At 53.1% G+C, this 57671-nt stretch carries 42 protein-coding genes (2 of these 42 only partly in view); 2 read left to right on the forward strand and 40 right to left on the reverse strand.

What is annotated here, in order from left to right; translation table 11 throughout:
* The 22 genes from glyQ to C2I18_RS04925 form a co-directional block, all read right to left on the reverse strand.
* On the reverse strand, window positions 1-869 hold the 5' portion of the coding sequence (gene glyQ, locus C2I18_RS04820) for a glycine--tRNA ligase subunit alpha (RefSeq protein WP_249900147.1). It extends 19 nt beyond the left edge of the window; 869 of the gene's 888 nt are visible here — the first part of the coding sequence; it begins with the start codon at window positions 867-869; its stop codon lies off the left edge, out of view.
* Between the two features lie 428 nt (window positions 870-1297).
* Window positions 1298-2053, reverse strand: a complete 756-nt coding sequence (gene recO, locus C2I18_RS04825; RefSeq protein ID WP_249900148.1) for a DNA repair protein RecO — start codon at window positions 2051-2053, stop codon at window positions 1298-1300.
* Window positions 2054-2089: 36 nt separating this feature from the next.
* The gene (locus tag C2I18_RS04830; RefSeq protein ID WP_249900149.1) at window positions 2090-2233 is read right to left on the reverse strand and encodes a YqzL family protein; all 144 of its coding nucleotides are present in this window, start codon (window positions 2231-2233) and stop codon (window positions 2090-2092) included.
* 108 nt (window positions 2234-2341) lie between these two features.
* Window positions 2342-3235: a GTPase Era gene (era, locus tag C2I18_RS04835; RefSeq protein WP_249900150.1), complete on the reverse strand. Its 894-nt coding sequence runs from the start codon at window positions 3233-3235 to the stop codon at window positions 2342-2344.
* 1409 nt (window positions 3236-4644) lie between these two features.
* Window positions 4645-5064, reverse strand: a complete 420-nt coding sequence (locus C2I18_RS04840; protein ID WP_249900151.1) for a cytidine deaminase — start codon at window positions 5062-5064, stop codon at window positions 4645-4647.
* Between the two features lie 226 nt (window positions 5065-5290).
* Window positions 5291-5686, reverse strand: a complete 396-nt coding sequence (locus C2I18_RS04845) for a diacylglycerol kinase family protein (protein WP_249900152.1) — start codon at window positions 5684-5686, stop codon at window positions 5291-5293.
* Window positions 5686-6183: an rRNA maturation RNase YbeY gene (ybeY, locus tag C2I18_RS04850; RefSeq protein ID WP_249900153.1), complete on the reverse strand. Its 498-nt coding sequence runs from the start codon at window positions 6181-6183 to the stop codon at window positions 5686-5688. The genes C2I18_RS04845 and ybeY overlap by 1 nt, the downstream gene beginning before the upstream one ends.
* On the reverse strand, window positions 6180-8435 hold the full coding sequence (locus C2I18_RS04855) for an HD family phosphohydrolase (RefSeq protein WP_249900154.1): 2256 nt from the start codon (window positions 8433-8435) through the stop codon (window positions 6180-6182). Before C2I18_RS04855 ends, ybeY begins: the two co-directional genes overlap by 4 nt.
* A 17-nt stretch (window positions 8436-8452) precedes the next feature.
* The gene (locus C2I18_RS04860; protein ID WP_249900155.1) at window positions 8453-9424 is read right to left on the reverse strand and encodes a PhoH family protein; all 972 of its coding nucleotides are present in this window, start codon (window positions 9422-9424) and stop codon (window positions 8453-8455) included.
* Between the two features lie 6 nt (window positions 9425-9430).
* Window positions 9431-10621: a sporulation protein YqfD gene (yqfD, locus tag C2I18_RS04865; protein ID WP_249900156.1), complete on the reverse strand. Its 1191-nt coding sequence runs from the start codon at window positions 10619-10621 to the stop codon at window positions 9431-9433.
* On the reverse strand, window positions 10618-10911 hold the full coding sequence (gene yqfC, locus C2I18_RS04870) for a sporulation protein YqfC (protein WP_249900157.1): 294 nt from the start codon (window positions 10909-10911) through the stop codon (window positions 10618-10620). The genes yqfD and yqfC overlap by 4 nt, the downstream gene beginning before the upstream one ends.
* Before the next feature lie 192 nt (window positions 10912-11103).
* Window positions 11104-11733, reverse strand: a complete 630-nt coding sequence (locus C2I18_RS04875; RefSeq protein WP_249900158.1) for a hypothetical protein — start codon at window positions 11731-11733, stop codon at window positions 11104-11106.
* Window positions 11734-11749: 16 nt separating this feature from the next.
* Window positions 11750-12751, reverse strand: a complete 1002-nt coding sequence (gene floA / locus C2I18_RS04880) for a flotillin-like protein FloA (protein WP_249900159.1) — start codon at window positions 12749-12751, stop codon at window positions 11750-11752.
* A 53-nt stretch (window positions 12752-12804) separates the two neighbouring features.
* The gene (locus tag C2I18_RS04885; RefSeq protein ID WP_249900160.1) at window positions 12805-14187 is read right to left on the reverse strand and encodes an NfeD family protein; all 1383 of its coding nucleotides are present in this window, start codon (window positions 14185-14187) and stop codon (window positions 12805-12807) included.
* Between the two features lie 161 nt (window positions 14188-14348).
* Window positions 14349-14792 (reverse strand): GatB/YqeY domain-containing protein, encoded by a 444-nt coding sequence (locus C2I18_RS04890; protein ID WP_036683862.1) that lies wholly within the window; start codon window positions 14790-14792, stop codon window positions 14349-14351.
* A gap of 15 nt (window positions 14793-14807) precedes the next feature.
* Window positions 14808-14981: a 30S ribosomal protein S21 gene (rpsU, locus tag C2I18_RS04895; protein WP_005547957.1), complete on the reverse strand. Its 174-nt coding sequence runs from the start codon at window positions 14979-14981 to the stop codon at window positions 14808-14810.
* A gap of 138 nt (window positions 14982-15119) precedes the next feature.
* Window positions 15120-15479, reverse strand: a complete 360-nt coding sequence (locus C2I18_RS04900; protein ID WP_249900161.1) for a histidine triad nucleotide-binding protein — start codon at window positions 15477-15479, stop codon at window positions 15120-15122.
* A gap of 911 nt (window positions 15480-16390) precedes the next feature.
* Entirely contained in the window at window positions 16391-19819 is a 3429-nt protein-coding gene (locus C2I18_RS04905; protein WP_249900162.1) for an AAA family ATPase, read from the reverse strand.
* Between the two features lies 1 nt (window position 19820).
* Window positions 19821-21005: an exonuclease SbcCD subunit D gene (locus C2I18_RS04910; RefSeq protein WP_249900163.1), complete on the reverse strand. Its 1185-nt coding sequence runs from the start codon at window positions 21003-21005 to the stop codon at window positions 19821-19823.
* A gap of 80 nt (window positions 21006-21085) precedes the next feature.
* A complete protein-coding gene (locus C2I18_RS04915; RefSeq protein ID WP_249900164.1) occupies window positions 21086-25279 on the reverse strand; it encodes a UvrD-helicase domain-containing protein in 4194 nt (1397 codons plus the stop codon).
* The gene (gene addB, locus C2I18_RS04920) at window positions 25276-28797 is read right to left on the reverse strand and encodes a helicase-exonuclease AddAB subunit AddB (protein WP_249900165.1); all 3522 of its coding nucleotides are present in this window, start codon (window positions 28795-28797) and stop codon (window positions 25276-25278) included. The genes C2I18_RS04915 and addB overlap by 4 nt, the downstream gene beginning before the upstream one ends.
* Before the next feature lie 247 nt (window positions 28798-29044).
* The gene (locus C2I18_RS04925; protein ID WP_249902008.1) at window positions 29045-30445 is read right to left on the reverse strand and encodes a class I SAM-dependent rRNA methyltransferase; all 1401 of its coding nucleotides are present in this window, start codon (window positions 30443-30445) and stop codon (window positions 29045-29047) included.
* A 98-nt stretch (window positions 30446-30543) separates the two neighbouring features.
* On the opposite strand from C2I18_RS04925, the gene C2I18_RS04930 reads away from it, so the two are divergent.
* The gene (locus C2I18_RS04930) at window positions 30544-31533 is read left to right on the forward strand and encodes a Na/Pi cotransporter family protein (protein ID WP_249900166.1); all 990 of its coding nucleotides are present in this window, start codon (window positions 30544-30546) and stop codon (window positions 31531-31533) included.
* A gap of 94 nt (window positions 31534-31627) precedes the next feature.
* Here the strand turns inward: C2I18_RS04930 and C2I18_RS04935 are convergent, their stop codons facing one another.
* The 15 genes from C2I18_RS04935 to C2I18_RS05005 all read right to left on the reverse strand — a co-directional run bounded on the left by C2I18_RS04935 (window position 31628) and on the right by C2I18_RS05005 (window position 49023).
* Window positions 31628-32455, reverse strand: coding sequence for an energy-coupling factor transporter transmembrane component T family protein (locus C2I18_RS04935; RefSeq protein WP_249900167.1), 828 nt, complete (start codon window positions 32453-32455; stop codon window positions 31628-31630).
* On the reverse strand, window positions 32452-34158 hold the full coding sequence (locus C2I18_RS04940) for an ABC transporter ATP-binding protein (RefSeq protein ID WP_249900168.1): 1707 nt from the start codon (window positions 34156-34158) through the stop codon (window positions 32452-32454). The genes C2I18_RS04935 and C2I18_RS04940 overlap by 4 nt, the downstream gene beginning before the upstream one ends.
* 110 nt (window positions 34159-34268) lie before the next feature.
* A complete protein-coding gene (locus C2I18_RS04945; protein ID WP_249900169.1) occupies window positions 34269-34838 on the reverse strand; it encodes an ECF-type riboflavin transporter substrate-binding protein in 570 nt (189 codons plus the stop codon).
* A 190-nt stretch (window positions 34839-35028) separates the two neighbouring features.
* Window positions 35029-37269: an Ig-like domain-containing protein gene (locus C2I18_RS04950; protein WP_249900170.1), complete on the reverse strand. Its 2241-nt coding sequence runs from the start codon at window positions 37267-37269 to the stop codon at window positions 35029-35031.
* Window positions 37270-37396: 127 nt separating this feature from the next.
* Entirely contained in the window at window positions 37397-37843 is a 447-nt protein-coding gene (locus C2I18_RS04955; RefSeq protein ID WP_249900171.1) for an NUDIX hydrolase, read from the reverse strand.
* A 682-nt stretch (window positions 37844-38525) separates the two neighbouring features.
* Window positions 38526-39875 (reverse strand): tRNA (N(6)-L-threonylcarbamoyladenosine(37)-C(2))-methylthiotransferase MtaB, encoded by a 1350-nt coding sequence (gene mtaB, locus C2I18_RS04960; protein WP_249900172.1) that lies wholly within the window; start codon window positions 39873-39875, stop codon window positions 38526-38528.
* A gap of 3 nt (window positions 39876-39878) precedes the next feature.
* Complete coding sequence (locus C2I18_RS04965; protein WP_249900173.1) at window positions 39879-40643, reverse strand: RsmE family RNA methyltransferase; 765 nt, start codon at window positions 40641-40643, stop codon at window positions 39879-39881.
* A gap of 144 nt (window positions 40644-40787) precedes the next feature.
* Window positions 40788-41471, reverse strand: coding sequence for a site-2 protease family protein (locus C2I18_RS04970; protein WP_249900174.1), 684 nt, complete (start codon window positions 41469-41471; stop codon window positions 40788-40790).
* A gap of 2 nt (window positions 41472-41473) precedes the next feature.
* Window positions 41474-42529 (reverse strand): 50S ribosomal protein L11 methyltransferase, encoded by a 1056-nt coding sequence (gene prmA, locus C2I18_RS04975; protein WP_249900175.1) that lies wholly within the window; start codon window positions 42527-42529, stop codon window positions 41474-41476.
* 97 nt (window positions 42530-42626) lie between these two features.
* A complete protein-coding gene (locus C2I18_RS04980; RefSeq protein WP_249900176.1) occupies window positions 42627-43205 on the reverse strand; it encodes a DNA-3-methyladenine glycosylase I in 579 nt (192 codons plus the stop codon).
* A 112-nt stretch (window positions 43206-43317) separates the two neighbouring features.
* Window positions 43318-44976, reverse strand: a complete 1659-nt coding sequence (locus C2I18_RS04985) for a DUF4179 domain-containing protein (RefSeq protein WP_249900177.1) — start codon at window positions 44974-44976, stop codon at window positions 43318-43320.
* A complete protein-coding gene (locus C2I18_RS04990; protein ID WP_249900178.1) occupies window positions 44936-45496 on the reverse strand; it encodes an RNA polymerase sigma factor in 561 nt (186 codons plus the stop codon). Before C2I18_RS04990 ends, C2I18_RS04985 begins: the two co-directional genes overlap by 41 nt.
* Before the next feature lie 132 nt (window positions 45497-45628).
* A complete protein-coding gene (locus C2I18_RS04995; RefSeq protein WP_249900179.1) occupies window positions 45629-48058 on the reverse strand; it encodes a bifunctional diguanylate cyclase/phosphodiesterase in 2430 nt (809 codons plus the stop codon).
* A gap of 371 nt (window positions 48059-48429) precedes the next feature.
* Window positions 48430-48609 (reverse strand): YfhD family protein, encoded by a 180-nt coding sequence (locus tag C2I18_RS05000; RefSeq protein ID WP_249900180.1) that lies wholly within the window; start codon window positions 48607-48609, stop codon window positions 48430-48432.
* Window positions 48610-48651: 42 nt separating this feature from the next.
* Window positions 48652-49023: a hypothetical protein gene (locus C2I18_RS05005; RefSeq protein WP_249900181.1), complete on the reverse strand. Its 372-nt coding sequence runs from the start codon at window positions 49021-49023 to the stop codon at window positions 48652-48654.
* Window positions 49024-49360: 337 nt separating this feature from the next.
* On the opposite strand from C2I18_RS05005, the gene C2I18_RS05010 reads away from it, so the two are divergent.
* Window positions 49361-53887, forward strand: coding sequence for a S8 family serine peptidase (locus C2I18_RS05010; RefSeq protein ID WP_249900182.1), 4527 nt, complete (start codon window positions 49361-49363; stop codon window positions 53885-53887).
* 159 nt (window positions 53888-54046) lie between these two features.
* Here C2I18_RS05010 and dnaJ read toward each other — a convergent pair whose 3' ends face one another.
* The 3 genes from dnaJ to grpE all read right to left on the reverse strand — a co-directional run.
* Window positions 54047-55168, reverse strand: a complete 1122-nt coding sequence (gene dnaJ, locus C2I18_RS05015) for a molecular chaperone DnaJ (RefSeq protein ID WP_249900183.1) — start codon at window positions 55166-55168, stop codon at window positions 54047-54049.
* A 120-nt stretch (window positions 55169-55288) separates the two neighbouring features.
* Window positions 55289-57130 (reverse strand): molecular chaperone DnaK, encoded by a 1842-nt coding sequence (dnaK, locus tag C2I18_RS05020; protein ID WP_249900184.1) that lies wholly within the window; start codon window positions 57128-57130, stop codon window positions 55289-55291.
* A gap of 176 nt (window positions 57131-57306) precedes the next feature.
* A protein-coding gene (grpE, locus tag C2I18_RS05025; protein WP_249900185.1) for a nucleotide exchange factor GrpE crosses the window boundary here: on the reverse strand, window positions 57307-57671 show its 3' portion. 226 nt of this gene lie beyond the right edge of the window; the window shows 365 of its 591 coding nt (coding positions 227-591); its start codon lies off the right edge, out of view; it ends in the stop codon at window positions 57307-57309.

The raw sequence follows: 57671 nt of genomic DNA on the forward strand, positions 1-57671 counted from the left end.
TCTTTCTTCAGCAGCGGGAAGCCCAGCTTCTCGCGTTCCTCTACATACGTTGCCGCAACGGTGCGGGCCATATTACGCACTCTTGTCAGGAAGCCCGTACGTTCCGTGACACTGATCGCTCCGCGCGCGTCCAAAAGATTGAAGGTATGCGAGCATTTCAGCACATAATCGTAAGCAGGGAACACCAGATGGTTCTCCATCGCTCTCTTGGCTTCCGCTTCGTAGGTGTTGAACAGCGTGAACAGCATTTGCACATCCGATACTTCAAAAGTATAGGTGGAATGCTCCACCTCAGGCTGGTGGAAAACGTCACCGTAAGTCACGCCGTCCACCCACTCCAGATCGAACACATTTTCTTTCTCCTGGATGTAGGAAGCCAGACGCTCCATACCGTAGGTGATTTCAACCGCTACCGGACTGGTCTCAATACCGCCTACCTGCTGGAAGTAAGTGAATTGAGTGATTTCCATACCGTCGAGCCATACTTCCCAGCCGAGGCCGGCGCAGCCCAGCGACGGGTTCTCCCAGTTGTCTTCCACAAAACGGATGTCATGCAGAAGCGGATCAACACCCAGTGCCTTCAGGCTGTCCAGATACAGCTCCTGGATATTGTCCGGAGAAGGCTTGATAATCACCTGGAACTGGTGATGCTGGTACAGACGGTTAGGGTTCTCGCCATAACGGCCATCCGACGGACGGCGGGAAGGCTCTACATATGCCACCTTCCATGGCTCAGGTCCAAGCGAACGCAAAAACGTCATAGGGTTCATTGTGCCTGCCCCTTTTTCCGTATCATACGGCTGGACAAGAATACAGTTTTGTTCTGCCCAGAACTGCTGCAGCGTCAAAATCATCTGCTGAAAATTCATACTACCGACTCCTTCGCTCACAAGTTTTTGGCTTTGGTTCTGCCATGAGGCTTTTAGCTTCTGCGCGATGGAGGCGGAAATTTTTTATGCAAAAAAGCTCCCGCCCCCATGCCTGTTATACAGACATAGGGACGAGAGCTGTACAGATACTCCCGCGGTTCCACCCTACTTGATTACGCATCATACACTGCCATAAGCAGCACTGTGACGGATTACGCAATCCACTTTTCATACGGCCGTTTCCGCACTCCCGGGTGCCCTGTTCATGAACTTTGTCCGCCAGGCTTACACTATCCCCGGCTCGCTAAAGCGACAAATAATTTCACTACTTTCCCGATCGCTGCACGTCCCCCTTAGTGATGCGGAGTAACAACGGCACTTAGCTATTAAAGAAACTGTTCCTATAGTACCGGAAAAATCAGCATTCGTCAAATATTGTATTTGTCGAGCTGGTCCAGGAACCCTTGCGACTTCAGCTTCAGGGAGAGCTGCATGTCCATAAACGCCCGCATGATTTTTTTGAGCTCATTACGGGTGTCTTCCTTCACATTCACATTACCAAGCCTTGTCAGATCAAGTGCCGCGAACAGACGCAGCATCTTTAGGGCTCGCGGGGATACCTCCATGGCCGGAGGGTCATTGTGCCTGCAGCTGCGGCACAGCACGCCGCCGAGACGCGGACTGATCCGCAACTCCTCATCCGGCTTGTCCTGGCCGCAGATAATGCAGGTATCCAGCTCCGGACCGTAGCCGGCAGCCTGCAAGATTTTCATCTCGTAAAGATTGATTATAATGCCCGGATCCTTATCTTCCTCAAGCGCATTCAGACAGGCCGAAAGCTGACGGAACCAGAAGCTTCCTGTCTCCTCGTCATGCAGGACCTTGTCGAGCAGCTCACACGCATAAGAGGCATAGGCTGCTTTGATCAAATCCCCGCGCAGCGGGTGATGCGACTGCGTAATTTCCCCGGCGTTCAGCGTCCCCAGTCCGCCGTTATTGCGGAAGAATACGAATTCCCCCACTGTGAACGGCTGAATCAAGGCAGCATGGCGGCTTTTCACTTTTTTGGCACCGCGCACGAGAACGCCTACTTTACCGGCGTTCTCGGTGCAAAGCGTAATAATCGCGTTCCCCTCGCCGTAGTCCATGCTGCGGATGACAATCCCTTCCACCCTGTATAGCATGTCTCTTCCCCCAACCACTCGGCAAGCAACCAGTCCTTATAAGGCTTCTTCATCCAGAACCTTCTCTTCCTCTGCCAGCAGGAGCCCGTCCGTTTCGGGCGGTTCAGCTGCTTGTTTGTACAGCAGATAAGCATCGACATCTCCAGTCATTGCAAAATACTTCCACGAAAAATCTCGCATTCGTATTCATCCTTTCCTTGGGAAACCCGATGTCTCTTCAAAGAATAGGATGTGCGATGCGCCGGGGTTTATCCGTGCAATTCCTGCCAAGAAGCTGCAGTCTGGAATTTAAAGGTCTTTGTGGAAGCCCAAATCGCGTAGTACGCGGTCCTGGTTGCGCCAGTCTTTTTTCACTTTTACCCATAATTCCAGAAAAATCTTCGAACCCAGCAAATTCTCAATATCCGTCCGGGCGCGTCTGCCGACTTCCTTAAGCATGGCACCCTGTTTGCCGATAATGATCCCTTTTTGCGAATCGCGTTCGACAAAAATAACGGCGGAAATATGCACCACACCGTTAGGCTCGGCCTTCATATCTTCAATAGCCACTGCAATAGAATGCGGAACTTCTTCGCGGGTCATATGGAGAATTTTCTCGCGGATCAGCTCCGCGCAGACGAACTGCTCCGGATGGTCAGTGATCTGATCATCGGGGTAATACTGCGGGCCTTCCGGCAGATATTTCACGAGCTGATCGAGCAGTGTGTTCACATTGCTGCCAAGCTTGGCCGAAATTGGCACAATCTCTGCAAATTCATGCAGCTTGCTGTATTGGGTGATCAGCGGGAGCAGCGCTTCCGGCTCAATTTTATCAATCTTGTTGAGCACCAGAATAACCGGGGTTTTCACTGCGCCCAGTTGTTCGGCAATATAACGGTCACCGCCGCCCAGACCTTCGGATGCATCCACCAGGAACAGTACAGCTTCTACTTCATGCAGTGTGCTCATTGCTGTCATGTTCATGTAATCGCCCAGCTTGGACTGTCTTTTATGGATACCCGGCGTGTCCAGAAATACGATCTGTGAATTGTTCGCCGTGTACACACCGTGGATTTTATTTCTGGTCGTCTGCGGCTTATCGGACATGATGGCGATTTTTTGGCCGATCACCTGGTTCATAAGTGTCGATTTGCCTACATTCGGTCTGCCGATAATGGCGACAAACCCTGATTTGAATTTCATATGATCTCTTTCCTTTCGAATGGAACAAAATTAAACAAGCTTTTTTCGATCCCCCTAAATCCCCCTTAGCCAAGGGGGACCCCAAGGGCCCCGGCCCTCTGGACACCCGGAAATGGCGAAGCAGCGGCGATAGCGGACGGATGTGACGATTCTGCCTGGAGCGCTTTCGTCCCCTCCGGGGACACGCTTGGACGCCGCTGCGGGGCGCTGTTCCCTGCGGGAATGCGCCGGACACCGGAGCGAGGCGGACTGCGATGGCGGCGCGGACGCTGTTCCCTGCGGGAATGCGCAAGCTACTGCGGCGCGGGCTGTTCCCTCCGGGAATGCGCAAGCTGCTGCGACACGGCTGTTCCCTGCGGGAATGCGCGAGCTACTGCGGCGCGGGCTGTTCCCTCCGGGAATGCGCAAGCTGCTGCGGCGCGGCTGTTCCCTGCGGGAATGCGCAAGCTACTGCGGCGCGGGCTGTTCCCTCCGGGAATGCGCAAGCTACTGCGGCGCGGGCTGTTCCCTGCGGGAACGCGCGAGCTACTGCGGCGCGGGCTGTTCCCTGCGGGAACGCGCGAGCTACTGCGGCGCGGGCTGTTCCCTCCGGGAATGCGCGAGCTACTGCGGCGCGGGCTGTTCCCTCCGGGAATGCGCAGGAGCTAATTCATAAAGTTAGTTAAATAATGAGGAGCGGCTCAGCGCATTAGACCGAATACCAGCAAAGACATACATTTAGACCAAGCAAGCAGTGAATTCATAATCATGTACCTATTCTGTTGCATTTTGTGCAGCAGAATTCACTGAAACGGGCCTATTTTTTAGCTTCTGTTGCATTCTGTGCAGCAGATTCTGTTTTAGGGCCAAAAATGGTCAAATCTATTGCATGAAATGCAATAGATTGAAATAAACAATCACAACTAAACGCATAGGCAAACGAAGTCTATAGTGTTTTCTCACTCGCTAATAGCTCATATGGCAGGCATTTCTGGTAGAATCTCTTTCGGCGATTTTACCAATGCAGCTAGTTGGATTTCCTCCACCTAATTCCGCCATTCCGCTTAACTTCCGGCCATTAGTGGGATTAACTCCACCTATTTCGCCAATTAGGCCCCTGTGTAAACAAAAATGGTCCAAATAACAGGAGATTTTCCAAGTAATCATGTAATAAAGCTGCTTTGGCGAAAATTAGCTGGAGAAATTCCCACTAAGCTAATTTGATCCAGCAAGCCGAGCTGCAAGTTTCTTAAAGAAGTTACTTAACAGAGAATAAACATGCGTAAAAATGGTACTTTTTCCAAGAACACCAGCACGGACGTTTTTTCAACACAATTACGAGTTAAGGAGATACATTCCCTCTACAAAAGAACTAGTTTGTTAAATGCTATAATGCAGGCAACAGACAACGCCTCAAATACTATCGGGAGTTATTCAGCAGCCTGTCCCTGCTCCAAATCTGCGGTAGTAAAGGCTCCCGGAAGCAGGTCGCGCACGGTAGTCTCGACGTAGTCACCCTTCAGGTTACCAAGGATAACCTTCATATCGGGACCGCAGAGCTCCACCATGACCTGACGGCACACTCCGCAGGGTGACACGGGGCCGTCAGTATCGGCTACAACTGCCATCGCCTGAAAGGAGCCTGGTTTGTGGCCGTCAGCAACGGCGCGGAACATCGCCGTCCGCTCGCCGCAGTTGGTCGGGCCGTAAGCGGCATTCTCGATGTTGCAGCCGTGATGGACATGACCATCCTGATCCAGCAGTGCCGCGCCGACTCCAAAACGGGAATAGGGTATATATGCATTAGTTCTTGCCTTGATCGCTTCCTGCAGAAGAAGGGCTGGCTCCATTGGGATCCTCCTCAAAGTTTTTGTGAGTGCTACTTTCTGGCATTTCTTCGTACAAACACTCGCTCCGAAAGCATAATCCTAAGTTTTGTGAGCTTTAACTCCCTGATATCTCTTCGTACAAAACTCGCCCCGGAAGCATGAGCCTACTGCCCATAACCTGAAAATTAGACAAAAGAGGGCGGAGCACACCGGTCCGCCTCTGGGTTAAGCTGAAGTTGTAAACTGATTATGACATAATTCCGGCAATCCAGTCCATCACGGGATGATAAAAAACATAGATTCCGACAATCACGGCAAACACCGCCGTAAGCAGCACAGCTCCTGCGGCGGTATCTTTGGCTGTCTTGGCCAGGGGATGAATCTCCGGCGACACCAGATCAACCGTCGCTTCAATTGCTGTATTCAGCAGTTCAGCAGTCAGTACAAGCGTGATCGCTGCAAGCAGCAGCATCCACCTTGACGGCGGGAGTCTAAAAAAAGCGGCAGCGGCAAGCACAAGAACAGTCAAGCCGCTGTGGACTTTCATGTTAAGCTCGGATTTGAACGCACTGGCTATACCCTGTGCGGCAAACCGGAAAGAATGCCAGAATTTCTTGTGCCCCCGCGCCGTATTCTTAACCATTAGCGTGTCAACCCGACCTGGGCCAGTACATGCTCCTGCTTGGACATCATCTCGGCTTCAGACTCGGCATCCTGATGATCGTATCCAAGGAGATGCAGGAAGCCGTGGACGAACAGAAAACCAAGCTCCCGCTCCAGCGAATGCCCGTATTCCTCAGCCTGCTCCTTCGCACGGGTTACAGAAATAATGATATCTCCCAGCACATTCGGCACATCGCCCAGTTCTTCAGTATCCTCTGCCCCGTATATAATGTCCGGTTCGTCTTCCCCCGCTTCGTTCATGGCAAAGGACAACACGTCCGTCGGACGGTCAATCCCGCGGTACTCCCGGTTCAGTTCATGAATGCGCTCATTATCGACAAAAGTCAGATCCACTTCGCCGTTAACAATCCCTTCAGCCTCCCCCGCTTTTTGCAGGATGGCCTCCAGCAGCTCAATCAGGCTGTCATTAATCTCGAATTCTTCCTGCTCGTTGTTCCATACGATTTCCAGGCTCATGGGGTTACGGCTCCTTCCTCTTTTTTGGGTTTCTTCACTTCTTCAGGATATTCAATCCGGGAATGGAAAATCCCCATAACCGTTTCTTTCAATGTACGTGCAATAATATCCAGTTCCTTGATCGTCAGATCACATTCATCGAACTGGTGGTCATCCAGCCGGCTTTTGATAATCTTCTCGATCATCGTTTCAACCTGGACAACGGTCGGCTTGCGCAGCGAGCGTACGGCAGCTTCCACACTGTCGGCGATTCCGACTACTGCCGCTTCCTTCGACTGTGCCTTCGGCCCCGGATAACGGAAATCCTCTTCGGTGAAATCCGGCTCCACGCCTTTTTCTTCGGCCAGCTTCAGGGCTTTATGATAAAAATAATGCAAAAATGTCGTTCCATGATGCTGCTCGGCAATGTCACGGATCGGCTTCGGCAGCTTGTATTCCTTCTGCATCTCTACACCGTCACGGGCATGCGCCACAATGATGGATTTGCTCAGCTTCGGTTCAATGGAGTCATGCGGATTCTCCATATTGTTCTGGTTCTCAATGAAATAGAACGGCCGCTTGGTCTTGCCGACATCGTGATAATACGAGCCCACGCGGCACAGCAGGCCGTCTGCGCCAATCGCCTCCGCCGCCGCTTCCGACAGATTTCCGACCATCACGCTGTGATGATACGTACCCGGCGTTTCCGTAAGCAGCTTGCGCAGCAGCGGATGATTCGGATTCGACAGCTCCACCAGCTTGAGCGCCGAGAGAATGCCGAATGTAGCTTCGAAAAATGGCATCAGTCCGATAACCAGTACGGCGGTCAACAGACCGCTGGCAAAAGCAAACACAATGGCATACAGCGTCTGCGTCTCATTCCAGCCTTCCCCGCTCAGCAGTGTCAGCATAAATACGGTTAAAGAGCCAAACAGGGAAACCATAATTCCGCCCTTTAGCAGCGTTGAACGCTGTCCGGCACGGTGGGTGGCAAAGATAGCCACATAAGATACCACGAGCGCAAAAAATCCGAAGTTAAAATCAAATACAGTATCCTGATGCACATTTAAAATAATGCTGGAGAGCACACTGAACATAATGGAGCAGAAATAAGCCAGGGACATATCCAGCAGCATCGTAATCAGCATGGCACCGATCGCAACCGGAGCGAGGAACCCGATATAGGCTCTGACATCCGTCTGCAAAAAGGCGGCCAGCCGCATCGTAATGATGGTAATTAGAAAGACGAGCACCAGCATCAGCAGCTGGGAATTATTATACTTGAAGCCGGAGGCTCCTCCGGAATAGCGGATAAACGCCAGCAGTCCTGCAGAGAGCAGGACAGAGAGCATGAACAGACCCAGCTGCGGCCAGTAATTGACCTCATCGCTCAGCAGGCCGTTCTCATCCAAAAGGGTGTACAGCTCCTGTGTAATATAATCCCCCTCGGCAACCAGCACATCCCCCTGCTCAATGAACACATCAGGAGTGTTCTCGCGGGCCTGTACCTTCGCTTCCTTGGTGGCTTCCTCGTCATAGAATTTGTTGCTTGTAATCGCGAGCCGCACCAGTTCCTGCACAACCTCCCGGGCCGTACGCTGGCTGAGCGAACTTACACTGACCTGCTCTGCCACTTTGGCCCGCGCCGTCTGGGCGTCAACAATCTGGTCATTCATCAGCTTGGTGACAATATCCCGGGCGACCGGCTTCATTTCTATAATGTCCTGGGAAGTCAGACGGGGAATCTTGATATAAGTTTCTTCCGGAATAACGTAGGCCTGACTCTTGATCACCGACTGCATTTCGTTCAGCAGCGTATCGGAATAGGTGCCGGAATTACGGCTCGAATTCACAAAATTCAGAATAAAATCATTGGCACGCTGCGGAATTACATCCTTGTAGATGTCGACCTTGTCACTTTGCGAAATCAGATCATCCTGGTTCAGACGGTCGATCCGGTCCAGCAGCGAGGTGACCAGAGTATCCGCCCTGAGCGGGATGATAGCGTATCTGTTCTGCACATTCTCCGCCGCTTCCTCCTGGGCCTTCAAGGTAGCCTTAGTGTCCAGAATCTGCTTGGGCGCAGTAATCTCCTTGGCATTGGTTGTGCCAACCTTGATGTCATAACGTTTGGGCAGCAGATCAGGGGCCAGGCTGAAGTAAAAAATAATTCCCAATAACAGGAAAAGAGCATAGCGCGTCGCCGCGCTATACTTCCATCCGTTGTTGCTATATACAAATCCGCTTAATTTCGATGGTTGCTTTGAAGCCATGAGGACAGTCCCCTTTGTTATTCGAGGTTCTCGGCAGAGCGGTCATAGGCAACGATAATTTTCTGCACCAGGGAATGCCGTACTACATCCTGTTCTGCAAAATAAACAAAACCCAATTCCTCAATGCCGGATAAAATCGCCTTGGCCTCTATCAAACCGGATTTTTTGCCGCGAGGCAGGTCGATTTGGGTAACATCACCCGTGATGACCATCTTCGAGCCAAAACCAAGCCGGGTCAAAAACATTTTCATTTGCTCGGGCGTCGTATTCTGGGCTTCATCCAGGATGATAAAAGAATCATCCAGCGTACGTCCCCGCATATAAGCCAAAGGCGCAATTTCAATCAAACCGCGTTCCAGTGCCTTGGCCACCTGATCGGGCCCCATAACGTCGTATAAGGCGTCATACAGCGGCCGCAGATACGGATCGACCTTTTCCTGCAAATCTCCTGGAAGGAAGCCCAGGCTCTCGCCTGCCTCAACCGCCGGGCGCGTCAGCACGATCCGCTTGACCGAGCCTTCCTTCAGCGCCGTAACAGCGAGCACAACGGCCAGATAGGTTTTGCCGGTTCCTGCCGGCCCGATTCCAAAGACGATATCGCGTTTCTTGATGGTCGTGACATAATGCTTCTGCCCGATTGTTTTGACACGGATAGGCTTACCGCGGAAAGTGGTCGTGATTTCACCCTTGAATAAATCAAGCAGCTGGTCAGCACGGAAATCCTTGGCCAGTTCCACAGCATACTGGATATCCCGTTCAGTAAGGATATAGCCGCTGCGGATCAGGGACAGCAGGACATTGAACAGCTGTTCCAGCATGTCCACCTCACGCTGTGCCCCCCGGACCGTGATTTCTGCTTCACGCGAGTTAATAACCGCCGGAATCTCACTTTCGATCATTTTCAAAAATCCGTCCTGCGGGCCGAATAGGGATTGCGCTTCTCCCGCATTTTGCAAAGATATACGAATGCTTGCAGTCTGTTCTGACAAGTAGCCTCATTCTCCTCGGTTGTTTACTATCGGAAGTTCTTCCGCAATTCTTTCTTCCACCTCAAACAGCACTTTCATATAAACTTTACCATTCTCTTTCTTCTCATGCAAAATTTTTTGACTTTTTATTACGCTGTCTGTGCCGTAACGCGCCAAAATATCATCTTTCGCCCGCGTAATTCCCTCCTGCTTCGCAGCCTCGGGCTCCTTCGTGGCAGTCGTATACTGCAGCTCCAGCTCCTTCTCGGTCATCAGCCCCAGCGGCAGCTGCAGCGAGCGCCAGGTCAGCATATCATGCTCTGTAAGAATCCGGGATTTATCAAAGCCGGATTCCCCGTATCCCCATAATTGAACCGCCCAGTTGCCTATAACCAGATAATTACGGTCCTTTCTTTCGCCCGTGTAGGAGCTGCTCGTTGTTTTAAGCGGCACCTCGATATTATATTCATGCCATACGAGACCTTTAACCTCGCCTTTGGCCACTACAAACTCAGTGAATTCTTCGTCGCCCAGGGCGCCGGAGATCAGAATATCCCCTTTTTTGACCCGGGTATTGCGGGACACGACAGGCCGGCCCTGCTCCGCATAGATTTCGCTGACCACAGCATCAGTTCTGCTGACCAGATGGCGGGGGCTGAGCAGCGGTTTATCCTCCGGCCGGTCTGCTTCCACAACCTGGATTGTGATGCTCGTCCCTGTCCGCTCCAGTCCGACCCAGGATAAGCCGGGCACTTTGGAGGTGAGCTGTCTCGACAGCTTGTCCGGTTCGTCCAGACGCCAGATCCACTGATACGGGTATACTCCCTGCTGGCGGGCTGCTTCCAGAATATCCTCGGAAGCAATCAGCTTGTTCCCTTCTACCCTGACACTCCACACCATGGAAGAGAGCAGAAGCAGGCCAACCCCGAACAACAGCAGTCCAGCCGTAAAAAACTTGCGTTTCCACAGTCTCGCCAGCCGGAAAGGCAGCCCGTGCCTGCCCGTAACATGCATGCGGCAGCCTGTCTTTTTTAACAGCGGCCGGAGCGCATAAAAATCATCCAGCAGCAGGTTCAGGGAAGCGCCGTCCCCGGCAGGCCTCACATCCCATATGATTATGCCTGCCCCGGTAACAGCATTGATGAACCCTTCCACCTGCGGTCCGCTCACTTGCAGCGTAACGAACCCCCGCAGTGATGACAGAGGCGGTTCCTTCATCGTTTCTCCTCGCTTCCCTTATATCTGATCTCCCCGATTATTCCTTCCACAGCCAGCTCCTGGCCGAGAATATTCCGGATCATAAGTCCTTCACCGGTTATCTCCAGGCAGCCCTGCACTAACGCGATTGTCAGCTGCCCGGAGGAAAAATGCAGCACACCGCGGTGGTTCTCAATATACAGCTCCTTATTGCCGATCAGGGTGATCCGGGGCATCTCCTGCAGCACATCCTGCGGAAGATCCAGTATCCCGTTTGTCCATCCCCTCAGCCTGCGGCCGATCCGGGTCATATGTAGACTTCTCCCCCTTCCTGCCTTCTGTACACCTTATGCTGTGAGATCTTTAATTATGAGAAGAACTCAGCGTGCGGCTGCGGTTGCAAAATACCCATAACAAAAAACAGCAGCGAGTCTCCAAATTACGGGGACTGGCTGCTGCTGTTGAATGAGTCTTTGTCACTCTCTGAAATTATGGAACAAGAACTATACGCTACCGCGCCGGGTAGGATGAGGCTGACGGGCACGGGGAGGGCCCAGAATTTCAGCCCAAACCAGGCCGTTTTGCAAATCCTGACGGCTGGCGGTCAGGCCGGAACGGGCAGCTGAAGCGGCTGCAGACTTGCGGTCACTGCCTTTAAGGCTGTCATACTCCCCTGCATGATCCCTGACGGACCGGTCTGCTCCTGCCATACCGTCGAATGCAGCCTCGATCTGCTCCAGCTCGCGCTGCATCGCTTCTGTACGGGCCTGTATGCCGCCGTCACGCTCATCTGCCTGCTCAAGAGAGAGGCCCTCACCTGTCTCATAATCCGGAGACGGGCTGAAGGGAGACTCCCTCCAAGGCGGAGCAGCCTCATATTCCCCCTCTTCACCGCGGTTTTCCGAACGCAAGGTTCCTGAAGGGTTTCCTGCCGGGTCCGGAAAGCCGCTGCCTTTCCCGTCCCTGTCCTGCTCTTTACGCGCCGTCCGGCGCAGAGGACCTGCCTCACCGCCGCCGCCAAAGGTCGGCATGCCGCCGCGCGGGGTTGTTTTCCCCTTGGCTTTGGATGCTTTATTCATACTGGAAATAATTCCGATGATAATTACCACGGCGATATAAATCAGACTGCTCATGGGAACTCACATCCCCTTATTTATTGGTCGGACGGTTGTTATCATCTCCGTCATTAAGCTTGCCGAGTGACCCGCGCATTTGCGTGTCGGCTTCAATGTTCTTAAGGTTCATGTAATCCATTACACCGAGCTGGCCGGCACGCAGCGCTTCAGCCATGGCCAGCGGCACCTGGGATTCCGATTCGACAACAAGCGCCTTCATTTCGACAACCCTTGCCTTCATTTCCTGCTCATGGGCAACAGCCATCGCTCTGCGTTCCTCGGCTTTGGCCTGGGCAATGCGTTTATCCGCTTCGGCCTGTTCGGTCTGCAGATAAGCACCGATATTTTTGCCTACATCCACATCCGCGATATCGATCGAGAGAATTTCAAAAGCCGTACCGGAGTCCAAACCTTTGGACAATACGGTCCGCGAGATGGAATCCGGGTTTTCCAGCACGTCTTTGTGGGAGTTGCTTGAACCTACTGTCGTAACAATCCCTTCACCGACACGCGCGATGATCGTTTCTTCCCCTGCACCGCCGACGAGACGGTCAATATTAGCCCGGACGGTAACCCGTGCTTTAACCTTAACCTCAATCCCGTTTCTGGCTACCGCCGCAACGATCGGAGTCTCGATCACCCGCGGATTAACACTCATCTGCACGGCCAGCAGGACATCACGGCCTGCAAGGTCGATGGCTGCGGCACGCGTGAACTCCAGCGGAATATCCGCACGCTGGGCGGCAATCAGCGCATTAACGACCCTGTCCACATTACCGCCGGCCAGATAGTGGCTTTCCAGCTGGTTGATATTAAGTCCAAGCCCCGCTTTTGTAGCCTTGATCAGCGGATTAACGATCCGGCTTGGAGTAACCCGCCGCAGTCTCATCGCCACAAGGGTAATGATGCTGATTCTGACACCGGCCGCCCATGCGGAAACCCACAGCATAACCGGGAAAAAACTGAAGAACACGCTCAGCACAATGATCACGACAACCGCGATCAGCAAAATAGGAATCAAAGACGCTTCACCCATACTTTTTTCCAACCTCCGTTACAATAGTCTTTTTATAATCTAAATCGGTTCGATCACTCTGCAGATTCCTTCACCACAACACGTCCGCCTTCAACCTTTATAACAGAAACCGCTGCACCGGCATCAATAAAGCTGCCCTGTGTCACCACATCGATCCGTTCGCCGCCTACCATGGCTGTTCCAGCAGGGCGAAGCGGTGTGATGCTGACACCTGAAGCTCCAACCAGGCTCAATTTTTCCTCTACAGGCACAAATCCCATTTCTTTGGTGAGATTGTCCTGCAGGATGAACCTGTTCCAGATGCCCCTTTCCTTGAAAATCACAACTACCACTGCGATAACGACCGCCGCCGCTGCAAACGCGATCCCAAGGTTAAGAAGTGCATGCGTGTAGCTGAAAGCAGCCCTTACTACGCCCGCTATCAGGCAGACCGAGCCAAGCAGCCCCAATATGCCGAAGCTGGGGACAAACAGTTCTAACACAAGCATGACAAGCCCCAGAATAAACAGCAGCCAGGTCTCTGCACCGGCAAAGCCTGCTACATAATTACCGAAGAAGTACAGGGCAAACGCCAGCGTTCCGATAATCCCCGGAGCACCAAAACCCGGAACAAGCAGTTCAATGACAATCCCGGCAATCCCGACAAAGAGCAGAATCGTCATCACGACCCGGTTGGTCAGAAAATGCGACAATTTCTCTGCTCCGGACTGTTCTACGCGAAATATATCGTCTGTCGAATAGCCCAGCCAAGTGATCGCTTCCTCCGGCGTCCCTGCAATATGCTCGGCATAACCGGCTTTGAGCGCTTCATCACTGCTGAGGGCAATGATCTGTCCCTGTGTCTTGCTTACGCCAAGCTCCGGTTTATCTACAACCAGATTAACATCCATCATCCCGGCAGCAATATCCGGGTCTCTTCCGTTCAGCATGGCTGCTCCTACCATTTTGGACTTCCAGTAGGATACCAGCTTGGCATCATCCACTTTGTCACCGTTCAGATCTACCAGCGAGGCCGAACCGATCATGCTTCCCGGCTTCATAATAATGGTATCTGCATTCAGCGCTATGTAGCTTCCCGCAGATGCGGCATCACCCTCAATATAGGCGGCTACTGGTATTTCGCTGTCTTTTACCATCGTGCCGATCTGTTCAGCTGAAGCCACAAGTCCGCCCGGCGTATCGATTTCCAGCACGATCAGGGCAGCCCCGTAGCTCTTTGCCTCCTGAAATCCCCGTTCCAGAAAGCTCTGCAGCCCCCGCTCAATCTCCTGTTCCACCGGAATTATAAAAACCGGACCGTTAGCGGCTCCTTCAGGTGCTTCAGCCGCACGGGGCGGCGAAGTGCCGGCTCCCGCTTCTGCCGTCAGCGGAATAAATAAAACCAGCAGCAGCAGGGCAATAACGGATGAAAAGGTTATCTTTCGCAGTCTGTTCAAGCTTTAAAACCTCCCTTCGTCCAAGTATCCCCAGTCATACCCCTTAGTACGCCTTCACCGGCATTACGTTTCAAACTTAAACAAAAGGTGCTGCTTATTATGTACCCAAAAAAAGGCTGAAAATGAAAAACACCCCTTATACAAGGGGTGCTAGCGTTATATTATTGCAGAAATTGCAGAACCGCCTGGTTCACAAGTTTACCATCGGCGCGACCTTTGACCTTAGGCATCAGTGCGCTCATGACCTTACCCATTTCACTTTTCGAAGAAGCACCGGTTTCCTGGATGGTCTGCTGTACAATTACTTTAATTTCTTCTTCGGAAAGCTGTTCTGGAAGATACTTAATGATAATCTCGATTTCTGCCTTCGTACTCGCGGCAAGCTCGTCGCGACCCGCTGATTCAAATTCTTGGAGGGCATCTTTGCGCTGTTTGATTTCACGACTAAGGATATCAAGCACTTCGTTGTCGTCTAATGTTCTCTTCAAATCTATTTCAAGATACTTTATCGTAGAACGAACCATTCGAATGGTGGAGAGTGTGAACTTGTCCTTACTCTTCATCGCTTGCTTCATATCTTCGTTCAATCGTTCGCTAAGATTCATGCGTCGGTAATCCTCCTAAAACTTTCTCTTACGAGCAGCCTCAGACTTCTTCTTGCGCTTTACGCTTGGCTTCTCATAATGCTTGCGTTTCTTCACCTCAGCCAAGACACCATCTTTAGCGATGGAACGTTTAAAGCGACGAAGTGCAGCATCAATTGTCTCGTTTTTACGAACTTTCGTTTCAGACACCAGTTTTCCCTCCCTCCGACCAGACCGTCCAAGAGCATAACACGGTTCATCAACTTTCATTATAGGTCAAACCGAAATAGGGTGTCAACCTCCGCGTTATTCTTTTTTCGGGCAGGCGCTCAAAAAATGAACTTCCTGCTATGCATGTGAAGATGAAATGCCTACAAGGGCGCCCAGTTTGGCTCCCCCGATCAGGTGATAATGAAGATGAGGCACGGCTTGTCCGCTGTCCGGTCCGCAGTTGTTGATCAGACGGTAACCCGTCTCGGCGATTCCCAGCTCTACAGCAATTTGCTGCGCTACGGCATGAATCTCACCGATCAGCGGCAGATCCTCTGCAGTAACATCATTCATTGAAGCGATGAACTTCTTCGGGATAATCAGCACATGGACCGGAGCCGCCGGCTGAATATCATGAAATGCCAGAATCCGTTCGTTTTCAAATACTTTTTTGGAAGGAATCGAGCCTTCAATAATTTTGCTAAAGACGGTTTCCATACAGTGCTTCCTCCTAAAATTTGTGTGGTACACGACTGCTTGATCTACGCCGGAGCAACATTGCCCTGTAAGCACGCCATGCTAAAAACCCGGCAGGCTGTTATTCATAGTCTTGCAGACTGGCCTTCTTCGCCAAACAAATTAATGTACCCTAATCATACAGGATAATTACGGATTGCGAAAGCGAAAGGAAGAAGAACAAACCGCATTGCACAATTTGCTCCGGCAACCCGGCTTCCCTTGTTCATAGTTGAATTCTCGTATGTATTCGGGGGATCGGCTGTTTTTTTAAGCTATGCAAAACTATATTTGCCCTTTTGTCTGTATTATAGACAGCGCCTGTGGTTGTTATGCTGGTTAGGGCAGATCGTTACGGCCGATACCTTGATATGAGCGGCAGTGTGGTTTACCGGGCGGAGTGACCTTTGACTGGGTAGCGTAAGCGGAATTGTCCCACCTGAAAGAGAAGGTGCCGCGTATGTATACAGCGCCCTTTTTTTAGATGGCTAAGAACGCTCAAAACGGCCCTTTCTGTATCAGATACAGTTTGTTTATACTCTTTAAAGCCGGTATGGGGATGTGTACACATGGTGCGGGCAGCATCAGATTATTTCAACAATCGAGGCTGTACTATAGATACTGTAAACGAACAAGATAATATAACGATCTGGATACTAAAACGGAATACTACCGTAATAAAAGGGAAACCACTGCTGTACGGGCATATAAATAGACAAAAAAAAGAAACACCCATAACAGCTTAAAAAGCTGTTTCGGCGGCGGACGTATGAAAAGGAGTTGCTTCCCCCTCATACGTCCGCCGAGGTGTTTCAAAATGATGTCGGCTTAGCTGTATTATAACAGGGGCTTGATGGTGTATCTGTGATTGACGTCACATCAAACCCCCAGTTTCACATTTTTTCCAAAAGAATGCGTGAGCCGCCTCCGCCCTGCTCAGCAGGCACTACAATCAGCTTGCGCGGGAGACGTGCCCGAAGCTCGGGTACGTGGCTGATAATACCGACGGACAGCTGATCGTTGTGCAATCTCTCCAAGGATGTAATGACGGTGTCCAGCAGCTCCGGATCCAGTGTGCCGAAGCCCTCATCCAGGAAGAAGAACTGCAGAGGGTACTGCCCGCGGAGCTGAATCTGGGCGGATAAAGCCAGTGCCAGCGACAGCGAAGTCAGGAAGGTCTCACCGCCGGATAATGTGGAGACCGGACGCTTCACCCCGCCGTTGCCATCATCGCGGATCACAAAGCCGCCGCCGGAGTCCACTTCCAGCGCATAACGCTGCTTGCTCAGGAAACGCAGCCGCTGCGAAGCAGCCTGGCATACCTGCATCAGCTGTTCTTCGGCAATATACTCCACAAAGGCATTGCCGCGGAGAACAGCCTGCAGCTTCGACAACCGGTCCTGCAGCGCGGCATGTCCGGCACGCTGTTCCTCAAGCTCCATCCAGCGGACATGGCGGTGCTGCAGATCCTCCAGGTCACGCTCAGCGCGGGCCCTGCTCTGCAGCGAGCTCTCGTCGTCGTCCTTGCAGGTCTGCAGCGCCTGCTGGCTCTCCTGCCACTCGGCGTCGCTCAATTCCGCACCGTCCAGCTTCTCTTCAACATTCCGCAGCTGCAGCGTAACTTCAGCTTCATGATCACGGTGCGACCGCACACGGGCTGCGGCACTGCTCCGTTCTTCGGGCGACAGTGCTGCCGCTTCAACCTCGGCAGCTGTAGCAAACGGCGAGGAGTTCAGACTCTCCTCCCACTGCCCAGACGCTGACGCGCAGTGTTCCCGTGCCGACTCTGCCGCCTGAAGGGCGATGGCAGCCTCTTTCACCTCATGCTGCGCTTTTTCTGCAGCCCGTTTGTGGGCCTGTCTGGTACTGTCCAGGGCCGACTGCAGCTTCTGCAGCTTCTGCTCGCATTCCGCCAGCAAAGCAGCTGCCGGACGGCCGCCTGTCCATTGATGCAGGCGCTGCTCCTTCTCATGTTCCAGCGATTCTTTGCCCTCAAGCTGGGCAGACCACTGGACGAGCTCCTTGTCCAGTCCGGCAATCTCCTCCTGCAGAGCCTGCACAGCAGTACTCTTGTCATCCAGAAATTTAACGCTGATCTCCAGCCTGCCTCTGATCTCCTCTGCCTGCTCATCCTTCGCGAGCATTTCGCGGTATGCCTTCTCAGCCTCATCCGGGATCAGTTCCGGGAACTGCTGCGCCCATTGTTCCTTCAGCGTGATCAACCGTAAAGACTGCTCTTCCGCCTTGGCGGCAAGCCCCGCTACCCAGGCAGTTTCGGCTTCGACTGCGGCAGCTTCTTTGTGGCAGAGCTGCTGCACTTCCTGCATGGACCGCTGCCACTCGGCGGCACTGCGGCGAAGCTCGGCAGAGCGGACCTTGAAGGAAGCAAGCTGTGATTCCAGCGCAGACAATTTGTCCTTGTCAGGGACGTCAGAAGCCTCCGGAGACGCCGCTGAATGGAGATCACCGCCCTGCTCCACTCCTGCCGCCGCCGGGGTCCTCAGCGAATTGCCCGCTTCATCCTCGCCATAGACCTGCTCCAGCCAAGCCCCGTCCTGCTCCAGCAGGCTCCGCAGCAGCTGGCGCGTGTCCAGCGCATATCTTTCCAGACTGCGGTTCTCCTGCAGGCTGCGCTGAAGCTCTTCCTGCTCCCCGCCGTCTGCGCTTAGCGCCGGCGACGGGTGATGTTCACTGCCGCACACCGGACACGGCTGCCCGTCCTGCAGGTCACGGGCAAGCGTAAGCGACAGCCTGTGCACCTCCAGCTCCTTCAGCGCTGCTTCAAGCCCGGCGCCGCGCTGTTCCAGGCGCGCGGCGGCAGTCCCTGCGGCAGCTTCCGCGGCCCGCAGCTCCTCCTGGTGCAGCGCGGCCGCGGCGATCTCTCCGCCGCGGGCCGCCTCAAGCGCCTGCCGCCGGCCTTCGGCAGCGGCCAGCCGCGCCTCTGCAGCCGCGAGCACCGCTGTGCGCTCGCGGCGTTCACGCTCCGCCGTCTCCCCCTGGGAGGTGGCGGAGCGCAGCTCCTGCAGTCTCTGCATCGCTTCCTGCAGAGACTGCCGCTCCTGGGAGCGGACCGCAAGCGGCTGCAGGCTCTGCTGCAGCTCTTGCTGGCGCTTTTGGCCCTTGGCCAAAAGCTCACGCTCCCGGTCCATGCGCTCCCGCCGCGCGGCAAGCCCGCTTGCGGTCTCGTCCCGGCGCGCAAGCACCGCGGCGCGTTCCTTGCGCAGGCCGCCGAGCTCGGCTTCCAGCTCCAGCGCGCGGCGGTACGTGTCGGCCCCCGAACGGAGGGCCGGCTCTTCCTCGGCCAGCGCAGCCTGCGCGGCGGCCTCGGCTGCCGCCAGTACAGCAGCCTCCTGCTGTGCAGCTGCAGCTAAAGCTTCCTGGCCCTCCGCCCGGGCCACCCGGTTCTTCCAGGCCTCTTCCGCGCTCCGCCAGGCCTTCAGGGCAGGCAGCCGCTTTTCGGCTTCGTCTGCCTTGCCCAGCTTCTGCTCCAGCAGCAGGATGCCCTCCTCCTGCCGGAGCAGTTCCTGCCGCTGCAGCTGCCGCCGGGAGCGCTCCTCCTGCAGCTCGCGGATCTTCGCATAGCGCTCCGCAAGCCGGAGGGCTTCCTCCAGCCTCCTGCGGCATTCCGCAGCATGGCGCACAGCTTCCTTAAGTCGTTCAGCAGCGGCTTCAACATCGGCTTTGCCTGCGCTGCCAAGTCCCTGCTGCTCTGCTTCAAGCGCACGCAGCGCAGCCTCGTTCTCCTTGACCCGCCGGCTGAGCTTCAGTGCCAGCTGGTCGCCGTACTGCTCCAGATGAAAGAGCCGCTGGAGCATCTGTCTGCGGTCCACGCCGCGCAGGGACAGAAATTCGGCGAATTTACCCTGCGGCAGTACCACTGCCCGGGTAAAATCGTCCATTTTGAGGCCGATATGCTCCTCCACGCAGCGGGTAACATCCGCCAGCTTGTCCGCCATTACATGGTCGCCGTCTTCGGTGACTCCAATGAACCGGCTGATCGTATTGCTCACCGACTGCTCTCCGGTACGTTTGAATTTGCGTTCCACGCGGTAACGGCGGGGACCGCTGGAGGAGATGAGCTCAAAGGTGAACGCCACGCTGAGCTGATCCTCGGAATGGTTCATAATTCCCTGTGTCCCGTTCACAGCCCGCTCCACCTTGCCGTACATCGCCAGGGTTATCGCATCCAGAAGACTGGATTTGCCGCTGCCGGTAGGCCCGAATATGCCAAAGAGCCCCGTCTCTGTCAGACTCGCAAAATCTATCTCCTGCTGTTCCCGGTAGCTTTGCAGGCCGGAAACCTTTAGTAGAATCGGCTTCACCCTAGTTCACCTCCCCTTCCTCCGGCTGGCGCCGTTCTTCGTCTTCCGTCAGTTCCAGAAACAGCTCAATGAGGCTGTCCTCAGGCTCGGCCCCGCCGGTCTGTCGCTGATAGAATCTGCGGAACAGCTCCTGCACCGGCATCCGCGAGCGGGACTGCTCCTCCAGTTCAAGCTCCATCTGCGGATATACCGGACGGATATGAATAATGCCGTCCCGCGATTTGCGCAGCCGCTGAATATCGTTCATCGACATGGCTTCCGTGAGACGCAGCTCCAGATCAATAAAAGCATCGATATCCTTGCCTTCCTCCAGCCAGCTGTAGACCTCCTGCAGACCGCCGGCGGATTTCCAGTTGACCAGCGGACGTCCACAGCGGAGAAAGATCTCCTCGAAGGATGGCTCTCCGCCCGGGGCCACATCAATCAGCGCTACCGACTTCGCCTGGCCTGCTTCCGAGAAGCTGTAAGCCAGCGGTGAACCGCTGTAGCGGATCATTCCGTCGCCTTTGACCCGCTGGGAACGGTGCAGGTGACCCAGCGCTGTATATTGCGCTCCGCAGGACAAGGCTGACGGATCTACAGTGTAGGCTCCGCCTACCTGGATCGGACGCTCCGAGTCGCTTTCCACACCGCCCAGCACGTAGATATGGCTCATGGCCAGATTCACCGTCTGCGGGGTGAACTCCCTGCCGAGCAGCTTCATCAGCTTGCCGACGCGTGCGCTGTAGGCAAGCCGGAGTTCACCTTCTGCGCTGTCGCCGGCCAGCAGCTCCCCGAGTCTGGCTTCAGAGGGATACGGGAGGGCTGCAATTCTGGCAATTTCACCCGTGCGTGCAGCATGAACCGTTACCGGATCAGAAGTAGGCATCCCCACCAGAGTTATGCCCTGCCTGTGGACAAGCGGGGAGACGGAAGCTACGCGTTCCGGCTGGTCATGGTTGCCTGAGATGACCACCAGCGGTCTTCCGCCGGCCGTTAACCTGGCGGCAGCTTCATAGAACAGCTGCTCCGCTGCTGCCGGCGGGTTGACAGAGTCATAGACATCTCCCGCCATCAGAATAAGATCCGCTTTGGAAGAATCGGCAATGTCCACGAGCTCGTCAATGAACTGCTCCTGCTCCTTCTGCCGGCTTCTCCCTTCCAGGGTACGGCCCAAGTGCCAGTCTCCCGTATGCAATATGCGCATTGTTTGCCCTCTTTTCCCCGCCCATCATGCGGCATTCATAGATTCCTAGATTTCTTCATATCATACTCTATCTAATACTTTTATAGTTTCACTGCATGTCCGCCGTCAAAAAAGTACAGCCAGATCTCATCGACCGGCTCGCCCAAAATATCATAAAGTGCCTTGCTGTACAGTTCGAGCTGGAACCGGTATCTTTCTCTCAGCGCTTCCAGTCCGCCCTTATGCTCAAGAACAGCATCTGTTTTATAATCGAGCAGAATCAGCCGCCCGTCCTCGCGGAACAGGCAGTCGATAACGCCCTGGATCATCACGGCCTGGCGGGCACTGCCGGCTCTCTGCTCCTCAGAAAGCCCCGATACAGCCCCGCCCAAAAAGTCCAGTCCGCGGTATGCTTCACCTGCCGGTACCATGTAACTGAACGGCTGCTCTCTGCGTTTCCATGCTGCCTGCTGCAGACGCTGTCCAAGCTCACTTGCACAGAAAGCTTCTACGTCATCCAGGTCAACGGCTTCCGCCTGTTCCGCAGTGAGAATGGCCACCCGAGTCAGATGCGCCATCGTCATCTCCAGAACCTGCCGGTCCACCGGCCCGTCCAGCGGAATATGCTGCATCACCGTATGGTAGGCCGTCCCCCGCTCCGTACCCGACAAGCCCCGCTTTTCCATAAACTTCGGACGCTGGAGATGAAGACTGTCCGCTCCGGCAATCCGGTTACGTCCTTGTCCGCTGTCTGCGGAACGCACCTCCTCAAGTAAATCAAAGGAAGGCTGGTCCTGCATCGAGAGCATTGACTTGAGCTCTGTAACCGAGGTCTTGGCCGGAATGCCGGAAGCAGCAGCATAGGGGTACTGCCATTCCAGCCGCTTGGTAATCTCAGGTTTTGACGGCGTGGCAAAGAATGGAACGGCACGGCCCCGGCGCAGCGCTTCATTGGCCTGGCTGCGTTCCCCGTTTTGCGCATCTTCGTCATTTCCGGCGGCAAAAGATCCCGAGCCGAGCTCGGAAGACGCCAGCACACGGATGCTCCAGTTGGAATCATCGCTGTGAAGCACCGTTGATACGGTACCTTCCGTACCGCCGAGCTTGCGCAGAATCGCCGCACCGGGATGGCGGATCAGCGCCGGTCCCACCCAGTCCAGATAGCTGCGCCCCCGGGCCAGCAGATGATCGGCAAGCAGCAGCTCTTCACGGCTTTGCATCCGGCTCCAGCCTGAGACCGTGCGCGGCAGATCTCTTACCGTACCTACGAGAATCATCTTGTCCCGCGGCCGGGTCAGGCCGACATAAAGCACCCGCATTTCCTCGGCCAGCAGCTCAAGCTTTGAACGGCGGTTAATCGCCAGATAAGGCAAGGTCGGATAACTGACGCGTGTCTCCCGTTCCACAAAACGCGGCCCGAAACCAAGCTCCTTATGCATAAGGAACGGAGAGTACAGATCCTGACGGTTAAAAGGTTTGGCCATCCCGGCCAGGAATACAACAGGGAACTCCAGGCCTTTGGATTTGTGGATGGTCATAATTCTTACGCCCCCCGCCTCTTCGCCGGTTCCTCCGGCTGCACCGAGGTCACCGCCGTTTTCCCTCAGCCTGTTAATAAAGACGAGAAAACGGAATAATCCGCGCGCAGAGGTATCATTCTCGAACTGTACAGCCCGGTCGTAAAGTGCCTTAAGGTTATTCTGGCGCTGGAATCCGCCGGGAAGACCGCCGACCCATTCCAGATAGCCGCTTTCGCCGTAAATACGCCAGATCAGTGTACTGAGGCTGCCTTGACGGGCGGCATCTCTCCAGCCTTCAAGCAGGCTCATAAAATGCTGAAGCTTCCCGCGCAGCTCCGGAGAGATCGAGGCCTGGGCCTCCAATCTCAAGGCCGTTTCCTCATTGAAATCCGCCGCTCCCGCTGCTCCTGCCGCCAATTCCGGCGGGACAATCAAATTGCTGGCTCTTAAATACTCATATGCTGCAGCCGCTTCTCCCCCTGCCGGAAGGTCTGGAGATACAGCTTCAGCTGTCACCGCAGCTTCAGCGGCAGCCGCCTGTCCGCAGGCGGCTGCCGTCAGTGCATCATAAAAGGAACCCGGACTGCACAGCCGTACAGAGGCCAGCTCCTCTTCACTCAGGTTCACTACAGGCGAACGCAGCACTCCGGCAAGCGGAATATCCTGCCGCGGATTGTCCACCACCTGCAGCAGTGACAGGGCAATCTCCACTTCGGTAGCCTGGAAATAACCTTTGTTCTGGTCACCGTAGGCAGGAATGCCTTCAAGCCGCAGCTCCTCGATCACCAGAGGTGTCCATATGCGGGCAGAGCGCAGCAGAATGACGATATCGCCGTAAACCACCGGACGCATAATCTTCTGGGATTTATCATAAATCAGCAGCGGCTCACCGCCGGTCATGCCGGTCATCTGTGAAATCCGCCGGGCAATGGCCCGTGCTTCCAGCTGCGCCGTCTCGCTCTCGGCAGCTTCATTCTCCTTGGCAGGAAGCTCCCCGTCTCCGGAAGACTCCTCAGGCCCTCCGGCCGGTGCCTTCCCCCTGTCAATGATCAGCAGCTCCGGGGCAAAATAAGTATCCGGCCCCTTCTCCTCCGCTCCCGGGAAGTTGGCACCGTAGACCAGCTCGGCACGTTCGTCATAGCTGATCTCCGCCACGGTTTTGTCCATGATCTGGCGGAAAATCATATTCACCGCATTTACGACCTCCATGCGGCTGCGGAAGTTACGCGCCAGATCAATAACCATCCCCGGAGATGTACTGCTGCTGTCGGATTCAGCGGAGTGTGCTAATGAATCATCTGCTGACGGATCAGACGCTGCAGCATCTGCCGCTCCAAAGCTCCGGTACTTGTCCAGGAACAGCCCCGGTTCGGCAAGCCGGAAGCGGTAAATACTCTGCTTCATATCGCCGACCATAAAGCGGTTGCCCGGAGCTTCACGGGAAATCAGCCGGACTATCTCCTCCTGCACGCTGTTCGTATCCTGATACTCATCAAGCAGCACTTCATCGAACTGGTCCCGGTACTCCATGGCCGCATCGGAAGGCAGGGAATGGCCCGGAAGGGAATCCGGATGGCGCAGAATCTGCAGGCAGTAATGCTCCAGATCACTGAAATCGACCATACCGCGTCCGGCTTTTTCGGTTCTGTAACGTTCCCCGAATTCAATCACGGTTTCTGCCAGCTCCCGCATCAGAGGAGCCGCCTCGTGCAGCTCCTTCAGAAACGCCTCAGCCGGACGTCCAAACAACGATTTCTGGAGCTCCAGCAGACTTTTTTTCACACTTTCGCGCAGCTCTTTAACCGTCTCCTGGAGACCGGGATCCGTGGCATCCTTCTTGCACGGCTTCAGCTTGCCGAATGATATTTCCATAAAAATGTCGTAGTGCTCCGACCACGGACGGGTCTCCAGTGCGTTCTGAAGCCCGTGCACCATTTCAAGATCAGCAGCCAGATTCTCCGCATAAGGTGCAGGACCTCCGGGCTGCAGGGCAATCTCCCGGCCCTGCTCCAGCTGGCTGACTGCTCCGTCCAGCGCCAGCTTCGCCTCGGCGAGGATGCTCTGCACCCAGGCCGTACCGCTTAGCGCTTCCGTATCCGGCAGGGAGAAATCGGCTGCGGTATCCCGCAGCCACTGCGCCGGCCAGGGATGGCTGCGGGCGAAATCATGCAGCCGCTGAATCAGTGCATGCACGGCATCGTCGCTGCGTTCACCGCTGAACCAGTCGGCAAGTCTGACGAAGACTCCGTCTTCCCCGTCCTCCGTAACTTCGCCGTATTTCTCTTCCAGCAGCTCTTCCAGTATTTCCTGGCGCATCATTTCGGCTTCATGCTCATTCAGAATCCGGAATCCCGGGTCAATCGGGATGATCTGATAGTACCGCCGGATCACTTCAAGACAGAAGGAATGCAGCGTGGTGATGGAAGCCTTGCCCAGGAGGGCGAGCTGGCGGCGCAAATGTCCGTTTCCTTCTGCATCCTCTCCAGGGCTGTTTTCACTTTCCTCCAGCTTGCGCTCCAGCGCTTCACGGATCCGCTGCCGCATTTCAGCAGCTGCCGCCTTGGTGAACGTTGCTACCAGCAGCCTGTCCACGCTGAAGCCGTTCGCCTCAACGCTGATTTTGCGGATAATCCGCTCGACCAGCACCGCGGTTTTACCGGAGCCTGCCGCTGCCGCCACCAGGATGTCGTCGCCGCTCTCCGCTATTGCGCGCCACTGGTCGTCGCTCCAAAAGCTTCCTTCCGGCTTTGCTTCTACAGGTGCTCTCTTGTTCACGGCTTCTCTCCTCCTTTGTGGGACAGCAGGTCCCAAATGACTTCCTTGCCCGGCTTGCCGAGATTGTTATACCCGTTGCCTTCCACAGCCTCATCAAACTGGCATACCGGCCGGAATGAGCAGAAGGTGCATGCCGTCTCCTGCTGGATGCGGTACGGCTGGATCGCCACGTCCCCTTCCGTAATGCGCGTCCCGATTTCCGAAATATTGCTCCGTACTGAAGTCAGCAGATGTCTCCACTGCTCGGGTGTAGCGACGGAAGCGCTGCTGTAAAAGCTGCCGTCACTTTTCAGCGCTACAGGAACAATCGAGGAATACCCTTTGTCGAGTGTAGTGTCCATCAGTGAAACCACCTCGCGGTCGGCTGTCAGCAGCCCCTTCATTTTGAACCGTTTCAGCAGCTCCTGCTCCGCCTGCTCCCGGTTCATTCCGTTCGGCGAGGACAGCAGCGGATCATGCACATGGAAATACAGCGTTCCTGCAGGCAGTGCAGTCTTGCCCAGCCACTGTTCGGAATAGGTCAGCAGCACATCCAGATAGGTCAGCATCTGCAGCGACAATCCGTAATACACTTCATGCAGCTTGAGGTCCTTCTGGCTGGATTTATAGTCAATAACCCTCAGCAGTACCCCCTGCTCGCCTTCCGCCATATCGACCCGGTCAATCCGGCCGACCACTTCCATCACACAGCCGTTCGGCAGTGTAATCCTCAGCGGCGGCAGATCTTTGCCCGGGCCGAAATCCAGCTCCAGCCCCACCGGCTCAAAGCTGCCCCTGCGGGCATGCTCACCCAGAATGACCGATGCGCGGCCCACAATATTCTTGAGCTTGCGGGAAATATACCCGTAACGTTTGCTGCTCATCAGAATTTCACCCTGCAAGAGCGGTGCCAGACGGTCGACCGTCTCACCGGCTTCCCGGCGGCATTCCTCTGCCGTCATGCTGCCCCAGCCGCGGCCCTGCTTCTGCAGACGCACAGCCATATCGCTGAGGGCGGCGTGGAACAGCTGGCCAATGTCGGGCGCCTGCAGCTTGTAGAGCTGGCGCTCCTTCAGCCTCAGCCCGTAGGAGGCAAAATGGGAAAATGCGCAGGCGGTGAACTTCTCCATCCGCGATACGCTGCCGCGCAGCGTTGAACCGCCGTACAGACGGAGGCTGGTCTCCCGCTTTAAGGTTTTGCCTTCATTGCGGTAGAACAGCGATCCCAGCAGCCGTCCAAGCTCCGTTCTGCGTTTTTCGTCACCTGCAAACCAGTTGTAGACATCCCACCATATTCCGGGAATCTCTACACCCTGGCGCCACTGCCGCAGCTGCATAATGAGCATGCGCAGGGTCTGCTCCGGATGGCCTATAAAGCTAAAGTGCAGAGCTTCGCCCGCATCCGTCTCACCTGGAGTTACTGCCGGAGGGAACCCGGCAAGTGACTGCTCCTTCAAGGCATCGGGGAACATGCCGTGCAGATGGCGGATGATCTCTGATGGCAAGAGCGCTTTGCCTTCTTCATCTGCAGAGGCATAGCTGATCCATAATTTCCGGCTCGCTGTCGTCAGCGCATTATAGATAAGGAAGCGTTCATCCAGCAGCTTCCGTGACGAGCCGGGGGACAGCTCCATTCCCGCGTTCTCCAGAAGCAGCCGCTCGCCTTCTGAAAGGATACCGTCTTCTTTGAATTGTGCCGGTACCACCCCTTCGTTAAAGCCCAGCAAAAAGGCATACTTCACGCCCGATACCCGGGTCCGGTCCATCGTCCCTACCAGTACCTGATCCAGCGCTGGCGGGACAAGCCCCATCTTCAGCTCGGCAAGTCCGGTCTCCAGCACACCGGAGAACAGCTCAAACTCCAGCCTTTCCTTGCCCATCATCTCAGCAATCTGGTCCAGCAGATCAAGTACTGCACCCCATAACTGGGTATGCTCACGGGCCTTTTCAGGCTCACCCCGTTTCAGTGCCTGCGCACCCATCCGCTCCAGCTTACGCGCTGCATCTGTCTCCTGAAGCAGCAGGAACACGGCTGTACACAGTTCCAGACCGCTGCGGCTTTTCTTCACTCTTTTCTCAAAGGCATGCAGGGGAACCGTGATACTCTCCCGGCACTGCTCCATAAGGAGCAGCTGGGCTTCATCTACAGCCTGACTGCCTTCCAGCGACAGGCTCGGAATCCCCTTCCACGACCGTCCGTCGGTCCAGCGGTAACCCTGAATGCCGCAGGCCAGGACGTAGTTCTCCAGCTGGTCCATGTCCTGACGCGTAAGGCTGCCGTCCAGCGGAAGCAGAAGTTCTGTTTTGACGCAGCGGAACACATCCTCATAACGCCAGCGGCGGCGGATGACATCAAGCGCGGAGCGGATAAACTCCACCAGCGGATGATGCAGCTCATTCACCTTCTGGTCAAGGAAGAACGGAACTCCATAGTCCTGGAATAATGGAGAGATCAGCTGTTCATAATCACCGATATTGCGCATGAACACGGCCATTTCGCCGTACTTTGCCCCCTCTTCGCGGGCCAGCCGGATCATTTCGCGCAAGGCACCCTCCACTTCCGTCCTGCGCGATGCGGCGGAGCTGATTGTGATAGCCTCAGCTGCCTTATCCGCATCCCCGTTCCAGCGGAACCGGCGTCCGAATCCGCGCTCCAGATGAGCCAGTGCCGGACTTTCCGCAAAACGCGGAAGCACCGGCGGCGCCAGCAGCTCGTCCCAGACCGCAAGGCCCATCTCCTCAGCCATTCCTCGCAGCTTCATGTAAGTTACCGCTGCAGGATGGAACAGCTCCAGTTCATGCGGAGCCATCCCCGGCGGATAGATCCGGTCAAGCGTAAGCGCCACTGTCATCTTGGAGGCGTGCTGCATAAGTTCCCGCAGGACCGTAAACTCCTGGGCAGTAAAGCCGTGGAAGCCATCCACCCAGATTTCGGCACCGCGGACAAAGGAAGAATCGGCTATCCGCTCCGCCAGCTCGGCCAGCCGGTCCTCCTCATCAATGTACAGCTGCGACATCTCTTGTTCCAGCTCACTGAAGACGATGTGCAGATCATCCAGCTTGCCGGCAAGAATCGGGCTGTTCCCAATGGACTCACGCATATTGGACAGCTGCTCCTCAAGATCGGCAGCGCCCAGGCAGCAGCTTTTGAGCTCGGTATGCAGGCTGCTCAGCCGCTCAATAAAACCGGGTCTGTCCGATGACGCACCGAACAGCTTCAGCTCTTCCTTACGTCGGCTGACAATTTTGTAGATCAGCATTTTTTTGCCTTCTTCGCTAATGGGCAGACTGGCGCTGCCTCCGGTCTCCTGCTTTACCCGGTAGGCCAGCCGTGAAAAGCTGAGCGTCTGGGCACGGATGCTCCCTTTCACGTTCCCGGCACTTAAAAGGCCCTGTTCCGCGCCGAACGAGCCCTGCTCGGGAACCAGCAGAATAATCGGCGTCCCCATCGGCTCCGCCGAAAGCTGTGCGGAGACTGTCTCCCGGATCTTCGTAGTTTTGCCGCTGCCCGAGCGGCCGATCAAAAAATGAACCGTCATCACAGTAGACCCCTTCCGTGGCCAAATCTATAAACATATCATGTATAAACATTATCACTTGTTCAATAATCCGTCCCAACATTATACCATATCCCTTCCAAGCGGAACATACGTTTGCCATTGTTTTCAAATTCCAGCTTGTACACGGACTGCCCCAGACCCGCCAAAAAACACAAAGAGGCACACGCCTCGATCTGCGTGTGCCTCTTCTATCGATAATACTCACAGCCACTCCCTGGTCTGCTTGTTACTTCTTGCTGCGCACCTCAAAAATCGCAAATTTCAGATAGTGCCCTTCGTCCACACCGAGAATCTGCGGATGGTCTTTGCCGGCAGCACGCCATTCCACGAGTCTCAGCACTTTGCCTGCATCCTTGGCCGCTTCGGCGATGGTATCCAGGAACAGCTGCGGCTGCATATGGTACGAGCAGCTTGCCGTCACCAGATAACCGCCTTCGTTAACCAGCTTCATGCCCTGAAGGTTGATGTCTTTATAGCCGCGGCAGGCTCCCGCAACAGCGCTTTTGGTTTTGGCAAAGGCCGGAGGGTCCAAAATAACAACATCCCATGTGCGTCCGCCGCCCGCAGTCATCGGCTTCGCCGTGTCGGTCTTGGCTGCCGGCTTGCCGCCTGGTTTAGTGTCCGCCTTGCCGGTTGCCCGCTCCGAGCGTTCTTCCAGGCCTTTGACCTGGTTGCGCAGAAAAGCAAAGGCATCGTCCACCACAAATTCCACCCGGTCGGTGAAGCCGTTCAGCTCAACATTGGCCTTGGCGCTTTCAATCGCATGTGCGGAAACGTCGAGACAGGTGACCTTCTTCGCGCCGTATTTGCAGGCATGCAGCGTAAAGCTGCCTGTATGTGCAAAGCACTCCAGCACTGTGGCTCCATCCCAGTAAGGGAAGGTAACCGGCTTGCCGCTCTTGTTCACAGGAAGAGTCTGCACTGAACCATCCTCTGTCTCCACTTCCTGCAGCGTAATGCCGCTGCGTCCGCCCCAGCCTTTGATCAGCGGTGCAATGGAAGCGCGGTTCTCACGCTGGTCGAAGAAATATCCTGTCTTCTGGCCTTCTTCGATATCGACGATAACCTTCAGGCCGTTCTCGCTTACCGTGATATGGCGCGGGCATTCACCGTACAATACCCCTGTTCTCTGCTCCAGGCCTTCCAGCTCACGCACAGAAACATCGCTGCGCTCAAAAATACCGCGCGGCGCCATTACCTGCACCAGTGCGTCGACAATCTCGTTCCGGCACTTGTCCATTCCCAGTGTCAGCAGCTGCACAACCAGCACGTCACCGAAGCGGTCGATAATCAGTCCGGGCAGAAAATCCGCCTCTCCATATACAAACCGGTAAGCATCTGCTTCCGGCAAAAAACGTTCCCGGTGCTGCAGGCAGCTTGTAAACCGGTCGACAAAAAAGGCTGTATCCATGGCCGCAAGCCTGCTCTGGGATATAATTCTGACCCGGATCTGTGAGGCCGGATTGTAATAACCGGTAGCCAGATACCTCCCTTGATGATTGAGCACGTCTACCAGATTGCCGGCCTGCGCTTCCCCGTCCACTGAGGCTACTTCGCTGGCGAACACCCACGGATGTCCCTGCTCCAGTCTTTTTTTGCGGTTTCGTTCCAGAATAACCGATGCCAATGACTTCAACTCCCTGTTCTTGTTGATGATTTCATACATGTCCACTGCATTCTTTTCATATATTGGTGTACAACCCCCGTTCAAAGGAGCTTGTCCTTATGATCCGTGACCTGCTGTTCCCTGTCATATATGGTCTTGTTATTTTTCTCGCCGGCATGAAGCTGATGGAAGCCGCTCTGGCCAAGCTCGCCGGCCCGCTGCTCGTGAACAGCCTGCATAAGGCCACATCCACGCCTCTAAAGGGACTCATCGCCAGCAGCCTGCTGTCGGCACTGCTGCAGAGCAGCACAGCCGTCACCGTGCTGACGATCGGTATGGTGAACGCAGGGCTGCTGAATTACGCCCGGACACTCGGCATTATCCTCGGCAGCAACATCGGCACCTGCCTGACCACCGAGCTGATCGGATTGCAGATCAGCTCGGCGGCAGCGCCGCTGCTGACGCTGTCGCTGTGCCTCTGGGCAGCGGCGGTGATGCTTGGCGAGCTGCCGCCCCTCCACTTGCGGGCAGCAGAGGCCTGCCGCCGGATCTCCGCGCCGGTGCAGTTCATCAGCCTGGCAGTGGCGGGCTTTGCGCTTGTCCTGTGGGGCATCTCGGTTATGCAGTCGATCGGGCCTGCACTGCAGAGCAGCGGACTGTTCCGCTGGTTCCTGGATCATGCCGCCACGAGCACCCTCTGGGGCCTCGCTGCCGGAGCCTGCCTGACCGCGATGGTACACAGCAGCGCGGCGGTTATCGGCATGGCGATGGGCCTCGCTGCAAGCGGGACACTGCCGCCGGAGCTTGGCATCGCCATTGTGCTCGGCGCCAATATCGGCACCTGCGTCACTGCCGTAATTGCCTCCATTGGAGGCTCCCCTTCAGGCAGCTTCGTCGCCTGGTCACATGTGGTGCTCAATGTCGGGGGAGCGCTGCTGTTCCTGCCGTTCACCGGACCGCTGCAGAGCCTGGCTGCCTGGATCGGCGGAGGCCCTGCCGCCCAGCTTGCCCATGCGCAGACCATCTTTAACGTCGTCTGCTCCCTTGCGGCACTGCCGCTCTGCTACCTGCCGCTGTGGTCAAGACTGGAGAAGCGTCTCCAGTCTTAACAGCTCCCGGTTCATAAGACCCTTAATCCCCAGTCTTTTCAATCGCTGTACTATTATACTTCAATCGGCGCCGCAGTACTAATGCATTTCCCTTTTAAAAAATGCTGTAAAACCTCGACCCGTCATAAAAGGTTATCACCGTGGCAGCAGCGGCAATGAGTGCAATGATCCCCAAGGCAAGATAATCGTTTCTGGTGAAGGGACGGGCCCGGTACCAGGTCCGTTTCCGCCCGGCCCCGAAGCCCCTCAGCTCCATGGCCGTGCTGATTTTCTCGATCCGCTCAATGCTGCTGAGAATGAGGGGCATCAGAATGGACACCACATTTTTCAGCCGCTTGAAGAGCTTCTCTTTCCGTGAAAGATCGATTCCCTTTGCCTGGGCGGCAAACGAGATATTTTCATAGTCACGCTGGATATCCGGAATATAGCGCAGGGCAAGCGATACCGAATAGGCGATTTTATAATTAACCCCGACACGGTTCAGCGAGGAAGCAAACTCACCAGGGTCTGTCGTCAAAAGGAACAAAAGAGCCATCGGGATGACAACCGCATACTTTAAACCGATATTAAACTGGTAGAAAAGCTGCTCCGCTGTTACTGTATAGCGGCCGGCAAGATGAAGAAGATCATGCCTGCTGCCGTATATGCGCGTCCCTTCCAAAGGAGAGAATACAAATATAGCGATCTGGTTAAGCAGAAAAAAGAACAATATAAAATAAAGCACAAAAGCGTAATCCTGAAAACGGACTTTCGAGATTCTGAAAATAATAACACCCGACAACAACATCAGCAGCAGGCCTCTGGTGTCATAGGTAATCATCGCCGATATCGACCAGAGGGCAAATACAATCAGTTTGGTAGCACCTGTAAGCCGGTGAACCGGTGAATCCTGCTTCGTAAACGTCAGCATTCTGGCCTTCATCCGCGCCGGGCCCTCCTGTCATAAGCGATAAAATGGCGGACAAAATCCCTGGGCTGCTCCAAGCCTGCCTTTTTTGCCAGCCCGAATAGCGAGGTCTCCTTCAGACGGGCACGCTCCACAATTTCCCTGTCCGTCAAAATCCGCTCCGGCCGGTCGTCAGCCAGCTTGATTCCGTCAGCCAGAACAATTGCCCGCTGCGCGTACTCCAGCATCAGGTGCATATCATGTGTGATCATGATGACCGTAATCCCCTGATCTCTCAGCCCCAGCAGAAATTCCATCATTTCGTTGTAATGCCTGTAGTCCTGTCCGGCGGTCGGTTCATCCAGAATAATTACCTCAGGCGCAAGCACCAGAATGGAGGCGATGGTGACGCGTTTTTTCTGTCCGTAGCTGAGTGCTGAAACCGGCCATTCACGGAACTTAAATAACCCGCACACCTTAAGCACTTCGTGGACACGATTGCGGATCACGTCTTCCGGCACCCCTCTCAGCTTGAGCCCCAAAGCTACCTCATCGTATATAAGTGTCCTGGAAATCATGTGATTAGGATTCTGCATTACAAACCCGATATGCTCCGCACGCTGCTTAATCGTATCTGTAGCGAGATCACGCCCATTCAGCAGAATCATCCCGGATGACGGTTTGTAAAAGCCGCAGATCAGCTTCGAAACCGTGGACTTGCCTGCGCCGTTGCGCCCCGCGATACAGAGCATTTCACCCTTTCCTGCCCGGAACGAGAGCCGCTGCAGTACCGGGCTGTTTTTTTCATAGCCAAAGGAAAGATCTCTTAGCTCTAGCAGCGCTTCAGGCTCATGCTCTCCGGGCAGCACACTGCTGCCGTGATACCACTCCCGGAGCTTGCCTGCGCTGTCTTTCAGATTGATATGGTCCAGGTGCTCGGGATGCATATCCGGGGTGATAGAGCAACCGGCGTACCTCAAGGCCGTAAGATACAGGGGTTCCCGGATTCCTGCATCCCTAAGCCGGGGAGAGCTCAGAAGTTCAGCCGCCGGCAGGTCTGCCGCGATCGTCCCGTCAGTCATAACAATAATCCGGTCCACACTCCGGTGCAGCACCTCCTCCAGGCGATGCTCGATAATGACCACCGTCTTCCCGGTTTCCTGCTGTACACGGTCAATCAGTTCAATAGTCTTGGCGCCCGTATAAGGATCCAGGCTGGCCAGCGGTTCATCGAACAGCAGAATGTCAACATCGCCGACAAGGACACCGGCAAGCATGGTTCTCTGCTTTTGACCGCCGGACAGCTCCTGCGGTGATGCTCCCAGCAGCTCATGGATATCGACAGCCCTCGCCGCTGCGGTTACTTTATCAGCCATTTCCTGCTGCAGCACCGACTGGTTCTCCAGCGTGAAGGCAATGTCCTCACCGACTGTAAGCCCGACAAATTGCCCGTCCGGATCCTGCAGTACCGTGCCGACCATTTCTGACAGTTCCACCACACTAAGCTCCTTCGGTTCCCGGCCCATGATCCGCAGGCTGCCGCTCATCTCTCCAGCATAAACAAAGGGAATCAGGCCGTTGATGCAGTGGGCCAGCGTGCTTTTTCCTGAACCGGAAGGCCCGGCAATCAGCACTTTTTCCCCTTCCCTGATAATCAAACTAATCCCGCGCAGCGTGGGTTCCGACTGGGCACGGTAGGTAAAGCTGAAATCCGTGAATTCAATTACCGGTTTGTTCATTGATGACCTTCCTCTTTTAGCTGTAATCGTAATCAGTATCGTAATCTGCGTTATCTCCTATTACAACAGAAAAACCGGTGATAGTCACCGGCCTGCTGTTAAATCTTATTTCAGTTCAGACTGCTTAAGCTTCCCGGCTTTGTTCTGGTCTTGGCATAGGCCGCTGCCAGCAGTGTTCCGATGACCGCCACGGTTACAATATTTGAGGCTCCGGCGATCAGCCCCTGCGTGAACACCTTGTTGGCCGGTTCCGCATAGATCAGAATATCGAGCAGCGGGGCCGCCACAAACCAGGCAACAGCATTCGCCACGATCTGTGCAATGTTAAACCGGATGATTTCCTTTCTGCCAAACTCGCCATCCTGAATGGAAATTCTGGCGACCAGCAGCCCGATAACCAGTCCCACGAGGCCGGAAGAGATGACCCAGCTGAACCATGGTGAGCCGTAGAAAATGGCATCCTTCAGCGTATGCCCGATCAGGCCGATAAGCAGCCCCGCAGCCGGTCCGTACAACAGCGCGAATAACGCCAGCAATGCGTAGGTGGTCTCAATATTGGTATTCGGGATTCCGGAAGGAATGGATCCGAACCTCCCCAATACAACGAACAATGCCGAACCGATGCCAATGGCTACAATTGTTTTGACCGATAACGCCTTTGTTTTGGCCACCTGCTTCATCTCCCTTTAAAATGGATTGTGTCAAAGCGATGCCTGCATCTCATCTGGATGATACAGGAACTTTATGTATGTTTCAGATATTATACATTGGTTTACTTGGTATTTCTATATGAATGTCAAATATTTATGAATTAAAAAAAATTGCAAGACCGCCTTGGGAACGGCCTTGCAGTTTCAGTTATGCGGCAATCTATTTTACAGTAACGGATACCGTAACTGTTTTATTGTTCAGCTTGCCTTTGATAGAAGTGGTTCCTTTGCTTACTGCTGTAATAGTTCCGGACGCATTCACCTTTGCTACGGATGGCTTGGAGCTGGTCCATACGACACTTCCGGTGACTGCCGCCGTTTTGCCTGTATCATACAGCGCCGTTACCACTACCGTTTTCACTCCTCCAGGAGCCAGATTCAGTTTATTTTCACTGACCGTCAGCTTGGTGAGTTTAGGAACAACGTTAATTTTGACGGTTGCGGTAATGCCTTGATAAGACCCGGTCAACGTTGCCGTCCCTTCGGATACAGCCTTGACGGATGTCCCCTTCACGGTGGCAACTGACGTATTCGACGATTCCCAGTTCATTCCGCTGGAGAAGTTAGCGGTCTTGCCGTTCGAGAAATAACCGGTTACCTTAATCGTCTTGGAGCCCTTAATATTCATTTCCAGTGTGCTTGGCTCAACGACCAGCTTCACGACCTTCTGTTCAATCGTCACCGGTACACTGATAGTTTTGTTGGCATAAGTTCCTTTAAGGGTTGCAGAGCCTTTGAGCAGGCCTTTGATAGACTTGACGGCAGCTGTCTGTTTGATGATGGCATTGGTTCCGGTGAGTTCCCAGGTGATTGTATCGGTAACGTCAAGTTCCTCGCCGTTCTCCAGTACCGCATTTACGGACGGAAGCGGATTTTCTTCACCGATAACAAGGCCAAGCGGCTCTTCAGGTCCAATCAGGACGAGCACTTTATTCTGTACAGTCACTTTCAGTTCAACGCTCTGTGAACGTACGGCTGCACCCTTGCCAGATACATTGCCGTCTTTGATTTTGCCTGTCACCGTCACGGTTCCGGCTTTACCGGCAACGATCTTGCCGTCTTTAACAGTGATAATCTCTTCGTCAGCGGAAGACCACTCGATCTCCTGGCTGATATCCAGCTTTGTTCCGTCCAGCTTTGTTCCGCTGACCTTCGGCAGGCTTACAGAGTCCGCTGTGTACAGCTCCAGCTCCGTCTTATCAATCACCATTTCAGTGAGCGTCGGGTAAACGGTCAGTTTGAATGTTTTGCTGACTCCCAGATTTTCCGCCTTGATGACAGCATTTCCAACCGCTTTGGCAGTAACAGTTGCTGCTGCATCTTCCGAAGCTGCTGTATCTTTGGTGACTGTTGCTGTCAGCTGATTGTCAGAGCTCCAGTTCGCGCTTGACGATTCATTTTTGGTCGAGTTAATGGCATTTCTCATTTCGGCTTTAACCTTGAGGCTTTCACCCAGGAAAAGCGACTGGTCGCCCGATGGATCCAGCAGCAGCGCTTCATAAGGCGCACGTACATATACATCTACCGATTTGGAAACTCCGAGATAGCTTGCTGTAATAACAGCTTTGCCTGCAGCCAGCACGGTAATTTTACCGGCTTCAACCTTAGCAACACTTTCGCTGGAGCTGCTCCATTCCGCTTTGCCGGCAATGTTACTCTCCGAGCTGTCCGCCGTGGCTTTGGTCACTGCAGTTAATTGAACCGGGTCATCTCCGACCAGCATTTCCAGCTCTTTGATTTCCTTCTCGCCCTGCTTCAGCGAAATCGCTGAATAAGGCAGCGTTACAACGGCTTTGAAGGTGGCAGTCAGACCTTTGTACTTGGCGGTAATCGTCGCCGTACCTTCACCCACCAGCTTGATTTGTCCGCCCGAAATGGTCAGCACGCCTGTGTTGGAGCTGCTCCAATCTGCATCCTCGCTGACATCAACCGTAGATGTAGCGGATTGACCGCCCACAGCCTTGGCTTTGACCTGCAGCGTTTCATCGCTGTCGCCTAATTTATAGTTCCCGTCAGAGCTGCGCTCCAGTGTTAATTCTTTGTAAGGATGGGTTACGGATACTTCCAGGGTATCTACCGCATTGTTATATGTAGCTGTAATCATTGCGGTACCGCTATCCACCGGTGTCAGTACACCGTTGATTACTCTAACTACGCCGGTATTCGAGGAGCTCCAGACGGCTGCGGCCGTCACATCCCTTTTGGAGGAGGAGCCTTCAATGTTGGCATATACCTTTATCTGCTTGGGTGTCTGTCCGACGGTAAGCTCCACTTTGTCCGAACTGTCCAGTTCAATGGAATTCGTGTCGCCTGCCGCTGCAAAGACGTTTACCGGAAAAGCTACGGCGGTCAGCAGTATCAATATGAAGAGCATTTTCGTCATTTTCCTGTACACGTTCATTGGTTCTCTCCTTAGGCAGTGTATTGTCTGTGGTCTTTACCACACTCTTCCACTATATCGACAATTTCACCCCAAGTGTTTACCCTAATGGCCGTTTATTTTCCGTTTCGGCTGAATTCAGGACTTTTTAACTATTATTCAGTGTCACTTCAATACCTAACATGGACAATGCTTTTTGAAGAATATGAATATTATTCCTGTACAAGTGACTCAGCCCTCTCGCCCATGCCGCTTCCGGCTCATGCCATTCCACTGCACTGATTTCCTCCGTTTGAGCTTTGGTCACCCCGCCTGTAGCTTCCACCAGAAAATAATGCACCTCTTTGTCCACCTTACCGTGCACCGGATGCTGAAAGGTATATCTGATAATATCAATCGGCCCCCGGATAGCCCCGATCGTGCCTGTCTCCTCGCGGATTTCGCGCAGCGCCGTTTCCTCTATGGTCTCCCCTGTCTCCATCTTGCCTTTCGGAAGCGCCACTTTGCCGTAGCGGTCCACAATAAGCTGGATCTCCAGGCCCGATCTGGCCCGCCGGTATACCAGGCCGCCTGCCGATATCTGTTTGTGCGTCATGTTTATCTCCTCGCCTTCGGAAGCATGCACATAATTGATGTTACAAATATATTACCCATAAATCAGAACCCTCTGTATAGTGCAAATTGTACGGCGAAGGGAAGGTAGACCATTATACTCGAAAAACCGAGTACATTGTGCCACTGTGAAGGGAGAGCGGCAATTTGTACTCGAAAAACCGAGTACATTGCGCCGCTGCGGAGCCTAAGCAGCCCTTTGTACTCGAAAAACCGAGTACATTGCGCCGCTGCGGAGCCTAAGCTGCCCTTTGTACTCGAAAAACCGAGTACATTGCGCCGCTGCGGAGCCTAAGCAGCCCTTTGTACTCGAAAAACCGAGTACATTTGGTCGCTGCGGAGCCTAAGCTGCTCTTTATACTCGAAAAACCGAGTACATTGCGCCGCTGCGGAGCCTAAGCAGCCCTTTGTACTCGAAAAACCGAGTACATTGGGTCGCTGCGGAGCCTAAGCAGCCCTTTGTACTCGAAAAACCGAGTACATTGGGTCGCTGCGGAGCCTAAGCAGCCCTTTGTACTCGAAAAACCGAGTAGAATGCGCCGCTGCCTGCCATGGGAAAGAGGCCCCATGCGTATTCAGACACTTTACAGGGGCCCTTACTATAATAACAAAAAACGGCGCTGTCCTTATTACAAGGAAGCGCCGTTCTTTAACTGTGCGTCTTATTAAGATACGATTTCGCGTTCCCGCAGACCGCTGCGGCTGACGCCTACCAGCTCGCCGCGGCATTCATTCACGCCTGCTTCGGTAATCTTCACCTGGCAGATCTCGCCCTGCAGCGAATCATCCCCGTTAAAGAATACCTGCAGGTAATTGTCACTGAAACCGTGCTGGATTGCCCGTCCCGGTGCACCCTTGGCCGAGCGCTCCGGAATGACGGACAATGTCTTGCCGACGAATTTGCGCGCATAGGCAAGCTGCATCTCTTCGGAGAGATCGATCAGCTCCTGTACCCGGACATTTTTGATGTCCTCATCGACCTGATTGAGCATCCGCGCGGCAGGTGTTCCTGTGCGTTTGGAATACGGGAATACATGCATTTCGGAGTAGTTCACGGCCTTCATGAACTCGTATCCGGCCCGGAACATCTCGTCGGTCTCGCCCGGGAAGCCGACAATCACGTCAGTCGTGATTCCGACATCAGGCATCGCCTGGCGGATCAGCTGCATTTTGGCATAATATTCTTCCGTCGTGTATTTGCGGCGCATCGTCTTCAGCACCTCGTTATGTCCGGCCTGCAGCGGAATATGCAGATGGCGGCACATCTTGCTGCTCCGGTTCAGCACCTCAAGCAGCCGCTCGTCAATCTGGCTCGCTTCAATGGAGCTGATCCGCACGCGCTCCAGCCCGTCCACCTTGTCGAGTTCCCACAGCAGATCAGAAAGGCGGTAGTTGTCCAGATCATCGCCGTATCCGCCGGTGTGGATTCCGGTCAGGACAAATTCCTTGTAGCCCGCTTCCACCAGCTGATGCGCCTGGGCAACGATCGATTTCGGATCACGGCTGCGCGACAGCCCGCGGGACCATGGAATGATGCAGAAGGTGCAGAAGTTGTTGCATCCGTCCTGGATCTTCATAAAAGCACGCGTCCGGTCGGCAAATCCCGGCACATCCATCTCTTCGAATTCACGGGTCTTCATAATGTTGCGGACCGCGTTGACCGGCTGGCGTGACTCCTGGATATTCTTCACATGGGTCATAATATGCTCACGGTCCTGGTTGCCGATGACAAGATCGACGCCGGGAATATCCAGAATCTCGCCTGGCGAGGTCTGTGCATAGCAGCCCGTTACGGCAACAATCGCCTCAGGGTTGCGGCGGACGGCACGGCGGATCATCTGCCGGCTCTTTTTGTCACCGGTGTTAGTTACCGTACAGGTATTGATCAGGTATACGTCGGCAGGTCCCTCAAAATCAACCTGCTCGTAACCCTCATTTTTGAAAAGCTGCCAGATGGCTTCAGTGTCATAGAAATTGACTTTACAACCTAAAGTATAAAATGCTACGGATGGCATTCTTCAAGCTCCCCCCATTTCTCCGGATTCATACAGGATGCAGGCTGCGGCAACCATCCCCGCCGTTTCACAGCGCAGAATACGCCGTCCCAGACCGACAGAGACTGCACCGGCAGCTTCAGCCGCTTCGCATTCCTCTTCGCTGAAGCCGCCTTCCGGCCCGACAATAACCAGCACCTTGGCACTGGATTCAGGCTCAAGCCCAGCCAGCCACGGTGCGGCTGCACTGCGCAGCTGCAGTCCTTCTTCTTTTTCATAACAAAAATATACGGCATCATATCCGCTGAAGCTCCCCAGCAGCTGCTTCCAGCCGAGCGGTGAGCTTACCTTGGGAACAATATTGCGGTGGGCCTGCTCGGCAGCCTCCTTGCAGATTTTACGCCAGCGGTCCAGCCGTTTGCTCTCCTTGCGCTCATCATATTGAACAATCGTGCGCTCTGACAGAAAAGGCACAAACGCCACAGCGCCGATTTCAGTGCATTTTTGAATCACCGTCTCCAGCTTGTCCCCCTTGGGCAGACTCTGGGCCACTGTTATCTGGATCCGCGGCTCATGTGTCATTTCCAGGGATTCCAGTATAGTGGCAGTCACTTCACCAATCTCTATAGAAGCAATCGCAACCAGAGCCTCACGGGAGACACCGTCACTGACAATCAGCTTGTCCCCGGCCTTGCCGCGCATAACCTTGGCAATATGCCTCGCGTCCTCGCCGTCCAGGACCACCGTGTCTTGACCAAACTGCTCCGGCGTTACAAAATACCGCTGCATGTTATCATCATCCTGTTCATTATTCAGTTAAAACGGCGGCGTTCCCGCTGTTCAGGTGACCGGCCGCCGTCCTATGCGCTTGACCCTTTATCAAAATTACCACATTACATGATACAACGTTTGACTGGCCATGACCAGTCCCAGTTACAGTCCGAAAATCACCGCGAAGAAACGGTAAAATCCGAGTGTCATCTGGTCAGCCCAGTTATACAGCGGAGTTATTGTATAGGCACGAAGTCCGGGGATAAACAAAATCAGTAAAAAGATAAACATCCCCCACTGTTCATACTGCTGCAGCCTGCCGCGGATGGGACGCGGGGCCAAATCCTCTACAATCCGGTATCCGTCGAGAGGAGGCAGGGGCAGGAGGTTGAACAGGAACAGGAAGAAATTAAGCTGAATAAAGATGCCGAAAAACCAGTAAATTGCTTGAAGCAAACGCTCATTGCTGATGGAATCCATAACTCCGGTCGCAAAAAGAGCCGCATAGATCAAAGAACCAAGAATCCCCAGCAGCAGGTTGCTGATCGGCCCTACTGCGGACACAATAACCCCCATCAGACGGGGACGGCTGAAGTTCTCACGGTTCACCGGTACCGGGCGCGCCCAGCCGAAACCCGCTATAACCAGCAGGATAATACCGAACAGATCAAAATGTACCGCAGGGTTAAGCGTCATGCGCCCCAGCAGCCTTGCCGTCGGATCGCCGAATTTGTTGGCAAAGTACGCGTGGGCGAACTCATGCACTGTAAAGGCAATCAGGATGGTCACCAGCCAGAACGGCAGCTGCTCCAGGGGGATACGTATAATGCTTTCCAGAAAATCCATCTCTACCTCTTTCCGGCTGTAATGGCCACCCAGTCTTCTTCACGGGTAATTTCGATAATTTCAAAACCGGAAGCTTCAAGCGCCCGGGACACAAGCCCTTCCTTATCCTTGTAAATGCCGGAAGTGATATAGATTCCGCCAGGCTGCAGCGCACGGAACACATCATCGGGGAACAATACAAGAATTTCCGCCAGAATATTGGCGACCACGATCTTCACCGGCAGCGTTACACCGATCCCGCCTTCACCATTTTGTGCTGCAGCGTCATCCTGCACTCCCGCCTGGCCCGGTCTGGCAGAAGGCCACATATTTCCCGCATCTGTATCAGCAGCGCTTTCGCCGCCGAACAGCGACAGCAGATCGCTTTCTTTTACCGTTATACTCTCCTGCATCCGGTTTAATGCCACATTCTCACGGGCACTTTCAACAGCCACCGGGTCCAGGTCAAGCGCCAATACGGACTTAGCACCCAGCAGCATCGCCCCTACAGCGAGAATACCGGAGCCGGTTCCCACGTCAATGACGTCCTCCCCTCCGGCAACATGCTTCTCCAGGGCCCGCAGACACAAGGCGGTCGTAGGATGTGTACCTGTGCCGAAAGCCATGCCGGGATCGATTTCAATAATCCGCTCGTCCGGACCGGCTGGTGTATATTCTTCCCAGGTAGGCTTGATTGTAAGCCTCTCCGATACGCGCAGCGGCTTGAAGTAAGCTTTCCAGGCGTGGGACCATTCATCCTCATCCACAGTTTTCCAGGAAATCAGCGCCTTGCCGGGATCAATGCCGAATTCCTTCAGCTCCTCAACCCGGGGAGTCAGCTCTTCTATAATGTCGTCCATGGAGACAGACTCGGCATAATAGCCTTTGATTACCGCTTCCCCTTCAGGGATATCATTAAGCGGCTCATCGTATAATTCACCATAACGGGTATCGCGTGTTTTGTTCAGCGTTCCGGATTCTTCAATGGAAACACCGCCCGCTCCGGCCTCATACAGCAGATTGGAAATCATCTCCTGCGCCTCTTCTGTTGTATGTACCGTAAGTTCATGCCATAACATCTGTGTGGGTCCTCCTAAAATTTTGTGTGCACCGTAAAGCTGTATCCAGGTTTTAAACAGTATACCATTTCTGCCCGGGGTAGCGCCAAACTGCGGATCAGCTCCGGGAATCTTGCAGCCCCGGGGCACAAAAGCAGCCGGATACATGGTCGTTCACCATGCCGGAAGCCTGCATAAAAGCATAACAGATGGTAGAACCGGTGAACTTCATTCCTTTTTTGGCCAGAGACTTACTCATACGGTCGGATTCCGCTGTGGTTGCAGGCACCTCATCCCGTGTCTCCCATTGGTTAATCATTGGCGTTCCGCCAACAAAGCTCCAAAGATACCTGCCGAAGCTTCCTTCTTCCCGGCAAATCTGCTGGTATACACCAGCGTTACGGATAGTGGCGTTAATTTTCAGCCGGTTGCGGATAATGCCCGGGTCGTTCATCAGCTCCGTAATTTTGGCTTCATCGTAATGTACGATTCGATCCGGATCAAATCCGTCGAACACTTCCCGGAAGCGCTCGCGTTTTTTGAGGACCGTGTACCAGCTGAGACCGGCCTGCATCCCCTCCAGCATCAGCAGCTCGAACAGCTTCATGTCATCGTACAGCGGCTTGCCCCACTCATCATCATGGTAAGCAATATATAGCGGATCTTCATTGACCCAGGAACAGCGGGTGATCTCCAATTCACATTCTCTCCTCATGACAATTATCTTATAGAATATATTATCTTATTTTAACTGTAACAGCACAAAAAGCCCCCGCCGTCAGGCTGGGAGCGTTTTGTGTACCGGAGAATTAAGGGCGAAGCTGTACCCGCGTCTCCTTGTCCGGTTCATCAGTATTGTAATTGAACATGTATATAGAAGCTTCTGTGCCTTTGAAATCCTTATAGACATCAATGGCTTTGTTATTACCGTCGCCCGCAAAATTAACGGTTACCGGTCTGCCCAGAATGCGCTCATTCCCCAGGCCGATATAAGTCTGATTGATTCCGCCGAAGTGGTGATCATCGCTTTCGGTCTCAACATACAAATCCTTACCCTGCATATAGTAGGTCCATTTCACGTCATACCCGCCTGTTTCCCTGATGACAGTCTGTTTTTCTGCAGAAATGTTTTTCAGGAGCAGCGGGGTTGTGTCATCTTCATGATTGGTAACCTTGTATTTCCCCACAAAGGTAATGTCCGTCTGTGCATCTATAACAAGACCGGCGGGACGTTCAAATTTCAGTGTAAGCAGGTATGGATCATCGTCTGGAGACAGGTATAAATATCCTTCCAGCACAGTACCGCCTACTTCAAGATTATACTTATAATATGGCAGCTGCTTGTATTTCTCCTTAGCCTTTAAAGTTACACGAATCTGCGTCGGCGTAACTACCATCTGTTCAAAGCTGTGCATGGTATCTCCTGCTTCCAGCGGAGCATTCAGCGCGGTCTTTATCGTCCCGCTTTCCATCAGCTTTTTGCTCAGCTGCAGATCGAATGACCATCCCCCGCTGATGTTACGCTCCAGCTTGGTGTATTGCAGCTTATAACTGGTCTGTCCATCCGGAATTTCGGAAGCCTTAAAATACTGCTTCAGCGTATACTCCCCGTTGTCTCCCGGCGTACCAAAGACCTGTTCTGGAAGTGGCTCCACATGAGTGCTGCCTCTATAAGCCGTGAGCTGCGGATATACCCATTCCTTGGCATCCGGATTACTGAAGGTCACTGCAGAAGCAAATAGCTTCTTATCCCCGTTCTGGTCAAACGGCTTGACCTCTATGCTTTTCATCCCTTCCACACCCAGCTGAAAAGTCTGCGGCTCCGTGGAATTGCTGTTTAGGGACAGCTCCTGCTCCGCCTGGCTGAAGGACTGCACAGCAGCTGCAGCCAAAGTAACCTTGGCCTCACTCTTCCCGGGCGTCCAGTCCGTCTCAAAGTACCCGTTGTACCGCTGCTGCTCTTCATCCCACTGCTGATAGTATTGGTCCGCCTCAACAGTGTTGCCCTGTTCATCCGCCAAGGACATTCCACTCACTTTCCAGATCTCCTTGTCATCCCGTTCACCTACATCCATACTGTACAGGATGACCGTGCGGTTCTCATCGACTATAGCTGTATGAAGCGTCAGCGTTACCCCGTCTTTGGTTACAGACTGTTCCAGCTGCTGCCCGAGGTTCTGATCCAGGGCCGCCTGAATACCGTCTTTCTCACGAAGCAGATTGCCCCAGTCATACTGGATGGCCGCATATACAGGAGCAGCCGCCAGCAGCGCACTGAGTGAAGCGGCAACAGTCATTCTGCGCCAGTTTCTTGTGCGGTTTCCGCCCCGCACGTCCGCTTTGCTCATTTTTCCCGGAAAGCCTTCTGCCGCCCCCTCCACCTGGTCCCACATCTTGTTGAAATCAGGATAAGGCACAGACCCTTCATCATTTAGTTGACGCTTCAATGTATTTTCCAGTTTGCTCATAATACTCTTCCCTCCGCTCATCGTCTTCAATTCCTGCTTCCTGCAGAATGTCCTTCATCAGTTTCAGGCCTTTATGCAGTCTTGATTTGGCTGTGCCTACCGGAATGGACAGTGCTTCCGAAATTTCAGCCAGGCTGAAATCATGCATGTATCTCAGCGTCAGTACTGCTCTGATCTTCACAGGCAACTGTGACATATAGCCGCCCCATTCCCGTGCCGTTTCTTTTTCCTCAATAGCCCGTTCCACCGTAGCTTCCTGCCGGCTCTTCCATAAATGCAGATTTTCCGTGACTTTCTTCTGCAGGCTGCGCGAGCGCTTCAGATGATTCAGGCAGGTATTGACGGCAATTTTCATAATCCATGCCCTGGGATATTTGACATCTTCCCATCTGCTGCGGAATACAGTGATGAACACTTCCTGGCACAGATCTTCGGCATCAGCAGCATTATGTACCATATAGTAGCAGGTCCGGTACACGTCCTTGTTGTAGGCTTCGAATAACTCCCGATTGCTCTGCACATGCGCCTCTCCTTTCCTGTGTGATCTGTCTATATAACAATCCGGATCGTCAAAAGGTTCATTTTATGAGCATAAACGATCAGGACACAAAAAAACATGAACCCCGGAAGGTCCATGCTCCTTATATTTCTTTTATATACTCTGCAGCGCCAGCAGAAACCTCTCCTTAAGCTCCTCCGGCGGCAGAGGGCGGCTGAAATAATAGCCCTGAATTTCACTGCAGCCGTTACTCACGAGAATATCAAGCTGCTCTCTGGTCTCTATGCCCTCGGCAATGACATGCATGTTCAGATTCCGGGCCATCGTAATAATCGTCGCCATCATAGCCCGGTCATTACTGCTCACGGCAATATCCTTAATAAAGGAACGGTCGATTTTTAATTTATGAATCGGGTACATCTTCAGATAACTGAGCGAGCTGTACCCTGTTCCGAAATCATCCAGGCTGATCCGGATCCCGATCCGGGCTAACCGCCCCAGTATGCCGGCCGATACCGATGCATTCATCATCATGCTCTCCGTAATCTCCAGCTCCAGATATTCGGGCGCCAGGCCTGTCTCTTCAAGAATCTGTCTGATTTCATCCACCAGATTGTACTGGTGAAACTGCTGGGAGGATAAGTTCACCGCTACCGGAATACGCGGTCCTCCCGCCTCATGCCACTGGCGCATTTGACGGCAGGCTTCCCGCAGCACCCAATTCCCGATCTCCGCAATCTGGCCCGTCTCTTCTGCAAGCGGAATGAATATGGCGGGAGACAGCAGACCTCTGTGCGGGTGCTGCCATCTCACCAGGGCCTCCACCCCGATAATCTGATTGGAATCTGCCTCCATCTGCGGCTGGTAGTGCAGCATAAGTTCGCCATTCTCCAGCGCTTTTCGCAGGTCACCCTCCAGTTCAAGCTGTTCAGCCAGCTGTCCGTTCATATCGTCCGAGAAAAAATGATAGTCATTTCTGCCGTTCTTCTTCACCTCGTACATCGCAGTATCCGCATTTTTGAGCAGCTCAGCCGCATCCTGGCCATGGTCCGGAAAAAAAGCGATTCCGATACTTGCCGTAATATAGAAGTCTCTATCCTTCAGATGGAAGGGCTTTTCGATTGCCCTGATCATCTGTTCCGCAATAGCGGTAACGTTCATATTCTTTCTCGTGAACCGGCAGAGCATGGCGAACTCGTCCCCGCCCATTCTGGCAAGGGTAACATTCTCATTCACTACGCTGTTGCGGATCCGGCAGCTCATTTCCTGCAGAAAGAAATCGCCGTACAGATGTCCCAGAGAGTCATTAATGAATTTGAAGCGGTCGAGGTCCATCGCGATTACAGCAAAAGGCTCCTGCTTTCCGCTATGCTTTTCAATGGTCTGTGACAGCAGCTGGTTAAACATCCGTCTGTTCGGCAGTCCGGTGAGCTCGTCATGAAAAGCAAGGTAGTGATTTTTCTCTTTGATCCGCTTTTCCTCAGTCACATCCCTGGCAATCACATAGGTTCCGACAACCTGTCCGTCCACCATTACCGGTGCATTGATGACATTGACCTCTACCCGGCGCCCGTCCTGATGGACAATGCCTGTCTCATAGCTGACTTCCTTGCCTTCAAAAGCACTGGAGAACACGTCATGCATCCGCTCACGGTCCTCCTCAGCCACAATTTGCCGCAAAAAATCCAGTGTCTGGTTCTGCAGCAGATCACTGCTGACACCGATAATTTGGGCTGCTGCCCGATTAAATCCGATGATCCGCTGATTAAGGCCAATGGACAATATCCCGTCCTGATTATTCTCGTAGAGCGATTTATACCATTTTTCATTCACCATGATCTCGGTCTCGTGATGGGAAAACCGCCGGGAGATGTATATCCCGTGCATGGACAGGCCCAGCGTAAACAGCGTGCCCCCCGCAATCACATAGGCAAGCCATTTTTTATCCAAAAAGACGCCGGATACGGCTGCATTGTGATGATTCGGCATGAAATTGGCGGACATCATCCCCGTATAGTGCATGCCCAAAATGGCTGCGCCCATAATCAGCCCGCATATGATCTTCTTCCAATATCTCTGCGGTTCCCCTTTCATAATGTAAGAAGACAGCCCAAGTGCCCCGAAAGAAGCAGCGAAAGCGATGATTACCGAGAGAATTACGTAACCGGGCTTATACCTCACTTCAATCTGCATGGCAACCATTCCGATATAATGCATTCCGGCAATGCCTAAGGCCAGCAGCACACCACCGCCCAGCAGCCGGCGCATCCCCGGGTTACGGGTGCTGATCACAAACAGTGCAATGAACGATGCGACAATCGCCACTGCCACAGACAGCACAACGACCGTTATATTATAAGCAACCGGAAAAGGCAGCTCCAGCGCAAGCATACCGACGAAATGCGTTGACCACACTCCCATCCCCATTATGACTGCGCCGGACACAATCCACTGCCAGCGCTGTCTCCCTTTGGCCGTGCCCACCCTGCCTGCTAACTCCAGCACGGTGTATGAAGCGGCTACAGCAATAATGATTGAAAAAAATACAAGCAGCTTATCATGAGAACCATGTATATGCTCCATCCCAGTCCCCCTCCGCCATCTAACCGATGTCTTCCATAATACTTTTAGTAGAATACTATTATTATCGTCACATTAGGTCATATTTCGACACATTAGGAGGATATTTTTTTGAACAAGCAATAAATTCTTACGCCGCTGGTAGCGTATCGTTGTTATCAGCACCTTGTCTGTCTTTACACAACAGAGCGCTGATTCTCCGCTATAACGGGAACTAGCGCTCTGCCAATTGTATAACAAGTGTATCTTAACTGCCGGTCATTTGTTCTTGACCCGTCCCGCTGGCTTGTGATTGAGAAAAAACTGCACACCTCTACACTAATATTTCCAAAAAAAACACCCCACAGCTTGTGGGGTATTTCAGCAAACAAACGCTATTCCTTTTTCATAATCTCATGCAGCTGCCGTTTGTCAGCTTCCTGTGCACGGTCCATTGCCTCTAAATCATCGTGGTCTGCCTCAGCTGCCGAGAATTCCACATCCTCCGCCTTGGCCTCATACAGCATCTTTTGCTTTTCTGTTTTGGAAAAAATATTCGAGTTTTCTCTATCCATTTCGCTATCAGCCTCCAAAAGTGTAACGGTAGCCCGGAACGATCAGATCATTCCGCCCGCTTCCTCGATGATTTTCAAAGCCTGGTCAAACGAACCTGAGTCCAAAACTACGGTCAGCAAAATATTTCTGCCTGTCGGACCGCCGTCTCCGCCGTGGCTCATCCCGCTGGCACTGGCATCCGCTGAAGCAAGTATTCCTGCAGAACGGCTGTCAATCGCGGAATTCAGCGTCATCGTCGCCAGGCTGGGAATATCGCCAGTCAGAGGGTTATTCCCCGTATACCGGGCGTCCCCGGGGTATTTGCTGAAGGTGTCAATGGACATGTCGATCACACGGAGTGCCTGAAGCTTCCGGGCCACGCCCTCCGCTTCTTCCGGTGCTTTGAAGTAGGCAAGTATATTTTTCTCAGACAAGGGTGATCCCCGCTTTCCGGCTAAAGTGCAAAACACATATTTGAGGTTTTATTTTGGGCTGATGGGTCATTAATTATACACATTTTGTGCTACTAAAATGGCTGTCTGCCATTCCATATTTATTTCCTATCTAATAAATCGGAATAATTCACTAATTGATCATTTTTTCCATGATATGGTACGAAAGTAGTATATATCATTCTATCGTTTTCTTATAAAATAAATGTAATTTTCTCATTCTTTTTGTCTGTCTTTCCACTCTCGAAAAAAGGAGGTTTATGCTGGACCAGAACTCTTTGTATAAACTAATTAAATGACGCTGGGGAGGACTATGTAAATGTATAAACGCTCCATCCGCAAAATCGGCATAAGTGCAGCAAGCTTCAGCTTAGCAGTATCTCTAATTTTCCCTTCCGCTACTTCTGCTAACGCCGGCAATTTTCTGCCGCCATCTCCTAACCTTAAGAACCATACTTCATTGTTAAACTCCAGACTGGACACTACAACAGATTCTCTGAAACAATTCAATCTTCATGCAACCTCAACAGCAATCAAACCACAAAACTATGCCGGCACAAGCAACAGCTCCGCGCCCTTAACTGTTATAGTCCAGCTTCAGAATGACCCCGTCAAGGTTGTAGAAAGCCAAGCCGATAACAAGAAGGGCTTCTCTCCTTCTTTGCAACGCAATCTTCTCCGTGCTGAGCACAACACTTTCAAGTCTGCCGCTTCACGTCTTGGCGCTGTTACCGGCCATGAATATACCGAAGTATTTAATGGTTATGCCGTGACACTTCCCGGTAATCAGGTAGACAAGCTGCTGGCTCTTCCCGGCGTTAAAGCAATCTTTTCAAACCAGACTGTCCATGCATTAGAGACCGAAGCTCCTCCCAGCTCAGGCGGTTCGGTACAGGAAATTGTCGGAAACGGCGATATCTTCAATGCCGATAAGTTAAACGATGCAGGTATCAGAGGTGACGGTATCAAGGTTGCAGTGATCGATACAGGTATTGATCATAAGCATTCATACTTAGCTGACTCCTATAAAGGCGGATATGATGTCGTTGACGACGACACTGATCCTTATGAGACCGAACCCGATCCGCAATATCTGCCAATTGACGGCAATCCGTATGAGACCTCCCACGGCTCTCATGTGTCGGGCATTATCAAGAGTGTCGCTCCAGATGCGGACATCTATGCCTACCGTGTACTTGGACCATACGGTACCGGGACCACAGCCGATGTCATCAAAGGAATAGAACTGGCTGTTTCCAATGAAGATAAGATTGATGTCATTAATCTTTCACTCGGTACCGATGTAAACCAGCAATACTCACCGGATGCCATCGCCGTTGACAATGCCGCTAAGGCAGGCGTAACTGTGGTCCTGGCCGCAGGAAATGCGGGACCGGAAGCTCAAACTGTAGGCACTCCCGGCGGTGCGCACCGCACTATCTCTGTAGGCGCCTCTACTACACCGGCATACGTGAATATCTTTAAGGTGGGTGAAGTTGACAACATCTATGGCATCCTCGGTGCCGGTTCTGAAGAGCTTCCTTCATCGGCGATCGGACAAGAGGTTGTCTATGCCGGACTTGGCTCGCCAGAGGATTTCGCAAAAGTTGATGTAAAAGGCAAAGTTGCTCTTGTAGACCGCGGAACATACACCTTTGTATCCAAATCGGCAAATGCCGCTAATGCAGGTGCGATCGGACTGCTTATCGCGAATAATACGTTAGGTGAGCTGAATTTAGCTGTTGACGCGAGTGGCGTTCCCACCTATGGCATCACTAAAGAAGACGGGACACTGATTAAGCAAACGCTGGAAGCCGGCAGCAGCACCCTTGATTTTGACATTATATTTGATACCAAGAACTGGCTTGCAGGCTTCAGTTCACGCGGTCCTGCCCTACCGGATTTCACGATCAAACCGGACGTTCTGGCTCCGGGTGTCGGCATCAACTCCTCCGTACCTGAGTGGGAAAGCGCGACCGGCTACGCCCGGATAAACGGAACCAGCATGGCCAGTCCGCATGTAGCCGGAGCTGCGGCACTGCTGCTTGATATAAACCCTGATTTAACTCCGGATCAGGTTAAAGTGCTCTTGAGCAATAATGCAACTTCACTTGTAGACCGTAAAGGCAAATTTTACAGTCTGCATGAACAAGGTGCAGGACTGATTGATCTGTCCAAGGTCGTTAACGCCAATTCCATAGCCCGGGTCAGTGAGTTGCTGGACACAGGTCGGCCTGATATTCCTGTAGAAAGCTATGACACAGGCTCTTTGTCTTACGGACTGCAGACTAACCTGCCGGCGACAGTATCCAAAACAGTATACGTAGACGCCTTGACCAGCAATGCGAAGCAGTACAGTGTCAGCGTAGAATGGCGTACTGATCATGAAGGAATTACTCTGCCTTCCTTCTCCGATGTAACGGCCGGAAATTATTTCGAAGTTCCTCTGACGGTTAATGCCAATGTAAAGGCAGGAATTTACGAAGCAATTCTAACGTTGACAGAAGCAGGTTCCGTCTCTCCTGAAACCCTGACCCTGCCTCTTAGTGTAGCAGTAGGTGAAGAACTGCGTCCTGACACTGTTACTGATCTTTATGTTGGTAACGATGTAATCTCTCCTAATGGGGATGATTACTTGGATTACACCGACTTCTCATTCTCTGTACATGAACCGGTAGACAGTCTTCGTATGGAAGTAGCAGACCTATATACCGGGACTGTTGTGGGTGATGTATATGCAACTGGTGAGAAGTATTACCGCGGAATGTATGAAACCCTTGAATGGGACGGAACCGTATTCACTCAGGGCAGCAAAGATAAGGTACATCTTCAGGATGGAATCTATACGATTACACCGGTACTGAATGACACAACCAGTCTTGATGATCAATCCATCATGTTTATTGTCGACACAGAGGCACCTGTCGTTAGCGGGCTAACCATAACCGAACAGTCACAGGTGGAGGAGGAAGGGCAAAGAACCGCAGTCGTTAGCGGATATATCGCTTATGATTTACTTCTCGAACTTCGCGCATTCGGAGAGGATCTCAATGATTGGCTGGGGGTTGCCGCAGTATTCGAAGGAATAGACGGAGAGCCTCTGCAGTCTGACGGGTTCATTGATGAATCCGGATATTTTGAGATTGAGGTACCGCTGAACGATGGACTGAACCAATTCTATATTTACGCTTATGACTTTGGAGGAAACGGCGAGGCAGAATATGCACAGCTGCTGCGTTACGACACTGATGTAACCAGCTACACTGTTGCACCATCTGCTTCAAATCTGGAAGCTTATGTGGGACAACCAGTAACAATTGATGTAGGGTTCTCAGTAACTGATAATGTATATGGTATTTATGGCGCAACCTTCAACTTATTGTACGACAATAAAATGGGGGCCCCATCGATTACGTCCAGCGTACAGCTGGCAACCTATCAAGAAGCCAACTTTCCAGGTGAAGTCCTGCCTGAATTCACTAATCTTATTCACTTGGATGAAGAAGTTGATGTTCTGCAATACGGTGTACACCTTACAGACGGAGCGTATACTGAATCCGGTACTGGATCATTGGGTAAATTTACATTTACGCCAACTACTGAGGGAACTTACACCTTTACATTATCTGATGTCCTGCTCTGGAGCGACGCTTATTCAGCAACAGTTCCTGCCGGACTCTCAACAGTGAATGTTATTGTGAAAAAACCAGTACCAACTATACCAACTAACCCGACTGGCCCGACAGGTTCATCCAGTCCGGTATCATCCTTAAATAACAGCACTGTTCTAGCTGCAGGCCAGCTTACTGAGACTACTGATCCAGCAGGTGGTAAACCATCGGCAGTTCTGGCTATCTCTGAGGCAGCCCTTACTGCTTCCTTGGAGAAAGCTTCGGATACCGCAGCTTCCCTTGATCTCACTGATGTTGAATTTTCCAAATACAGTAAAGTCAGTATCAAGCTAACTGCAGCACAAGCCGAGAAGCTTAAGACCACAGGTAAAGCACTTGGATTAGCCGGAAAAGGATTCGCACTGCTAATTCCAGCCGCTACACTATCAGACTTTATTACTGTCAATGGCATTGATATGAGTATCGGCCTTGCAGAAGGAGCCGACATTGCCAGTCTTGCAGGAAGCGCAGCGCTCGTTGATATTGGCTCCTCCCTGCTGACTATCAAGAATGGCTGGACAAGCGGCAAACCATTAACAGTAATTCTTACACTGAACGATGATGGGCAAAAGGATGTCCGCAAGACAGCAGCCTATCAACACACTGCAGACGGTAAAGTTTCGTATCTGCAAGCAGGTACACTGTCTGAGAACGGTGTCCTGCAGTTCATAGTTACTGGTGACGGTACGTATAGTGCTGCTGCACTGCATAATACTGGCTTTAAAGATACTGCCTTACATTGGGCCAAGGATGACATTGAAGTTCTGGCTGCGCATGGAATTATCGCCGGTAAAGGAACTGATGGCAGTTTCAAACCTTCCGACAGCTTGAATCGTGCTGAACTGCTTACTCTTTTCGACAGGCTGCTTGGCAAAGGAGATACTTGGACTTCTCGTATTAAGGAAACTGGTGCCCGTGAAGTGTTGACCCGCGAAGAAGCTGTACTCATTGTTACGGCAGCCTTAAAGGCTGATACGGCGGGAGCTATCGGCAGCTTAAACTTCAAAGATACTCCTAAGATCTCTGAAAGTGCCAGAAATGCCGTTGCTTTCGTTGTCAGCAAAGGCTATTTCAAAGGCGAAGGGGCCAACACTTTTAATCCGGGCGGTACTTTAACCCGAGCTCAAGCTGCAGTAATTCTGCATCGTGTATTTGAGGATCTCCGCTCTAATTAATTTTAAGAATATATGATCTGATTAGGGCAAGAAAAACGGCTGCTACCTTTAGTTCTAGGTAGCGGCCGTTTTCTGTTATAATTCTTTTGAATTTCTGTAAAAAAGCCCTCAGTCTCTGCAAATATGCAGAAACTGAGAGCTTGTAATCATGGAATGCAATTAGTCCCCGCGGAACGCACGCTTCACACGGTCAAAGAAAGACTGCTCCTGCTCATGGGTGTTCTCACCGTCATAGGAAGCAAACTGCCGCAGCAGATCCTTCTGTTCATCGCTAAGCTTGCTTGGCGTTACAACAATGACACGCACATGCTGATCGCCTGTGCCGTTGCCGCGCAGACGCGGAACGCCTTTGCCCTTGAGGCGGAAGAAGGTGCCGGTCTGTGTTCCCGCAGGAATTTTGAGCTTCACTTTCTCCGTTAAGGTAGGGATCTCAATTTCGTCCCCGAGTGCTGCTTGAGCGAACGTAAGCGGAACCTCGCACATGATATCATCATTTTCGCGCACAAAGAAATCATGGCTCTTCACGCGGATGACAATATAGAGGTCGCCGGCCGGGCCGCCGCGTGTGCCGCCTTCGCCTTCACCGCTCATGCGCAGCTGTGCGCCATCATCGACGCCTGCAGGAATGCGCACATGGATCTTGCGCTGCTTTTTAACTTTACCCTGTCCTGCACATGTTGGACATTTTTCCTTAATGATCTTACCTGAGCCGCTGCAATTCGAGCAGGGACGGCGGTTACGCATCTGTCCAAGCGGTGTATTCTGGACGAATTCCTGTTGGCCGCTGCCGTGGCATACGGAACAGGTCTCCGGTTTGGTGCCTGGTTTAGCCCCGGAGCCAAAGCAGGTATCGCAGGACTCCGTACGCGGAATGGTAATGTCGGTTTCTTTGCCGAACACCGCTTCCTTGAATTCAATGGTCATGGTGTACTGTAAGTCGCCGCCGCGCTGCGGAGCGTTCGGATCACGGCGTCCGCCGCCGCCGAAGAACATATCGAAGATATCGCCAAGTCCGCCGAAATCCCCGCCGCCGCCAAAGCCGCCGCCCATTCCCTGGTTAGGGTCAATATGGCCATACTGGTCATAACGGGCGCGCTGCTGGCCGTCACTCAGTACATCGTAGGCTTCCTTCACTTCTTTGAATTTCGCCTCTGCGTCGCTGGCTTTGTTGACGTCCGGATGATACTGGCGTGCCAGCTTGCGGTATGCCTTCTTCACTTCATCGTCTGATGCATCTCTGCCAATGCCCAGAACCTCATAATAATCACGTTTATCTGCCACTGCTTTCACCTCCGCACATCAATATCCATAAAGCCTTTAACATGTCAAAAGGAAAGGCAAAACACGGGATGCCCCGGTTTTGACCTTCCCTTCGTACACCATAAGATTTATCGTTTAAGGTTAACCTTGATTCTTCTCATCGTCAACAACTTCATAGTCTGCATCTACAACATTATCCTTCTTTGTACCTTCAGCAGCACCTTGGCCGCCTTCAGCACCTTGTTCAGCTTGAGCTTGTTCATACAGCTTCACGGACAGCTGTTGGACGACCTCTGTCAGCGCTTCTGTTGCAGCATTGATTTCTTCCAAATTGTCAGTTTCTACTGCAGCTTTGAGTTTGTCCTTGGCTGCGTTAGCTTTTTCAACTTCGGAAGCATCGGCCTTGTCACCAAGATCCTTGATCACTTTATCTGTGGAATAGATAAGCTGGTCAGCAGAGTTCTTCGCTTCTACCAGTTCTTTACGCTTGCGGTCTTCCTCAGCGTGCAACTCGGCATCCTTCATCATTTGTTCCACTTCAGCGTCGCTCAGGCCGCTGGAGGAAGTGATAGTGATCTTCTGGCTCTTGTTGGTGCCCTTGTCTGTTGCCGATACGTTAACGATACCGTTGGCATCGATGTCGAAGGTAACTTCGATTTGCGGCACACCGCGAGGTGCCGGCGGAATCTCGTTCAGCATGAAGCGTCCCAGCGTCTTGTTGCCGTTAGCCATTTGGCGTTCACCTTGAAGAACGTGGATCTCTACACTTGGCTGATTGTCAGCAAAGGTCGAGAACACTTGCGATTTGCTTGTAGGGATCGTAGTGTTACGCTCGATCATCTTCGTGAACACGCCGCCTGCAGTTTCGATACCGAGAGACAGCGGAGTTACGTCAAGCAGAACCACGTCTTTTACATCACCTGTCAATACACCTGCTTGAACAGCAGCACCAAGAGCTACTACTTCATCCGGGTTAACGCCTTTGTGCGGCTCTTTGCCGGTAAGCTTCTTGATCGCTTCCTGTACTGCAGGAATACGGGTGGAACCGCCCACGAGAACGATACGGTTGAGGTCAGCAGGAGTCATGCCTGCATCGTTCAGTGCCTGGCGTGTAGGTCCGAGTGTACGTTCTACCAGGCCGGCAGTCAGCTCATCGAATTTGGCACGGGTCAGGTTGATCTCCAAGTGCTGAGGCACGCCGTCAACAACCGTGATGAACGGAAGCGATACAGTAGTTGTCAGTACGCCGGACAGCTCTTTTTTCGCTTTTTCCGCAGCATCCTTCAGACGTTGTACAGCCGCTTTGTCCTTGCTCAGGTCAATGCCTTGTTCCTTCTTGAATTCTGCTACGAGGAAGTCCATAACGACCTGGTCAAAATCATCACCGCCGAGACGGTTGTCACCGCTTGTAGCTTTTACTTCAAAGAACCCGTCGCCCAGCTCAAGAATCGATACGTCGAATGTACCGCCGCCAAGGTCATAGACGAGGATCGTTTGGTCTTCGGATTTCTCCAGACCGTAGGCCAGTGCAGCCGCTGTAGGCTCGTTCACAATACGCAGAACTTCAAGACCTGCAATTTTACCTGCATCCTTAGTCGCTTGACGCTGGCTGTCATTAAAATAAGCCGGTACCGTGATAACCGCTTGTGTTACTGTCTGTCCCAGGTATGCTTCAGCATCGCTTTTCAGCTTTTGCAGAATCATAGCGGAAATCTCTTGTGGAGAGTAGTCTTTACCGTCAATGCTTTCTTTGTGGCTTGTACCCATATGACGTTTAATGGAAGCAATAGTCCGGTCCGGGTTCGTGATAGCCTGGCGTTTAGCTGTTTCGCCGACGATACGCTCGCCGTCTTTCTTGAAGCCTACAACCGAAGGGGTTGTGCGTGCGCCTTCCGGATTCGGGATAACGACGGCTTCGCCGCCTTCCATAACTGCAACGCAAGAGTTGGTAGTACCAAGGTCAATACCGATAACTTTACTCACTGTAATGTGCCTCCTCAAAATGATATGGAGCTTATGGCTCCTGCAGATATTTCAATAATAATGATCAGCAAAATGCTTAACAGATCCTGCCGGTCCATAACGATGCCTCCGGAGGTCTATTCCGGCTTAGACATCAGCTTAAGGCAGCCGGTTACAACCGGCCTTATATAGACAAGCTACATGCTGACTTTGACCATGGCAGGACGAAGTACTTTATCTTTCAGGAGATAGCCCTTCTGGACTTCTTCCGTCACGATGCCTTCCTCATGCTCATCGCTTTCCACCTGCATGATGGCCTGATGATATTCAGGGTTAAAAGGCTGACCTACGGTCTCCATAGCTGTGAGCCCTTCAGACTTCAGTACTCCCTCCAGCTGACGGAAGATCATATTTACGCCCTTGGAAAATGCCTCGGAATCCGCACTTGCCGGAGCTGTAGCCAACGCACGTTCAAAGTTGTCCAGAACCGGAAGCAGCTCGTTCACAAGCTTGGAAGTCGCGTATTGCGCCAGCTCCTCTTTTTCCTTCAGGGTCCGGCGGC

The organism is Paenibacillus sp. PK3_47 (genome assembly GCF_023520895.1).
GTDB lineage: Bacteria > Bacillota > Bacilli > Paenibacillales > Paenibacillaceae > Paenibacillus_AQ.

What these genes read in the sequence shown, in the direction of transcription:
- recO (WP_249900148.1), bottom strand. Translation starts at nt 2,053, where the DNA reads ATGCTATACAGGGTGGAAGGGATTGTCATCCGCAGCATGGACTACGGC.
- C2I18_RS04830 (WP_249900149.1), bottom strand. Translation starts at nt 2,233, where the DNA reads ATGCGAGATTTTTCGTGGAAGTATTTTGCAATGACTGGAGATGTCGAT.
- era (WP_249900150.1), bottom strand. Translation starts at nt 3,235, where the DNA reads ATGAAATTCAAATCAGGGTTTGTCGCCATTATCGGCAGACCGAATGTA.
- C2I18_RS04840 (WP_249900151.1), bottom strand. Translation starts at nt 5,064, where the DNA reads ATGGAGCCAGCCCTTCTTCTGCAGGAAGCGATCAAGGCAAGAACTAAT.
- C2I18_RS04845 (WP_249900152.1), bottom strand. Translation starts at nt 5,686, where the DNA reads ATGGTTAAGAATACGGCGCGGGGGCACAAGAAATTCTGGCATTCTTTC.
- ybeY (WP_249900153.1), bottom strand. Translation starts at nt 6,183, where the DNA reads ATGAGCCTGGAAATCGTATGGAACAACGAGCAGGAAGAATTCGAGATT.
- C2I18_RS04855 (WP_249900154.1), bottom strand. Translation starts at nt 8,435, where the DNA reads ATGGCTTCAAAGCAACCATCGAAATTAAGCGGATTTGTATATAGCAAC.
- yqfD (WP_249900156.1), bottom strand. Translation starts at nt 10,621, where the DNA reads ATGAAGGAACCGCCTCTGTCATCACTGCGGGGGTTCGTTACGCTGCAA.
- yqfC (WP_249900157.1), bottom strand. Translation starts at nt 10,911, where the DNA reads ATGACCCGGATCGGCCGCAGGCTGAGGGGATGGACAAACGGGATACTG.
- C2I18_RS04875 (WP_249900158.1), bottom strand. Translation starts at nt 11,733, where the DNA reads ATGAGCAGTCTGATTTATATCGCCGTGGTAATTATCATCGGAATTATT.
- floA (WP_249900159.1), bottom strand. Translation starts at nt 12,751, where the DNA reads ATGGGTGAAGCGTCTTTGATTCCTATTTTGCTGATCGCGGTTGTCGTG.
- C2I18_RS04890 (WP_036683862.1), bottom strand. Translation starts at nt 14,792, where the DNA reads ATGAATCTTAGCGAACGATTGAACGAAGATATGAAGCAAGCGATGAAG.
- C2I18_RS04900 (WP_249900161.1), bottom strand. Translation starts at nt 15,479, where the DNA reads ATGGAAACCGTCTTTAGCAAAATTATTGAAGGCTCGATTCCTTCCAAA.
- C2I18_RS04910 (WP_249900163.1), bottom strand. Translation starts at nt 21,005, where the DNA reads ATGCGCATATTGCATACGGGAGACTGGCACTTGGGCCGTACCCTGGAA.
- addB (WP_249900165.1), bottom strand. Translation starts at nt 28,797, where the DNA reads ATGACGGTTCATTTTTTGATCGGCCGCTCGGGCAGCGGCAAAACTACG.
- C2I18_RS04930 (WP_249900166.1), top strand. Translation starts at nt 30,544, where the DNA reads ATGATCCGTGACCTGCTGTTCCCTGTCATATATGGTCTTGTTATTTTT.
- C2I18_RS04935 (WP_249900167.1), bottom strand. Translation starts at nt 32,455, where the DNA reads ATGAAGGCCAGAATGCTGACGTTTACGAAGCAGGATTCACCGGTTCAC.
- C2I18_RS04940 (WP_249900168.1), bottom strand. Translation starts at nt 34,158, where the DNA reads ATGAACAAACCGGTAATTGAATTCACGGATTTCAGCTTTACCTACCGT.
- C2I18_RS04945 (WP_249900169.1), bottom strand. Translation starts at nt 34,838, where the DNA reads ATGAAGCAGGTGGCCAAAACAAAGGCGTTATCGGTCAAAACAATTGTA.
- C2I18_RS04950 (WP_249900170.1), bottom strand. Translation starts at nt 37,269, where the DNA reads ATGAACGTGTACAGGAAAATGACGAAAATGCTCTTCATATTGATACTG.
- C2I18_RS04955 (WP_249900171.1), bottom strand. Translation starts at nt 37,843, where the DNA reads ATGACGCACAAACAGATATCGGCAGGCGGCCTGGTATACCGGCGGGCC.
- mtaB (WP_249900172.1), bottom strand. Translation starts at nt 39,875, where the DNA reads ATGCCATCCGTAGCATTTTATACTTTAGGTTGTAAAGTCAATTTCTAT.
- C2I18_RS04965 (WP_249900173.1), bottom strand. Translation starts at nt 40,643, where the DNA reads ATGCAGCGGTATTTTGTAACGCCGGAGCAGTTTGGTCAAGACACGGTG.
- C2I18_RS04970 (WP_249900174.1), bottom strand. Translation starts at nt 41,471, where the DNA reads ATGGATTTTCTGGAAAGCATTATACGTATCCCCCTGGAGCAGCTGCCG.
- prmA (WP_249900175.1), bottom strand. Translation starts at nt 42,529, where the DNA reads ATGTTATGGCATGAACTTACGGTACATACAACAGAAGAGGCGCAGGAG.
- C2I18_RS04985 (WP_249900177.1), bottom strand. Translation starts at nt 44,976, where the DNA reads ATGAGCAAACTGGAAAATACATTGAAGCGTCAACTAAATGATGAAGGG.
- C2I18_RS04995 (WP_249900179.1), bottom strand. Translation starts at nt 48,058, where the DNA reads ATGGAGCATATACATGGTTCTCATGATAAGCTGCTTGTATTTTTTTCA.
- C2I18_RS05000 (WP_249900180.1), bottom strand. Translation starts at nt 48,609, where the DNA reads ATGGATAGAGAAAACTCGAATATTTTTTCCAAAACAGAAAAGCAAAAG.
- C2I18_RS05010 (WP_249900182.1), top strand. Translation starts at nt 49,361, where the DNA reads ATGTATAAACGCTCCATCCGCAAAATCGGCATAAGTGCAGCAAGCTTC.